Source organism: Palleronia caenipelagi, assembly GCF_007004065.1.
GTDB classification, from domain to species: Bacteria; Pseudomonadota; Alphaproteobacteria; order Rhodobacterales; family Rhodobacteraceae; genus Palleronia; species Palleronia caenipelagi.
Map to the genome: position 1 here is coordinate 1 of NZ_VFSV01000027.1, position 47,145 is coordinate 47,145.

The window sequence follows — 47,145 nt, forward strand, 5'->3', positions numbered from 1 at the left end:
GCGACGGCGGTTCGGCTACCGGCGGCTGCACATCCTGCTGAAGCGGGAGGGCTGGGACGTGAACTGGAAGAAGCTCTACCGGCTCTACCGCGAAGAAGGGTTAACCATCCGTAAACGGGGCGGACGCAAGCGCGCGATCGGAACCAGGGCGCCGATGGCGATCCCGCAAGGGCCGAACCCCAGCGCTGGTCGCTGGACTTCGTGTCGGATGCGCTCGCCGATGGCCGCCGGTTCCGCCTTCTCTGCGTGATCGCCGACTTCAGCCGGGGAGGCCTGGCGACCGTGGTCGACACTTCGCTATCGGGACACCGCGTCGCCCGCGAACTGGACCGGATCGCCGGGATACGGGGCTTCCCATGCATGGTGGTCAGCGACAACGGCACCAAGCTGACATCGAACGCCATGCTCAAATGGCAGGAGGATCGACGTAGGGATGGTCTTCCCCCACTGAAGTGGTCCTCCGCTATGTTTAGGAAAACGGAGGAAACAGATGGCAAACAAGCGACCAAAGCCGGAAGAGATTGTCACGAAGTTACGGCAGGTTGAGGTTCTGACGGGGCAAGGGATGCCGCGTCTGGATGCGATCCGCCAGATCGGCGTGACTGAACAGACGTTCTGCCGCTAGAAGAAAAAGTACGGTGGAATGGGCGCGGACCAATTGAAGGACCTAAAGCGTCTTCAGAAAGAGAATGAGCGGCTGCGCAAGGCCGTTTCGGATCTGACCCTGGACAAGCTGATCCTGGCGGAGGCCGCAAAGGGAAACTTCTGAGCCCCGCTCGTCGCCGTGCCTGCATTGATCGTGTTCGAGCGGAGCTGATTGTCTCGGAGCGCCGTGCCTGTCGTGTTCTCAGACAGCACCGATCGACACCGCGTAAGGTGCCTGCTGGTCGCCCGGACGAAGAACGCCTGGTCGCGGATATGATCGGGCTGACCCGGCAATATGGACGGTATGGCTATCGTCGGATTGCTGCGCTGCTCAGAGATGCTGGCTGGCATGTGAACGACAAGCGCGTCGAAAGGCTGTGGCGACGAGAGGGGCTGAAAGTCCCAATGAAACAACCAAAGAAGGGACGGCTCTGGCTGAACGACAGCTCGTGCGTCAGACTGCGACCAGAGCGTCGCGATCACGTTTGGTCGTACGACTTTGTGCATTGCCGCACGGACGATGGGAAGGCGTTCCGGACATTGAATATCATTGACGCGTACAGCCGGGAATGTCTGGCGATCCGTGTCGACAGGAAGCTGAACTCAGGCAACGTGATCGATGCGCTGAGCGACCTGTTCATCCTGCGCGGTGTGCCTTCGTTCATTCGGTCTGACAACGGCCCGGAGTTCGTTGCTGAGGCCGTACAGAACTGGATCAAAGCTGTTGGAGCCAAGACCGCCTATATCGAACCTGGATCGCCCTGGGAGAACGGATATGTGGAGAGCTTCAATGCCCGTTTCCGCGACGAGTTCCTGAATGGCGAAACCTTCTACAGCCTGCGAGAAGCCCAAGTTCTGATCGAAGAATGGAGGAAACACTACAACACGAAACGACCACACAGCGCATTGGGCCACCGCCCACCGGCCCCGGAAACCGTCGTCACGATGGACCGGAGGCCCGTCATGCACTCACAATCAAATTGGACCACTCAAGTGGGGCTGATCAGGGAATGGCATTACATCGCACCGGGCAAGCCGATGCAGAACAGCCCGGTAGAAAGCTTCAATGGCCGCCTGCGGGACGAATGCCTCAACGAGCACCTCTGCCCGACCCTGCGCCATGCCCGCCATTTGATTGCGGCATGATGCGACGACTACAATCACCACCGCCCGCACTCGAGCCTCGACGGGCTCACCCCCGAGAGTATCACCAACGGTCAATAGAGAACCAAAACACGAACAGAGCTAACCTGTAAACGCGGACTCCAAGCGGAGCAGGTCAGGACAGATCGGCACGACTGAGCAAGTTTACCATATTTTGGATCGGCGGTGTTACAGAACTCAGGCCTGAGGCGTGACCGCCCTTTACCCCGATCATGTCATGCCACGGGTATGATATCGGCGGTGCCATGGGCGTTGAAGAGATTCCTGAGTGCAACTCAGATTTGGATTTCGGCGGTCTGACAGTCGGGGTCTTAAGCGGCGAGGCGTTCGCTGAAAGAGTTCAGACACCGCATGCTCGTTTTGATCCAGCTGCGGGCATGGTAGCCCGTTCAGCGCTGCCAGAAGGCTCGGCCGTAGTGCCGGGCGGGGCGCGCGCAGAATTTCGTTCTGGGCGCGTACCGATAGGCAATCATTCTTCTACTGGCGACTGCTTTTCCGGATTGTAAGTGAGCGGATGACCGTAATCGGACCAAAGGAATGCCCTGACAGGGTGGCCTTGTGGCACCGGCACGTGTCACATGCACCGTCTGCGGTCACGGTGCCGTTCTTCTCATTCTCGGTGATTTTTCCAGGGAGTTCAGACAGGATGTGGCTTTCACCGTGGCGGCTGGGGGCGAATTCGACGGCGCCCATATCAAATATGGCCGAGGCCATCGCAAGGCGCACCTTGCGCCCTTCGCCATTGTCGCTCGGAGTTGCCTGACATGGCGCCATCCGTCCGATCCCGATGGTCCACGGCGGACAGTGCTTCATTGTCAACAAGTAGGCTCAGCGTTCGATCCGAAAGGCAATAGGGTATCCAAACGGCCAGTGCTTTCTGTTTGCCGCACGGGGCGGTATAGTTAGGGCTGGGGCATAGACGGAGCAAATTCAGCAGGCTCGCCACTCTCCCCGAAGTCCGGCGCAACGGCGACCAGAAGAGGAATTTGCACGACAGGCAGAATTGGATCGCTGCATCGGATAGGGCCAGCGGACGACCAGCGCGAGCGTCACGCGGCGCAAGCTAGGTCATAGTCTCGTCCACCCAGATGAGCAGCCCTCCACACTATCGCACCGCGGCATAGTAGCTCGACCCGTTCGTCGTGCGATAGTAGGCGGAAGGTGGTTTGCTCGTGCAGCGCATCTAACCGTCTAGATTCGAGCAGTGCATCCTCGACTTCTAGCAATGTACAACATTGCGGATCAAAAATATAACCGGTCGTCTCACCCTTCGGAAAAACGCCGATCGCTACCGGTAGATACAGCGCGCGAGAAGGCGATCAATCTGGGCTCTATCAGCCCCGACCGCGGTATCCGGGGACGTCCTGACCGGGGATCCAAACATCGTCAGGAACAGGCCCCGACTGCCAGAAAATATCTATGGGGATGCCGCCGCGGGGGTACCAGTAGCCACCGATCCGGATCCATTTTGGAGCCAGCAGCTCCTCGATCTTAGTGACCACGGTCATGGTGCAATCCTCGTGGAAAGAGCCGTGATTTCGGAAGCTGTGCAAAAAGAGCTTGAGCGACTTGGACTCGACCAGCCAGTCACCCGGCACGTAATCAATCACCAAATGGGCAAAATCCGGCTGCCCGGTCATCGGACAAAGCGAAGTGAATTCCGGGCAGGTGAACCGCACCATGTAGTCCCGACCCTTATGCGGCGCCGGGACGCGTTCAAGAACCGCAGTCTCCGGCGACATCGGCTGGGCAGTGTCCTGTCCGAGTTGGGTCAGGCCTCTTGTATCGGTCGACATGAAGAACCTCCGGAGTGTTTTGAGGGCAACGGTATTCAGCGCTCAGGCGAGGAACAAGGCGCACCTCTGGGTCAGCGCAACGCCCCCGACCTAAGAGCTGGGATCGGCGCCGCGCAGCACTCTCAAACTGCCGTTTTCAGCGCATCCGCCAGATCTGTCTTTTCCCAGGAAAAACCGCCATCGGCCTCAGGAGCGCGGCCAAAATGGCCATAGGCGGCGGTGCGCTGGTAGATCGGACGGTTCAGCCCCAGATGGGTCCGGATGCCGCGAGGAGTGAGGTCCATGACCTGCGACACCGCTTTTTCGATCTGGCTCTCATGGACTTCGCCAGTTCCGTGAGTGTCGGCATAGATCGACAGCGGTTTGGCAATGCCGATGGCGTAGGAGAGCTGAATGGTGCAGCGCTTCGCCATGCCAGCGGCAACCACGTTTTTCGCCAGATAGCGCGCGGCATAGGCGGCAGAGCGGTCGACCTTGGTCGGGTCCTTGCCGGAGAAGGCCCCGCCCCCATGGGGCGCCGCGCCGCCATAGGTATCCACGATGATCTTACGACCTGTCAAGCCGGCATCCCCGTCAGGGCCACCGATCACGAACACGCCGGTAGGATTCACCCACCATTCGGTATTTTCGGTGAGCCAACCTTCGGGGAGAACCTCACGGATGTAGGGCTCGACAATCGCGCGGATGTCGTCAGAGGTCTGGTCCTCACGCTCATGCTGGGTCGAGAGCACGATGGAGGTCACTTCGACGGGCTTACCGTCCTCGTAACGAAGAGAAATTTGGCTCTTGGCATCGGGGCGCAGGGTCGGCTCCTGCCCCGATTTACGCACGTCAGCCAGACGGCGCAGCACGGCGTGGGCATAGTGGATCGGCGCCGGCATCAGTTCCGGTGTGTCATCCACCGCGTAGCCGAACATGATGCCCTGATCGCCTGCACCTTCGTCCTTGTTCTCGGCGGCATCAACACCCTGCGCGATATGGGCCGATTGCGGGTGCAGCAGGTTGGTGACCTTGCAGGTGTTCCAGTGGAACTTGTCCTGCTCGTAGCCAATGTCCCTGATGCAGTCGCGGGCGATGCCATCGATGCGCTCCAGGTATTCGTCCAGTTTCGCCTTGTCGCTGAGGCCGACCTCGCCGCCGATCACCACACGGTTGGTGGTGGCGAAGGTTTCACACGCCACGCGGGCTTCCGGCTCTTCGGTGAGGAAAGCATCCAGAACCGCATCCGAGATCCGGTCGCAGACCTTATCGGGGTGGCCTTCGGACACGGACTCCGAGGTAAAGATATAGTTCTGACGCGGCATGAAAGTGCTCCGTTGGGTCCGGGGTGGCGCGCACGCCAGGAAGCCGTTGTGCGCATTGTCGGGCGGTTACCTCCGGGCGCGTCCGGATTCAAGGAAAATGCGCCATGCGCCCAACGCAGAGATCATGAGCAAGAGCAGCACAGCAACAGGCCAGTCGCCGGTTCTGGCATAGAGTGTCTCGGGTCCGGGGGGCGGCAGGGCCACATCCAGATGCCCGGCCACGCCCATGGGGATCTCTCCGATCACCCGCCCCCGCGCGTCGATCCCCGCGGAAATGCCCGTATTGGCAGCGCGGAGCATGGGCAGCCCATGCTCCACGGCGCGCATCCTCGCAATCGCCAGATGCTGCTGGGGTCCGGCAAAGGTGCCGAACCAAGCGTCATTGGTGATCTGCAGCAACCAGTCGGGACGCGCGGCGACTGCGCCCACTTCCTGCGGAAAGATCGCCTCGTAGCAAATCAGCGGCTGCGGCTGTCCGAGCGGGCCGAGATCGAGCACCCTCGGGCCAGGCCCGGCGGAATAGCCCCCGACGATCTCGGCGAGTCCCCGGAGCCCGCCGCGTCGCAGCACATCGCCAAAGGGGATGTACTCGCCAAAGGGAACAAGGTGGTGTTTGTCATAGACGTCCAGTAACGCACCCTCGGCGGACAGAACCGCCAGCGCGTTGTAATAGCGGCCATCCTCACGCCTCTGGGCACCCGCGATCACGGGCACTCCCCCAGCCCGCCCGCTGATCTCGGCGAGGATCGGATCGGCACCGGTCAGAAGAAACGGCAACGACGTCTCGGGCCAGACCACCAGATCGACATCGCCCTCGGCGGCGCTGAGATCGAGACTGCGGCGGAAGAAGACGGGGACAAGATCGGGATCCCATTTCTGGTCCTGCGGCGCGTTTGGCTGGACGAGGCGAACGGTGCCGACGGGCTCGGCCATGGGCAGATCAGGTCGCAGCGCCCCCAGCCCCACCACGCCGCCCCAGCCTACAAGCACGACCGCCAGCGCTGGAGCCGGGCGCAGGACCGCGGAAATCGCGGCGATCACGACCGTGACCAGAGTCAGGCCGTAGGGCCCTGTGAACGCCGCCAATTGGAGCCCCGGCCCGTCAGACCAGATCTGGCCCACTAGGACCCACGGAAAGCCTGTGAAGATATAGCCGCGGAGCAGCTCCGCCGCGGTGAGGCAGAGGGCAAACGCTAGCGCAAAGCTGCCTCTTCCCTGCGCCAGCCAGCGCGCAAAGCCGAAGGCCGTTGCCCAGAACAGCGCCAGCCCGCCCGACATGAAGATCAGCGCAAAGGGGGCCATCCAGCCGTGGCGTGCGGCATCGACGAAGAATGGTTCGACGATCCAGTGCAGCGTCAGAGCGAAATAGGCTGTACCAGTGACCCAGCCGATGAGGGCTGCCCGTCGGGGCGAGAGCGCGGCCCGACAGAGCCAGCACGACAGCGCCAGCCCTGCCAGTGCAACCGGCACCAGCGAGAATGGTGCCTGCCCCAACCCGGCCGCGAGACCGGCCAGAGCGGCCAGTGCCAAACTGCGACGATCAGCCACCGGAAGGGAGACGCACCCGAATCCGCTTGAGCCGCCGGGGATCGGCATCGACGACCTCGAACTCCATCCCAGACGGGTGGGGAATGACTTCACCGCGCGCTGGCACCCGGCCGGTCAGCGTGACCACGACACCGCCCAGCGTATCGGCGCCGTCCTCGACATCCTCATCCTCGATCTGACGCCCCAGCGCCTCCTCGAATTCCTCAAGCGGCGTGTGGGCCATGGCGATCCAGATGCCCGGCTTCTCTTCCGAGAAGAGGTCAGCCTCTTCCTCGTCATGCTCGTCCTCGATCTCGCCGATCACCTGTTCGATCAGGTCCTCGATGGTCACAAGCCCGTCCACCCCGCCATATTCGTCGATCACCAGTGCCATGTGAGTGCGTTCGCTCTGCATTCGCTGCAAGAGCACCCCGACGGACATCGAGCCCGGCGCGTAGATAAGGGGCCGCATCAGCGCCTCAGCGTCAAAGTCCTTCTCAGCCCCGAAACCGTGGCGGAGCGCGAAATCCTTAAGGTGGATCATGCCACGCGGATGGTCGAGGGTTCCGTCATAGACCGGGATGCGGGTCAGGCCGGATTCACGGAATTTCTCCGCAAGTTCATCACGGCTGACGGTGATCGGCATCGAAACGATATCGACGCGCGGGATTGCTACATCGGAGAGACGCTTGCGCCGGAGATTGATGAGCCCGGGACCGGTCTCGGCGTGATCCGTCACCTCGCCTGCAATCGTGTCGTCTTCGGCCTCATCCTCGGGGCCGGACCATGAGCCGAAGATCCGACCGAAGAAACTCTTGCCTTCGCTGTCGTCGGCGCCCGGCCTCTCAGAGCCGTCTTCGGGTGCGCCAGTCTCGGTATTGGACATCTCTCGCCGTTTCTGTTGCTAATCGCGCTCATATGGGGGAGCGACCCCTAGGGTGGCAAGTATCTGCGTCTCCAAAAGTTCCATCAGTTCCGCATCGCCATCCCGGATGTGGTCATAGCCCAGCAGATGGAGCATCCCGTGAATGATCAGATGCAGGCTGTGATTATGTAGGGAAATACCAGCTGCCTCCGCCTCGGCCACCATGGTTTCCCAAGCCAGCGCAATATCGCCGATCTCCGGATCCTCGGGGGGCAAAGGCGCCCCCCCCTCCGCCTCGGCGCCACGTTCCTCAGAGGGCCAGGACAGCACATTGGTCGGCTGCGGCTTGCCCCGGAAATCGGCGTTCAGCTCTGCGATCCGGGCGTCATCGCAGCCCAGTACCACCATTTCTACTTCGTCGAGACCCAGATGGGCGGCGGTAGCGCGGGCCGCGATCCCGGCCCAGTCTTCGAGACCGGCCTCTTCCCAGCGCGGGTCCTCGAAGACGACATCAACGGTGAAGTCAGACATCGCGCTCATAGGCTTCGATGATCTTGGCCACGAGCGGATGGCGGACAACATCCTTCGAGGTAAAATAATTGAACGAAATCCGGTCGATCCCCTGCAACAGAGTTTCCGCATGCGAAAGACCGGAGACCTGTCCGCGCGGCAGGTCCACCTGTGAGCGGTCGCCGGTGATGACCATGCGGCTGCCTTCGCCCAGACGGGTGAGAAACATCTTCATCTGCATGGAGGTGGCGTTTTGGGCCTCGTCGAGCACCACAAAGGCGTTGGACAGGGTCCGCCCCCGCATGAAGGCCAGCGGCGCGATCTCGATCTTCTTTTCCTCCATGAGGCGCGCGAGGATCTTGCCCGGCAGAAAATCGTTCAGAGCGTCATAGAGCGGCTGCATGTAGGGATCGACCTTGTCCTTCATGTCGCCCGGCAGGAAGCCCAGCCGTTCACCGGCCTCGACCGCCGGTCGGGACAGGATGATTCGGTCCACTTTCCCCTCGATGAAGTGATTTACCCCCACCGCCACGGCCAGATAGGTCTTGCCCGTCCCCGCCGGACCGATGCCAAAGTTCAGCTCATTCGCGAAAAGTGATTTTACATAAGCCTTTTGCGCCTCGGTGCGGGGCTCAACCAGTTTCTTGCGGGTACGAATCTCCACCGATCCGCCCTTGAACATCTCGATCTGGCCATCGCCCATTGGCTCCGACTCAGCGCCCATGCGCAACTCACCCGCGATCGCCGCCGGATCGACTTCGCGGCCCGACTCAAGCCTCAGATACAGCGCTTCGAGCACCTCACGTGCACGGGCGCGGGCCTCGGGCTCGCCAATGATCGTCAGATGATTCCCACGGCGCAGGATCTGCACGCCCAGATCCCGTTCAACCTGAACGAGATTGGCGTCCCCGACCCCACAAAGCTCTATCAACAAACGGTTATCAGGAAACTCAAGATGGGTTTCGGAGGTCGTCTCCGACTGGATATCGGGCTCTGCGTAGCTTGGGGTGGTCTGCGCCAATAGGGTCTCCGTCCGAACGGTGTGTCACTGTCCCTATGGTGGGCGCGACAGAGGCCAAGGGCAAGGGGGCCGTCCGTCGTATTTGCATGTTCGGGACGTCTTGAACCTGCCGGGCGGCGTGATAGCCATAGAGCCATGCAAGATATTGATACGTCTGAGACCAAACTGACCACGTTCCCCGACCTCACCGGGGCCTCCGTTTTCATTACCGGCGGCGGATCCGGGATCGGCGCCGACCTCACCCTCGGGTTCCTGAGGCAGGGCGCAAAGGTCGCCTTTATCGGGCGCAGCGACGCGGATGCGTTCGTCCGTCAGGCCGAGCGGGAAACCGGCAACAAACCGCTCTTCATTCAGAGCGACATCACCGATCTGGAGGCCCTGCGCGGCGCCGTCGCTCAGGCCGAGGCTGCCCATGGCCCCGTCACCGTACTGGTGAACAACGCGGCTAACGATCAGCGCCATGAAACGCTTGAGGTGGACGAAGAGTTCTGGGACTGGTCCACATCAATCAACCTGAAGGCTTATTTCTTTGCCTGTCAGACGGTGATCCCGGGCATGCAAAAAGCTGGCGGCGGGGCGATCGTGAACATGACCTCGATCAGCTACATGATGGGGAACACGGGTTATCCGATCTACACCACCAGCAATTCCGGAATCAACGGAATGACCCGTAGCATCGCCCGCGAATTCGGTCCGGACAAGATCCGCGTGAATGCCATCGCACCGGGTTGGGTGCTGACGCAGAAGCAACTCGATAAGTGGGCGACGCCCGACGCGCTGGCCGCCCATCTGGAGCGGCAATGCCTGAAAGAACACCTCAGCCCAGAGGATATCGTCGGCGCAACTCTCTTCCTCGCCTCATCGGCATCGCGGATGATCACCGGACAATCCCTCGCCGTCGATGGGGGCGTGGTTGTTTCTGGTTAAGCGAACAATAGCCCTAACGGCTAGGTTTTCATCAATTCGGCTGTCGAACACAGTTTAACCAGGTAAACGGTTGTGCTAACGGCCATACGCATTCTGCAAAGACATGCGCACACCCGTTCAGGTAACGTTAGGCATTGAGTTATGGCGAAAATTAAAACGGCCCCTGAATTCGACATCGTTCTAATCGGACAAAAAGGCCGGGTCGGCTACGAGGCGGGGCTGTTCGTCGCCAGCCTGCGCCAGTCCGATCCGGATTTCGCGGGCCGCGTCATCATCCTTGAGCCACAGGAAGGTGGCGCCTGGGCAGAAGATCCCCGGATGCCGGAAGACCTCCGCGAGCTTTTCACCGGGACGCTTGATGCAGAGATCAGACCCTTCGACGCGAAGCACTTTGGTGCGCACTACCCGGTTGGAAACAAGATCGAAGGTTTGCAAGCCCTCGACGCGGACCGTCCCTTTGTGTTTTTCGACAGCGACACTCTTGTCACCGGCAAGATCAGCAAAATTGCCTTTGATTTTGATCGCCCCGCCGCCTCCATGCGCCGCATCGGAACCTGGCCTCAGCTCGAAATCTACGGACCGGGTTACAACGAGATCTGGGGAAGCCTGTATCGCAAAGCCGGCCTCGACTTTGAGGGCAGCCTCGATGTGTCTCAGCCCGACGAATACTGGGAACGATACCTGTACTTCAATGCCGGGTGGTTTTTCGGCCGGTCAGGTCCGGAATTTGGCGAGCTGTTTCTCAAGCACGCGTTGATGATCCGGGACAATCCCACCGAGGAATCGTTGCTGCAGGAGCTCAACCCTTGGCTTGACCAGGCGGCTCTTCCTCTGACGATCCATGCGCTGGGCGGCGGGCGACCGGGACCCGAACTGGCGGGGCTCGACGGTGACATCACCACCCATTACCGCACCTTTCCGCTGCTCTATGCCCGTGAAAGCGACGCGGCCGTGGCCGCCGCCGAAGCGGCCATGAGCTCGAACAAAGTGAAAAAGGTTCTTAAACAGCATGAGCCGATTTTGCGGTTTGTTCTGCAGAACAAGGGGCAGAAGGCGCGCAAAATGTTTGATCAGGCCAATCTCCCTCGCAAAGAGCAGGCGATCCGCAACCGTTTAAAATCTGCCAATCTCTGGATGCGGTGACGGCACGCTTGCCCGAGCGGCTCCGGCCCTCTAGAGCAACCTCATGACCGACGAAAACATCATTGCCGCCGCCCGTCAGCTCCTGACGACTGAGGCCGACGCACTGGCCGCGCTCAGCCGCACGCTGCCCGACGACTTTGCCGCTGCCGTGACCGCGATCAAAGCGTCTGAAGGCCAGGTCGTCGTCGCCGGCGTCGGAAAATCCGGGCATATCGGTCGTAAGATCGCGGCAACACTCGCGTCGACCGGTACCCCGGCAATCTTCGTGCACCCGACCGAGGCCAGCCACGGAGATCTTGGGATGATCCGGGCACAGGATATTTGCCTGTTGATCTCGAATTCCGGCGAGACGTCTGAACTGGGCGATCTGCTCGCCTATTGCCGCCGGTTCGACATCCCGATGATCGGACTCTCAAGCCGTCCCGACTCGACGCTGATGCAGGCCGCCACCTATCGGCTGACCCTGCCCCAGATGCCGGAGGCCTGCCCCATGGGCCTCGCGCCGACGACCTCAACGACCATGACGCTCGCGCTGGGCGACGCACTGGCCGTTGCACTTATGGAAGTCCGGGGCTTTACCGCCGAGATCTTCTCGGTTTTTCATCCGGGCGGCAAACTCGGTGCCCAATTGGCGCGAGTGCGTCAGCTTATGCATGACGGCGAGGATTTGCCGGTTGTGAGCGCCCAAACCCCGATGAGCGACGCGCTGATCGAGATGACATCCAAAGGGTTCGGGGTGGCCGCCGTCGTCGCCCCCGACGGATCGCTGACAGGCGTCGTCACCGATGGCGACCTGCGCCGCAACATGGACGGCCTGCTGGATCGCAAGGCCGGGGATGTGGCCACCAAATCACCGGTCACAGTCGCGCCAGACATGCTCGCCGCCGAAGCGATGGCCATCCTGCAAAAGCATCGTATTTCCGCCCTGATTGTCACGGATGGAGGCACTCCACTCGGCGTTTTGCACCTCCATGACCTCCTGCGCGCCGGAGTCGCCTGAATGAAAACCGCCATCCTGATCCCCGCCCGTTTCGCCTCGACCCGCTACCCGGGCAAACCGTTGGCCAAACTGAACCTGCCCGATGGCAGTCGTAAATCCCTGATCCGCATGACATGGGAAGCGGCACAGGAGGTCGAGGGCGATCAGGAGATCTATGTCACGACCGATGACGACCGCATCCGCACCCATGCAGAGGGCTTTGGAGCCTCGGTCATCATGACGCCGGAGACCTGTCGCAACGGCACCGAGCGCTGCGCCGCCGCGCTGGAGGCCGCCGGGCTCGACTGCGACATTGTAGTAAACCTGCAGGGCGACGCCCCCCTGACGCCACCGTGGTTCGTCTCGGCCCTGATCGAGACAATGGCAGCCGGAGAGGCCCGGGTCGCCACCCCGGTCCTGCGCTGCGATGAAACCACTTACAATCACTTTGTCGAAGATCGACGCGAGGGTCGCGTGGGCGGCACGACTGCCGTTTTCGGCACCGATCACCGCGCGCTCTACTTCTCTAAGGAAGTGATCCCCTGGCTTGACCCGGCAAAACTCGGCGATGCCGAAATCCCGGTTTTTCATCATGTGGGCGTCTACGTCTACACCCGCGAGGCCCTCGCGACCTACGGCACCCTGCCCGAGGGCCAGCTGGAAAAGCTGGAAGGGCTTGAACAGCTCCGCTTCGTCGAGAATGGCCTGCCCGTGACCTGCGTCGAAGTGGAGGGGCGCGGACGGGTCTTCTGGGAACTGAACAACCCCGGCGACATCCCCCGCATTGAACAGGCCCTGCGCGAGATGGCGGACTGACCGCCCCAGACTGAGGAACAGCACATGCCCGAGACCCGCATCGTCACCGTCGGCGACATTTCTATCGGCGGCAATAACCCCTTCGCGCTGATCGCAGGGCCGTGCCAACTCGAGTCGCTGGACCATGCCCGGATGATGGCCGAGCGCATCGCCGAGGCTTGCGCGCCAACCAGCACGCAGTTCATTTTCAAAGCCAGCTACGACAAGGCCAACCGGTCCTCTCTGTCGAGCCAGCGCGGCCTTGGCATGGAAGAGGGCCTGTCAATTCTGTCGAAAATTGGCACCGAGTTCGGCTGCCCGACTCTCACTGACGTTCATCTGCCTGACCACTGCGCCCCGGCGGCCGAGGCCTGCGATGTCCTGCAAATTCCGGCCTTCCTCTGCCGCCAGACCGACCTCCTGCTCGCAGCAGGTGAAACCGGCGCTGCGATCAACGTGAAAAAGGGTCAATTCCTCGCGCCCTGGGACATGAGCAATGTTGCCGCGAAAATCGCCTCCACCGGCAATGAGCGGATCATGCTCTGCGATCGTGGGACTTCTTTCGGCTACAATACGCTGGTCTCGGATTTCCGCGGCCTCCCGATCATGGCGCAGACGGGCTATCCGGTCGTCTTCGACGCCACCCATTCCGTTCAACAGCCCGGTGGTCAGGGGACCACCACCGGTGGCCAGCGCGAATTCGCCCCCGTCCTCGCCCGTGCCGCCTGTGCCGTTGGCGTCTCTGCCCTGTTTATCGAGACCCATCAGGATCCCGACAACGCCCCCTCCGACGGACCTAATATGATCCCGATCGAGGAAATGAGCGACCTCATCGCCAAACTCCGCGCCATCGATGATCTGATGAAGGGCAACTGATCAAAGATCAGCGCTCGCGTCCGCCGTCGCAGGGTATTTGTGAACACAAGGAAGACAGAGCTTCGCCGTGATTTCTTTGTGTTTTTAGATACCCCGTTCCCCGACAACGTGTCCCGCGCGACGACGGCGCGGGAGCGATGTACTTGATGTACTTAAAGTATCTCAAACGCTGTAGATTTGTCCGATCCGGTCGATGGCGGCCTCGAGCGACATTTCCTCGCTCTCGCCGGTGCGCCGGTTGGTCAATTCGACGACGCCGGTCTTCAGGCCGCGCGGGCCCACGGTGATCCTCCAGGGGAGACCGATCAGATCCATGGTGGCAAACTTTGCGCCAGCGCGTTCTTCGCGGTCGTCGTAGAGCGGGTCGAGACCCTTTGCGATCAGCGCCTGCTCCAGTCGCTCGCAAGCCGCGTCACAATCGCTGTCGCCCTGCCGCAGGTTCACGATGCCGCAATGGAACGGGGTCACGCCTTCGGGCCAGATGATGCCGTTCTCGTCATGGCTGGCCTCGATGATCGCGCCCAGCAGACGCGACACGCCAATCCCGTGGGAGCCCATATGGACCGGCACCCGCTCGCCTTCGGCAGTGGAGACGACAGCACCCATGGCCTCGGAGTATTTCGTGCCGAAATAGAAGATCTGCCCCACCTCGATGCCACGCGCGGTGCGGCGGCGCTCTTCGGGGACCTCGGCGAAAACCGCCTCGTCATGGGTTTCATCGGTGCGGGCGTAGCGGGAGGTGAATTCCTCAAGCACGGCCTGACACTGCTCGACCGAATCGTAATCGATCTCCCGATCGCCAAAACGCAGATCGGTGATCTCGCTGTCGTAGAAGACCTCGGATTCCCCGGTTTCAGCCAGCACCAGAAATTCATGGGTGTAGTCGCCGCCAATTGGACCACCATCGGCGCGCATGGGGATGGCTTGCAGGCCCATACGCTCATAGCTGCGCAGGTAACTCACCAGATGGCGGTTATAGGCGTGGAGCGCGTCTTCCTTGGTCAGGTCGAAGTTGTAGCCATCCTTCATATAGAATTCGCGGCCCCGCATGACGCCAAAGCGCGGGCGGACCTCATCGCGGAATTTCCACTGGATGTGGTAGAGGGTCAGAGGGAGGTCCTTGTAGCTCGTCACGTGGCTGCGGAAAATGTCGGTGATCATCTCCTCATTCGTGGGACCGTAAAGCATGTCGCGGTCATGGCGGTCGCGGATGCGCAGCATTTCCGGGCCGTAGGCATCGTAGCGGCCGGACTCGCGCCAGAGCTCTGCCGATTGCAGGGTCGGCATGAGCATCGGAATATGACCGGCGCGCTGCTGCTCCTCGTGGACGATCTGCTCGATCTTTTTCAAAACCTTGAAGCCCAGCGGCAGCCAGGAATAAATCCCGGCACTGGCTTGTTTGATCATCCCGGCGCGCAGCATCAGGCGGTGGCTGGCGATCTGCGCCTCGGCGGGCGTTTCCTTCAGGACGGGCAGAAAATAGCGGCTGAGGCGCATGGGCGGGGCTCCGGGTCTGGTTTGCTCATTCGCTAGGCGATCCCGGTGCGTCCCGCAAGGCTACTCGCGCCAGTTCTCGGCCACCCAAGGGCTCGGACGGATAAAATGGCGCAGGTGGCTGAGAACACTGCCCTTGCGCTTGCCACGCCAGAGCGCCGCGATATGAGCGCGGGCCGAAGGCTGGCGATAGTCGCCATAGCGCCCCTCAATGGCGTTCTGCGGCGTCAGGTGACCAGCGAACAGGACCACGCGGGCGTCGCGGGGCAGCTTGGGTGCCAGCAGATAATTCAGCGGGAAAATACGGCGGCAGTCCCTGCGGAAATGCGCGACCCAGGCGCGCGGATAGAACTCAGGACCGCCGGGTGCCTCGCGGGTCACGAAGCGCTGCTCGTAGCGATATGTCTCGGCGATGGCCTGAGGATCGGCCTTGAACCGCTCCTGAAGCGGCAGGAGTCCGCCCACCGGGAACCGAAACACAGAGGTTTGTCCCAGCTTTTCCAGCAGGTTCGACGGGTTCCGAGCCAGCACGACCTTCTCCGGGGCGCCATATTCGAAAAGCGGATCAAGGGAGCCCGTGACGATCACGTCAAGATCGAGAAACAGCACCGGGCCGGACAAGTCCCCGAGCTTTGCCCCCCAGAGCCGCGATTTCGGCCAAATGCCGGTGCGGGTCCTCGGGATCTCATAGTCGATCTCCGGCAAGGGCTGGGTCTCGACCTCGGGGCGCATCCCCGAAGGATCATCGCAGAAACAAACAAAACGGAAGGGCGGCGTGACATTTCGCGCCACGCCCGCATACAGGCGATTGACGTAGCGCGGACCGTATTTCGTGCCCCAGTTGATGCAGATGATCTGTTTCAAGGGTGCCTCCCACGCCGTCCCACGGGTCTCTTGCCAGATCGAACGGGTCAATGACCAGTCCTCAGATACCGCACCCCCATGACAGAGCGGGCCTGACCATGTTATGTTTTGACAGGTGTATCGCAGGATCGTGACTGTGCAGAGTTCCACAACATCCCTATGGCAAGCACTGACTTCCGCATGTCTTTGCGCTGCCGCTGTATTTTCGTGCGGTGGGATGGGCGCATCGGCGCAGACCGCTGCTCAGCAAGAAACGACTTACGTCACACGACTTTTGCGTGAAGATCTGGCCAACTATCTCGACATGCTGGACGGGCGCGACCCGCTTGAGATCGAGGATCTGGGGGCGACCGCGTCCACGCGGATGACCTTTGAGCCCCTCGTCATGCAGGTTGCCCCTGTGCTGGGGGGGTGCAACTGCCGGGTCGTTTACGAACCCTATGACGTCCATACGCCTCACGCACGGACCATAGAGCAGGTACGCGCGGGCAGAGAGCTGACTCATGGGGTGGCCGGGTTTTCTGATGATAGCCGGTATGCCGAGGGAATTTGGCTCAGCGAACCGATTCTCGACCGTCAGGACTTCTATGTGGGGTTTTACACGCTCGAAGAGCGAACCGATGTGCTGGCCGTCACCGATTTCGCCGAGATCCGCAACCTGCGCTTTGGCGTGACGCGGACATGGGAGCTGGATCGTGACGTGATCGCGCAGTACGGGTTTCGGGAGCAGACCGCAGATAGCTGGCCCACTATTTTGCGCATGATTGCGGCGGGGCGGGCCGATGTGGTGCTGCAGCCGTTCGCGGCCTCTTCAGACGATCTGTCGTTTGAGGATGTCGCCAATGGCGCGCGTCTCAAGCCGATACCGGGGATGCGACTGCTATTTGGGCAGGGGCGCCATTTTATCGTTTCGCAAAACCATCCGGACGGCGCCGAGTTTCTGAAAGCGCTCAACCGCGGCATCGGGATTCTGCGCGATCAGGGCGTGCTCCGACGCGGCATGGCCCATGCGGGGGTCATTGCGCCCCAGACCGAGAGTTTCGAGATCTTCCCAGAGTTCTGAGCAGTCTGATTGGGACAGTCCTGGCGGTGCAGGTGCTCTTGCGCCTTGGCGCCCTACGTACCAAAACACCCCAGCAGCAAAAGGCGGATCCGTACCCATGTCAGTCCCAGTGAAACAGCAGGTTCTCTATTGGAGCATCGCAGCACTCGTCTTCATCTTGCTCCTGATGTGGCTTGGCAATGTGATCACACCGTTCATCCTCGGTGCTGCCATTGCTTACCTGCTGGATCCCATTGCGGACCGTCTGCAGGAAAAAGGCCTCAGTCGTGCGCTCGCGGTCGCGATTATCTCCGTGATCGTGACAGTGATCTTCGTCGGACTGATCCTGCTGGTGATTCCGACTCTGATCTCCCAGCTCGCTGCCCTGTCGAACCGGGTGGCGGAACTGATCGACAAGGCCCCTCTGCTCGTGGGCCATGCGCAAAGCTGGCTGGTGGCGAATGTGCCCTTCGTTGCGGAGCGGTTCCCCGAAGTGGCCGATCTGCAAAACGCGCTGGAGCGCTTCATGTCCTCCTTTACCGAGGCCTTGCGCAAGCGGTCAGGCGCGCTGATCGAAGGCGTGACGGCCTCCGTCTCCGGCATCATCGGCGTCATCACGGTGCTGGTGATCGCGCCGGTGGTCTCGGTCTATCTGCTCTTCGACTGGGACCGGATGGTGGCCGAGATCGACAGCCTCCTGCCCCGCCAGCACGCCCCGACGATCCGCAAGCTCGCCTCGGACATCGACACCACCCTATCCTCTTTCCTGCGGGGACAAGGCCTCGTCTGCCTGATCCTCGGCACCTATTACGCCATCGCGTTGACGCTGGTGGGGCTGCAATTCGGCTTTGTCATCGGGGTGATCGCGGGCGCACTGACCTTCATCCCCTACGTGGGCGCGCTGGTGGGCGCGCTGCTCTCCATCGGCATGGCCCTGTTCCAGTTCTGGGGAGAGTGGTGGATGATCCTGATCGTCTATGCGATCTTCCAGTCGGGACAGGCGGTCGAAGGCAATATCCTGACCCCGAAACTGGTGGGCAGCTCGGTCGGGCTGCACCCGGTCTGGCTGCTCTTTGCCCTGACCGCCTTCGGCTCGCTCTTTGGTTTTGTCGGTATGCTTGTTGCTGTGCCGGTCGCCGCCGTCCTCGGGGTCGTGGCCCGCTTCCTGATCGGCAAATACCGCAACAGCGCGCTCTATCTGGGCGAAGATCCGAACAACTCCGAGACGTCTGAATGATGGCAGAGCAACTGCCCCTCGATCTGCGCATCCGTCCGGCGCTGGGGCGCGAGGATTTTGTCGTGGCTCCCTCCAATGCCGACGCGCTTGCCATGGTCGAGGGCAAAGGCTGGCCCGGCGGACGGCTGGCCCTGACCGGGCCAGCCGCCTCTGGCAAGACGCATCTCGCCCATGTCTGGGCGAAAATGTGCGACGCGCTTGTGGTGCCTGCTTTGGACCTGCCCCGCTACGACATTCCCACCCTCGCCGCCGCGCGGCGCATCGCGGTGGAGGACGTGCCGGAGATCGCCGGACGGGCCAAGGCAGAGACGGCGCTGTTTCACCTCTACAACCGCTTGGGCAGTCTCGGAGGGCGCCTCCTCGTGACAGGGCGTACCCCGCCCGCGAGCTGGCCCATTGCTCTGCCAGACCTGAAAAGCCGCTTGACCGCCCTGACGACGGCAGAGCTCTCGCCCCCCGATGATGCGCTCCTCGGGGCGTTGCTGGAAAAGCAACTCTCGGACCGGGGCCTTGAGGCCTCTCTGCCAGTGCTCCGCTATCTGGTAACCCGGATGACCCGTTCGGCTGAGGCGGCGCGCGATCTTGCGGACGCCCTTGACCGCGTCTCGCTGGCGCGGCACCGTCCGGTCACTATTCCGCTGGCCAAGACGGCGCTCGCGACTTTGGCCGGACCCGCACACCCGACCGACGAAAGTTGACCCGATGATCGAAACCGACTTCCTTGCCGCCCCCTTTCCCGCCCCTGCCGAACCGGCGCCAGACGCGGATCTGAGCGGTCCGGAACGGTTCCAGAATCGTGAGCTGTCCTGGCTCGCATTCAACTGGCGTGTTCTGGAAGAAGCCGAGAATCCGAACGTGCCGCTCCTTGAACGGCTCCGCTTCGTCTCGATTTCGGCGGCAAACCTCGACGAGTTCTACACCGTCCGCGTCGCAGGTCTGCGCGAGCTGGCCCTTTCCGGCAATGCCACGCCCGCGCTCGACGGCCTGACCCCGACACAGCAGCTCCAGCTGATCGACGCCGACGCCCGGCGGCTGATGGATTGCCAGCAGAACATCCTGTCTGGCCTCAAAGCCGAAATGGCCGAAGCAGGCATTTACCTGCTGACACCGGATGATCTGACCGCCGCTGACAAAACCTATCTGTCAAAGCAGTTCCTGAAGGAGGTCTTCCCGGTTCTCTCGCCGCTCGCTATTGACCCGGCGCACCCGTTCCCCTTCATTCCCTCCTCCGGCTATTCGCTGGCGGTGGAATTGCAACGGATCAGTGACAAATCCACCCTGCGCGCCCTGATCCCGATCCCCCATCAGATCGAACGCTTTGTGCACCTGCCCGCCCCGGAGGGGCAGTTCCGCATCCTGCCACTCGAAGAAATGCTGCTGCTCCATGTGATCACGCTCTATCCCCATTATAAAGTTAAGGGGCACTGCACCTTCCGCATCCTGCGCGACAGCGATCTCGAAGTGGAGGACGAGGCGGAGGATCTCGTGCGCGAATTCGAGGTGGCTCTGAAACGTCGGCGGCGGGGCGAAGTCGTCCGGCTGAATATCTCGGCGAATGCGCCCGCTGGCTTGCGGAAACTGATTATGCAGGAGCTGCCGGTTACCGACGAGGAAACCGTCGAGACCGAGGGGCTGATCGGAGTTGCGGACCTGTCGGAGCTGGTGCTCAAAGACCGTCCCGACCTGCTCTGGCCCACCTATACGCCGCGCGTTCCCGAGCGCGTTCAGGATCACGAGGGCGACATGTTCGCGGCGATCCGGCAGAAGGACATGTTGCTCCACCACCCTTACGAGACATTCGATCTCGTCGTCCGCTTTGTGAAGCAAGCCGCCGCCGACCCCGATGTGGTGGCGATCAAGCAGACCCTCTACCGCACCCACAACGAGAGCCCGATCGTCGATGCGCTCTGCGAGGCCGCCGAGGCGGGCAAGCAGGTCACCGCTCTGGTCGAACTGAAGGCCCGCTTTGACGAGGCCGCCAATATCCGCCAGTCGCGCAAGCTCGAACGGGCGGGGGTGCATGTGGTATACGGCTTCATCCACTTCAAAACCCACGCCAAGCTTTCCGCCGTGATCCGTCGCGAGCGGGACGGGATGATGACCTATTCCCATTTCGGGACCGGAAATTACCACCACATCACCGCCCGGATCTACACTGACCTGTCCTTCTTCACATGCGACGCGGCGCTGGGGCGGGACATGACGCGGCTGTTCAATTATCTGTCAGGCTATGCCGATCCCGAGGGGCTGGAAAATCTCAGCGTCTCGCCCCGGACCCTGAAACAGACCCTCATTGATCTCATGGAGGTCGAGGCGCAGAATGCCGAGGCTGGCAAGCCAGCCGTGATCTGGGCCAAGATGAACTCGCTGATCGAGGCAGACGTGATCGACAAGCTCTACGAGGTGTCCCAGCGCGGCGTGAAGGTCAGTCTGGTCATCCGGGGCATTTGCGGTCTCCGGCCGGGGATCAAGGGGCTCAGCGAGAATATCCGGGTGAAATCCATCGTGGGGCGGTTTCTGGAACATTCCCGGATTGTCTGCTTCGGGAATGGCCATGAAATACCTTCAAAACAGGCCCGCGTGTTCATCTCCTCCGCCGACTGGATGGGGCGGAACCTGAACCGCCGGGTTGAGACATTGGTCGAGTGCAAAAACGCCACCGTCAAAGCCCAGATCATCCGTCAGATCATGGCTGCGAACATGGCAGATACGGCGCAGAGCTGGATCCTTCAGTCGGACGGCACCTATCTCCGGCCCATTGATCTGACCGATGACGGCGCGTTCTCCTGCCACCGATTCTTTATGGAAAACCCGTCACTCTCGGGGCGGGGCACAGCGGCGGCGGTCGCAGTCCCTGACCTGTCGCACAGCAACGAAAACGTCACGCGGGGTGACTGAGCGGGCAAGCCCTGGCGTGGCGGGTATTTCTGTCACGCCACCGGCTCCCCCACAGTCAGCGATTGACCGGCGACCTGTCCCCGGTGCACGCTCCGTACAACGGTGACCAAAGGCGGGACCATGCTGGCTTCAGATCCTGACCCCGAAGAATTCGGCCGCTTTGGCCCCCCGCTATTCGACAAACCCATGGCCCGCGCCCTGTCCCGCGTGGCGGTGATCGACATCGGGTCAAACTCGATTCGTCTGGTTGTGTTTGACGGCGCCGCCCGCTCACCCGCCTATTTCTTTAACGAGAAGGTCATGGCCGGTCTGGGGCGCGGCTATGTCGAGACAGGCCGGCTGAACCCGGAGGGAAAGGAGCGCGCGCTGGCCGCCATGCGTCGCTTTGCGCGGCTGATCGACGGCGTGGGCGCGCGCCCGGTGATCGCAGTCGCCACAGCCGCCATGCGCGAGGCCGAGGACGGGCCGGAGTTTTGCCAGCAGGTGCTGCGCGAGACCGGCATCCATATCCGCGTGATCGATGGCGCCGAGGAGGCGCGTCTGTCCAGTCAGGGGGTGCTTGTTGGCTGGCCCGACGCCCGGGGGCTGGTCTGCGATATTGGCGGCTCGTCTCTTGAGATGGCCGAGGTCGGTGACGGACAGATCGGACGGCGCGACACCTCGCCCTTGGGCCCCCTGCGGCTACAAGGTCTGCCCGGTGGAAAAAAAGGGCTGAAGGCCGAGATAAAGACCCATCTGAAGCGTCTCCATGAGATGTTTGACGACTCCTATCCAGACAGGATTTTCCTTGTCGGCGGCTCGTGGCGGGCGATTGCACGGGTCGATATGGCTCGGCGCAACTACCCTCTTCACGTGCTGCATGAATACCGTATCACCCCGAAACATGCCCGCGCGACGATCAAGTTCATAGAGGCTCACTCCACCGATGAACTGCGGGCCATGACCGGCGTGGGCGAGAGTCGGATGGCTCTGGTTCCTCTGGCTGCGCAGGTGTTGAAGATCATCATCCGCATCTTCAAACCCCGTGAACTGGCGATCTCGTCCTACGGGATCCGCGAAGGGCTGCTTTACGAACAGATGCCCACTCTCTTGCGGGAGCGCGATCCCCTGATCGAAGCCTGCCGCTGGGCGGAGGCGCAATATGCGCGTCAGCCGGGTTTTGGCCGCGCGCTCTACCATTTCATCAAGCCGCTTTTTGGCGATCACATGCCAGCCCGCCAACGGCTCCTCCGTGCGGCCTGTCTGCTCCACGACGTGAACTGGCGCGCCCATCCCGACTACCGCCACGAGGCCTGCTTTGACAGCATTACCCAGTCCGCGCTTGGCGGCCTCGATCATGCGGAACGGGTCATGCTCGGTCTCGCGCTGCTGCACCGCTACAAGGGCAACCGGTCTGGCACCCGTTTTGAGGCCGTATCCTCCATCCTGAGCGAGCGTGAGATCCATGATGCCGAAGTCATGGGGCGGGCGATGCGCTTTGGCGCCATGTTCTCGGGCGAAGCCCCTCTGGCCCATGGACGGATGCAGTGGTTCCCCAAACGAAAGCATCTGGAACTGCGGCTGGCCGACGACGCGCAGGACCTCTTTGGCGAGGTCGCGCAGGCCAGGTTCGAGGCGCTCGCGGGCACTCTTGGCGCGACCACCGAGATAAAGCCTCTGCGCCTGCGCTCCTGACAGGAATCAGAGATCCACAACGCCCTCGGAATGGAGGACACGCGGCGGATCGATTGGATCTGCGGACGGAGGTTCGTTGCGACGGCGCAGGATGATGTCGCCATTCGGCAGCACCTCGGGCGCGTGGTAGAGATGTAGATCCGATAGTGGAAACTCCGCGCCGTCCCACTCTTCCAGCATCCCCAACAGCCGCTGCAACTCGGGCTCGGCGCGCTCCAGAAGTCCCCGAAGCAAGAGCCGCGTGCCCTCGGAGATCATCCCGGCACCGTCCTCCAGATCCTGTTCGGCCTCCTGAGCCGGAGCAAGAAACGGGATGCAGATCACGGCGACACATAAACAGAAACGAACCATGGCGGACCCTCCCTCAGGATCCACCATAGACCTAATGTCGCGCCGCGCCTATCGTTCCGTGAGGGCTTCGCTGGAGCGGTAAAGCGGCTTCAGCAAATAGCGCAGCACGGACTTTGCACCGGTATACAGCTCCACCTGCCCCTGCATCCCAGGACGCAGCACAATCTCGCGCTGGCGCTCGGTGAGGTTGTCGAGGTCGATGCTGACCGTCACCTTGTAATAGGGCTGCGGCTGGGCGGAGCGGTCGTCGGGATCAACCACCGTATCGGCGGAAATTACGTCGATCTTGCCGTCAAGCATTCCGTAGATCGAGTAATCATAGGCCGAGAGCTTCACCGTCGCCTCCTGCCCGATGCGCAGGCCCGCGATATCCGACGGCTTCACCCGCGCCTCGAACAGGAGTTGCTCGTTCAGTGGGATCAGTTCCATGATTTGCTGGCCGGAGCCAACGACACCGCCGATGGTGGTGATGTCCACGCGATTGACGATGCCGCGCATGGGCGCGCGCAATTCGGTACGGGTCAGCTCGTCCTGACGGGCCGCCAAAGCCTGACGCAGGGTACCGATCTCACTGATCACGTCGCGCACCTGTTGAGCACGTTCGAGCTGAAGCGTGGTTACGATATCATCATGCACCCGCTTGGCGTCCATGTAGGCCTTGCGCGCGCGGGTGACTTCGATTTCGGCTACGAGGTTTTGCCGGTCGAGATCCTCCATCGTGTCCTTTTCGCGCTTCGTCTGTTCGACGATCGCCATGGCCCCGGCGCGGCGGCTCTCGAAATCGGTGAGGCGCGCGGTCAGGAGGGCTTGCTCCGTGTCCACGAGGCCCCGGTACTGACTGGCCATCTCGATGGGCACGTCGAATTCCATTGCCCCCGCCTGTTCGGCCCCGAGCCGCAGGCGGCGCAACTCAAGCGCCGCGATCTGCTCTTGCAGATCCTCCACCTCGGCGCGGACCGAAGTGTCGTTCAGCCGTGCCAGAACGGTGCCCGCCTCGACCTCCTGCCCCTCATGGACCAGCACTTCGGACAGGATCCCGCCCTCAAGGCTCTGGATCGACTGGGTGCGCGAGGAAGAAATCACCTCGCCCTCGCCGCGGACGATCTCATCGAGCATCGCAAAGGCCGCCCAACCGACGAAAATCGCGACCGCTGCCAGAGACAGCCAGATCACGAGGCTCGGCCCCCGCCCGGTATCATCCCGGGCCAGAGCGCTGTCATAGATGATCAGATGTGCACTGCTCATGCGCTTGCCTCCTGTTGGGTGCGCTCCGCCAGACGCTCTTGCCCCTCGGCAATACGCTCCATGATCTCGTCCCGAGACCCGGTGCGTACGATGCGCCCGCCGGTAATCAGGGCGATGCGGTCCACCAGCGACAGAAGCGTCGGACGGTGGGTGGCGAGGATCAGGGTGCGGTTGCCCAGCCACTGATCGAGACGTGCGGTGATCCGGGCCTCAAGCCCCTGATCAAAGGCCGCCGTCGGCTCATCGAGCAGCACCACGGACGGATCTTGCAACCACAGCCGCGCCCAACCGATGGACTGGCGCTGCCCGACCGAGAGGCCACGACCGCCGTCGAGGATCTCCAGGTCGAGGCCGCGCGGATGGCCGCGCACCATATCGCCGAGACCGGCGAAATCGAGCGCTTCGAGCAGGCGGTCATCGTCGCTCTCCAGAAGGCTCAGGTTCAGGTTGTCGCGCAGCGTGCCGGTAAAGAGCCGCACCTCCTGCCCCATATAGCCAATATGGCGGCGCAGGTCGCGGGGGGCGATCTGGTTCATCTCGACCCCGTCGATCCGCAGCTCACCGGCGGTCGGCTGCACCAGACCCGCCAAGAGCCGCAGAAGCGTGGACTTGCCCGAGCCGTTCGGCCCGAGGAGCGCCAGCCGTTCACCCGCGCGCATCTCCAGACGCGGCAGGCTGACCACGGCAGGTCCCTCTTCGCCATAGGCGAATTGCAGACCCGACAGGCTGTAGGCCCCGTTGAGCCGGTCCCGGCGCAGATGAGAGCGCCCGGCCTCTTCTTCCTGCGGTGCCAGCGCGATCATGTCGAGCGCGTCCAGAGCGGCGGAGACGTTGCTCCAACGGGCGAAGAGCCCTGCCAGCTGGGTCAAAGGCGCCAGCGTCCGCGAGGTCAGGATGCCCACGGCGATAATCGTGCCGACGGTGAACTCACCGGCAAAGGTCATGTAGGCGCCGAAGATCACGGCAGCCACATAGGTGGCCTGCTGCACGCTGACCGCCCAGAGTTGCAGGTTGGTCTGCACCTTCCGGTGCTCGGCCGAGGAGGTCGCGCTGGCCTCGCAGATCAACGCCCAGTCGCGCTGGATGCGCGCTTCGCCGCGCTGGCTCTTCACCGTCTCCAGATCATAGATCGTCTCATGCAGGAGCCGTGCAGACTGGGCCGAGCTGGCCTGGCTCTGCTCGGTCAGCTTGCGCAGCTTGCGGCGTGCCAGAAGGCTCGGCAGGACCATCAGGGCGCCGCCCGCGATCAGGATCAGCACCACCGGCCCACCAATCGACCAGACCAGCGCGAGGAACAGGAGCACAAAGGGCAAATCCGCCATGGCACCCATGGAACCGGCGGTGAAGAACTCGCGCACCGAGCCGAAATCACGGATCGCGGTAAAGAGCTGGCTGGGCATGACCTCGGCCAGACGCGCCCGCATCCCCATGAGCCGGTCGATGAGCATGGCCTGCACCTTCAGCTCGATCTTTCGACCGGAGCGGTCGGTGAGCCGGGCACGAGCGATCTTCAGCGCGCCTTCCATCAGGATGGCGAGAAACGCGCCAATGGCCAGCACCCAGAGGGTCGGCGTGCTCTGATGCGGGATTACGCGGTCGTAGACCTGCATGGAGAAAATCGCGACGGACACGGCCAGCAGGTTCGCCACCAGCGAGCCCACGGCAATCTCGCCCATGGGACGGCGCAGCGTACGGAACTGCCCCCAAAACCAGTGTTCTTCCTTCTCCGCGTTACCCCGGATGCCAAGGCGACGTCCCAGCGTGGCGCCGGTGGCCTCGAGCACATCCCCGCTATGATATTCGGCGAACTCCTCCAGAGCGACCTTCTGCCGTTCATCGCCCTCATCCGGCGCAAGCAGGGTCACGCTGGTGCTGTCCACATCCGTCACCAGAACGATCTGGCCGGTCGTCATCAGGCAAAGCGCAGGCAGGAGCGTGTCTTCCACCGCCACATTGCGGCGCAGGCGGAGCTTAAGGCCCTGCGCGGCGAGGTGGCTCGCAATTTCATCCAGCCCCCGATCCGAGTTTGTCCGACGCGCCAGAAGGAGCGCTTCGCTCACATCGTGGGCCGAGGTGCTGAGCCCGTGCTGCCGGGCAAAGGCCGCAACGAGCCGACCTCGATTGTAGAGCGGCCCAACACTGGCGGGGGACTGCGCGGGTGCGGTTGCGGCATCGACCGCCACCGGGGCAGCGGGGTCCTGTTCCGTCTCCGGCAACTCGGCTGCCGCAGGCTCGGGCGTTGGTTCGACGGCAGGAGGAGCAGACACCGTCTCCGGCACCGCGTCCAATTGCGGGGTCAGGGCCGCGTCACTCACTGTCACGTCTGTGTGTTGCGCCGCTTCAAGCGCCCGACGACGATCCTCGGCTTCCTTGCGCACACGCTGACGTTCGGCGCGCAAGAGATCGAAATCGACAATCACCTGATTGCCATCCTGGATCACGGGGTCGCCCCCTGCCCTGTCGGTCATATCCTGCTCCCGTCGATAAGAACGCCCTGCTCACGGGCCAGCTCGATCCGCGCCTCGCGAGCACGGGCCGCGAGGCTGACCGCCTCTTTGCGCTGATTGGTGAGCGACACGTAAAGCTTTGCTGCTTCGAGCAATTTCCGCTGCCCGGCGCGGAACTGCGCGTCAAAGATCCGGTGATTCTCGGCCAGTCGCGCGGCCACGTCCTTTGCATCGCGCACGCCGCCCTCGGCGCTTGCCGCATCATCACGGGCGCGCTGCATCTGGCGCTCGGTCTGCTCAGAGATCGCCTGCACCCGGCCTTCGGCCGCGGCGGCCTGCGCCTCGATCGACTCGATTTGCGCCTCGCGTCCAAAGATCATCACCGAGCCGCCAGTGCTGAGACCTCCGCTGACACCGGCAGCCCCGCCGCTGGCGCCCGCAGACAACTGAGGTGACAGGCTCGCACGGGCCAGATCCGCTTCGGCACGGGCACGCTCTGCCTCGGCCTTGGCGTTCAGGACCGGCAGAGCATCATTTCCAAACCCCGGAACGGCAAAGCCCGTCGGATTGGGCGGACTCGCCATTACCCCTGCGGTCAAAACGGAGAGTTGGCCGCTCGCCCCCTCAGCGGCGCGCCGCTCGGTCTGGGCATCGGCGTCTAGCGACGCAATGATCTGGTCAAGATTGGTCAGGTCAGAAGGGTTCTCGATCCCGCCCCCGACACGCCCCGCAAGAACCCGGCGGTATTCCTTCAGCCGGGTCAGGGCCGCGTTGCTGATGGCGAGCTTTTCCTCTGCTTCGGCGCGGGCGTTTTGCAAAGACAGCGCGTCTGCAATACGCTGATTTCGGGTCTGCGATAGGGCCACGGCAGCCACATCGATATCAGCCCGCGCAAAGTTGCGCTCGGCCTTCTTGCCGCCATTCCCGAACAGAACCAGATCCGTCAGAAGTGAGCCGTCTAGAACGCTGAGCCCGGTCAGAGAGATGCGCGGATCGAGCTTTGGCAGCCAGTTCTTATCGCGGGCTTTCGAGCGGAGGACCGCCGCGCGTAACTCGACGGCGGCGGGGCTCATATCGGCGGCGATAACGGCCTCGGCCAACTGCGCCTCGGAACTGCCCGAAGGCAAAACCGACCGGCGTGCCATCAACGCGTCGATGATCTCGGAATTAGCGGTCTCAGACTCGACCTTCTGCGCCTTCGCATCCGGCAGCAAACTGACGGCCTCCGGCGCTGCCGAGGCCTCTGGGGCGTCTCCGTCCTTGCCAATCATCCCGCAACCCGACACCGCCACCCCCATCCCAACGACGAGCATCAGAACAGGCCATGACGCCCCACCACGGGGGCAGGACGTCAAAGAGTTTTTAGCTGCGGCACGGCGCATCAGGTCACCAGATTTACGGTGAGATCATCGTCGATCGCCAGTTCGACATCCCCGCCCAGGTCATAGACCGCAGCGCTCTGGCCATTCAGATCGACCGTGTCGCCCGTCGCCGTCCCGCCGGTCAGGTTGGCCGTGTCATCCGCCAGACCATTCTCCTCGTTGCCGAGAACGGTGAGCCGCGTGTTGAAGCCCGCGACCTGATCCACCAGTTCCGGGGTCAGATTCAGCGTCGCCATCGACGCGAAGGACAGATCAATCGAACCTATGTCGAAGCCTGTAACATCAGCCGGATCGAGCGCCAGCTTGCCACCACCGGCTGCGTCCACTGCCATATAGGTCGTGGTGGAGTTTCCGGCCTCATCCGTCTGCGTCAGCAGCAGGTCAAGGCCTGGCCCTATCGAGCCGTTATCAAAGGAGACCACCGAGAAGCTGCCAATATCCGTTTCAGTACTAGCAATTTGCTCCACGTTGCCACTGCTGTCGATTGTCGCAACCTCCACCGTGTAATCCGGATTGTAGACAAAGGTGCTGGAAATGTTTGCATTTTCGTCGATGGTCAAAGCCTGCACCTGCACCGGGGTAGGAAGGGTGAAATCAGTTGTGAAGCAACTCTCTTCCGAAACAGTCCGCGTGTTTCCGGCCGAATCCGTCGCCGTGACAGAGATCGAGTAGGACACACCGTCCGCGATCTCTTCTCGCGGGACTTCGATCACCCATCCGCCATCGGCATCCACCGTAGCGACATAGGTAGTGGACGTCCCGCTGCTGTCCTGCAAGGTGACCTCCACCGGATCCGACCCGACTTCTGTCGTGCCACGCAGCGTGATTCCCGTCGAGGCTTCGGCTGCATTGAGCACCATATCGCCGTTTGCGTCCTCATCGGGCGGGCAGTCCACGGTCAGAGGCTCGACAACGCGATCAATCGGGACCACCGACGTCGGGCTGGTATGCGTGTTGCCAACATAGTCTGTGGCTTCGACAGAGATTTCCAGTTCGCTTGCATCAGCCGGGATCGCTTCGGGCGGAATCTGCACCGACCACGTGCCATCGGGGTTCACGTCAGCGACCAGGTCCATGCCACTGACGGTGACAATCACCTCGGTATCGCCCGGCTCCGTCGTCCCTTCGAGCAGGAAGCCTTCGCGCGCCTCAGCCGCGTTGACGATGTCGTCACCGGCAACCGGTACTGAAATACCAACTTCCGTCAGAACGTCGATCGGTACGAGGCGTGATGCCTCCGCCGTCCGGCCGTCATCCGTGGATGCGCTGACCACCACTTCGGGACCCGGGATCGCACCGTCGCTGTCCAGATACTCCGGCGGCAGCACACCACGGGGGAAGGTCACCTCGTAACGACCAGTATCATCGGCAACAGCCGTGAGTTCTGCTCCGAGGAACGCGACCACAACGTCGGCTCCCGCTTCGGTCACACCGGTAAAGCGAATCCCGCCATCCTCGGTAACCTCAGCATTGTTCAGGATGCCATCCTCGCGACCCGTCGGCTCGACCGTAACGGCCAACGTGCCAATCGGCGGTTCCGGCGGATTACCGGGATCTGAAATCGGCACCGTCATTGTTTCCGAAGACGACGTATTACCCACGTAGTCGGTTGCGATCACCGTCACATCTACGGAATCTGCGTCCTCCGGAATGGCAGAGGCCGGGATGTCAACGGACCAGGTTCCGTCCTCTGCGACGTCGGCCACCAGCTCGGTGCCATTGAAGTCGACCACGACACTGGTATCGCCAGGCTCGGTTTCGCCCGTGATCTGAAAGCCGTCCGTGAGTTCATCGCCATCGATCACATCGTTGCCTGCAATCGGCTCGGAAATGCTTACCTCGGTCAGCACGTCGATCGGCACCAACGCAGACGTCTCGGCCGTACGCCCATCCTCGGTTGAGGCACGGACGACCACTTCGGGGCCCGGTATTGCGCCATCGCTGTCCAGGTATTCCGGCGGCAGAACATCGCGTGGGAAGGTCACGTCGTAAAGACCGTTCTCATCGGCAACCGTCGTGATCTCCTGACCTTCGAACAGCACAACAACGTCAGCACCGGCCTCAGTCACGCCGGTAAAGCGGATGCCACCATCTTCGGTCACTTCGGCATTGTTCAGAATGCCGTCTTCGCGACCGGTCGGATCAACCGTAACAGTCAGCTCAGCGATGATATCGCCGGGACCGTCGCCATCGCCGTTGTCATCATCGTCGTCATCATCGTCGTCATCGTCGTCATCATCATCGTCGTCCAGCGCCGCAGCTGCACCGGCAAGCAACAGCAGGCCCCCGGCGAGCATGGCAGGATCAAGCTGGAACGGCACAGCGACCGGAGCCAGGACTTCTTCGTAGAAAATCAGGTTGTCGATGGTGCTAAACTTCGAGGTCGTGTCCATCACCTGATAGCCAACGTCGATTGGCCCATCCGTGAGCCCACCGTACAGCTCGACCATCTGGGCCTCGCCACCAGCGCTGAGGTACAGTTCACCTTCGCCCGATGCGGAAAAGAAGTTGTCGATGTAGATCACATCGCCATTGGTAAGTTCCACAACAAGGGTCGACCCGTCGCGGCTGTAGGACGCGACATTCGCCTGTCGCAGGTTCAGAGAAACCTTTCCGCCATCCGGTCTGAAAATACGATCTCCATTGAGAACGACTCCATCAGCCGCAGGTATGCCGGGCTGAACGACTCTGTAATTGATACTTTGCATAACGCTCTCCAGCTGCCTCACAGGCACTTCATGACCGAGCACCTTTCGTCAACGTTAGCTCAATCTGGAATTCAATAAAAGGTATAATTATCAATACGCTAAGACGCACAATTCAACCTTATTAGTGCCGCACGGAAGACACAATCCCGTCATATTTCGCGAAATCGAAAGGATTTTTCTGCCAACGAGGGGAGCGCGACCTGCCAGCGGCGTCACAATTCAACACATTCGAGACATAATGTGACGCGCAATTGCCACGTGCTCAAAAATAGAGTGACTCCGGGAGGTTACATCTTTTGCGCGTCTTCCTTGCGAGATCGTACGCGCTGAGATCTGCGGCGACCGGTAATGGTCTAAGGCCAGAGGCTCAGAACACACGGCTCATGCAGGACCCAACCGACCGTTTTGTCCGTGGGGCGTCGGCCATTACCTCTGCACCGAGATCTCGTCCCAGGCGGCGTTAATGGCCATCATCCTGCTTTCCGCGAGACGAACCGCTTCCTCGGGGACACCACGGGCGATCATCCGGTCGGGATGATGCTCGGACACCAGACGCTTCCACGCCGCGCGAATATCATTGAGCGGTGTATCAGGCGTCACCCCCAGAACCGCGTACGGATCCGGCTCGGCGTCGGGCACAAACCTGGCCCGGATCGCCTGAAAGGTCGCGCTCTGCAGGCCAAAGATCTCGCTGATTGCCGCGATAAAGGCGTCTTCGTCGGGGTGATACTCGCCATCCGCCATCGCGATGTGAAACAGCCCCTCGACGAGATCCGCGAGGGTATCGGACCCGCGACCAAACATCCGCGCAATCCGCTCGGCATAGGCCTCAAAGCCCGCCACGTCCTGACGGGCGAGATTGTAGACCTTCGCAGCGGACGCCTCCGCTTCGGGTGGGATATAGAATATCTCCCGAAACGCGGTGACCTCGTCCCGGGTCACCTGCCCGTCCGCCTTGGCCATCTTGGCGCCCAGTGCGATGGCAGCGATGGTAAAGCCCACGGTCTTTTCCGGGGCCCTCAGGACGCCGAAGACCTCCGACAGACCTTCGCCATCCCTCAGAGCGCTCAGCGCGGCGGTGATACGGGTCCAGATGGACATGGGGTCTCCCTGCCGTTGTGAAGCCGTCTGCCCCACCCAGTCGGTGTCAACTCAGCCGCAACTGGCCGTCGAGGATCTTCAGCCCCGCTTCGGTCGCAATCTCGGCGCGGAGATGCGGCGCCGCGGCCTTATGGAATTCCAGATTGTGGATTTGCGTCAGTCGCGGCCAGGTGGCACGGACATCATCAATCTCCGGGTGCTCGACCAACAATCGTTGCAACGTAAATCCCGTGTCCGGCATCAGGTCGCTCGCTTTGACGCCGTGCCAGTGCAGGAGCGCCGGTATCGCCCCATCATAAGGCATCTCACCGGTGGTCGTCAGCGCCATATCCCAGCTCAGTGATCCCCGCGTCAGATGTGCCACATGCCCCATGCCCAAAGGGGCTTCGGCCATGGCGCGGGTCATGTCCTGCGCGCGCACTGCCCAGTAGCGCAGCTGAGGCGGTCCCTGGAAGTTATCCAGATCGAACCAGCGTGGACGATCCGGTTTGGGGGCGTTTGGATCAATGGCAAGGATCTCCAGATAGGCGGAGGGGCCCAGAGACAAAACCCGGTTATGGGTCCCCATATAGGGATGATGCCCGCCCTGATGGGGGGTCACGCCCAGCGCCTCTTCGACGGCGTGAACGCCAGCCTCAAGGGTTTCTGCCACCACAACGAGATGATCGATTTCCATCCGACGCGCTCCTTCAGTCTGTATACAGACTGGGCCTTTGGCCGCAGCGTGTCGAGGGGGCCTGACACTTTTTTCTGTCAAAACGCGACAACCTGCGGTCAGATCCTGGCGGGGAGGACCTGACCATGAAAACCCGCATCGCGCTTCTGCAGGAATCCGGACTGCCGCGCCCCTATGACCGGTCCCGGCCGCTCAGGATCATCGAGGCGGAGCTTGACCCGCCCGGCCCCGGAGAACTGATGGTGCGCATCGTGGCGGCGGGGCTGTGCCATTCGGACCTTTCGGTGATCAATGGCGACCGCGCGCGGGACCTGCCCGTGGCCCTTGGGCATGAAGCCTCGGGCGTCGTTGAGTTGGTTGGCCCCGGTGTGACCCGCTTTGCTCCCGGCGATCCGGTGGTGCTGGTCTTTGCCCCCGGTTGCGGGCGGTGCCTGCCTTGCGCCGAGGGCCGCCCAGCCCTCTGTGAACCCGCGGCAGAGGCGGCGGGATCGGGCACGCTCATGTCCGGCGCGCGGCGGATCCGCGTCGCAGGCCAGCCGGTGAACCACCATATCGGCGTCTCGGCCTTTTCCGACCGGGTGGTGATCGGCGAGGGCTCCGCGGTGCGCGTCGACCCCGACGTGCCGCTGGAGGATGCCGCGCTGCTGGGCTGCGCTGTGCTGACCGGAGCGGGCTCGGTGCTGAACGCGGGCGCCCTGCGCACCGGCGAAGCCTGCGCCATCGTGGGCCTCGGGGGCGTGGGGCTGGCAGGGCTGATGGCGGCGCGGGCAGCCGGGGCGCATCCGCTGATCGCTGTGGACCCGGCGGAGGAAAAACGCGGCCGGGCGCTGGAGCTTGGCGCGACCCACGCGGTGAACCCGCTCGCACCGGGCGCTCTGGACCAGATCCGGGGTCTGACGGGCGGCGGTGTGCATCTGGCAGTGGAACTGGCGGGCTCGGCTCCTGCCCTGCGCTTTGCATGGGATGCGACGCGGCGCGGCGGACGGGTGGTCACAGGCGGCCTGCCCCACCCCGCGCAAGAGCTTAGCCTGTCTGCCGCCGAGCTGACCGTCAGCGAAAAGACCCTGAGGGGCGCCTATATGGGCTCCTGCGTGCCGACCCGGGACATTCCTCGCTTTGCCGCGCTGATGACCTCCGGCGCGCTCCCGGTCGGCGAACTCGTGACCCACCGCCTGCGTCTCGATCAGATCAATGAGGGATTTGAGCGACTGGCCTCAGGCGATGCGATCCGTCAGCTTGTCTTGTTTGACGATTCAGGCCCCTGACGCAACGCCCCGTGGGCAAAGGCGAGCTTGGCCCGGACCTGTGGCGTCAGCACGAAGGGATAAAGATCGGGCAGATCCATGGCGCGGTTCAGGTGGTTACCCGCGATGCTGACCTCTACCGCATGGGCGAGCATGGCGCCCGCATTCAGATCCGCGTAGGCGTCATACACCCCCTCGGGCAGGCCCGGCACCCGCATCCCCGCGGCGAGGGCGCTGTCCAGCAGATCCACCAGATGCAGCAAATGAGCGATGGTCTCCGCCCAGTCCTCATGGGGGTGTGCGGTGGCATAGGCAGAGATATGGGTCCCCCCCGGATCGCGAGGGCTGGCGTAGTGCGCCGACAACGCCGCCCCGTAATCCGCCCGCTCATCGCCGAAGATCGCGCGGAACGCTTCGGGGAAACCATCCCGCTCTGCTGCCAGCCGGTCAAAGAGGTAGTGAGCCATCTCGTGACGCATATGCCCCAGCATGGTGCGGTAAAGCTCGCCGAATTCGGCGCGACGCTGCACCAGAACGGGTTCGGAGGCCTCAGTAACGTTGATGGTGATCACGCCTGACGCATGCCCCATAACCACGTTGGCCGGGCCAGATCGGGTCTCTTCCGACAACAGATGAAATACGGGGCGCGGTCCGGCATCCGCGTCGGTGCACCACCCCCACCGGGCAAGACCCGCGAGCATCCAGCGCTTGGCCTGCTCGGTGGCGCTCCACAGGCGCAGGTTGTCTCCGGCGGTCAGGTCCGGCACCGTCCGCGTCATGGCGCAGGAGCGGCACAGCCCCCGCCTGTCATCGCGCCAGTCACAAGCGATCCGGGTGCGGTTCGCACAGGTGGACCCGGCGACCTCGACCATCTGGCGATCCGGGTCGAAAGCGACCGCCTGCCCGCAGCGACACTGGAGATTGCCGAAATAGAGACGCGCGCCACAGGTTGGGCAGCGGAAGATTTGCACTGGAGACACCTCGAAACAAGAGAGACAGGCGCCGGGATTCCGGCACCTGCCTTTGACGCAGGCCCCAAGAGGCCGATGTCAGGCCGCGCTGTCTTTGCGCGCGTTCCGGATCAGTTGCAACACCTCCGACGCGGCCTTCGGGATATTGGTGCCAGGACCGAAGATCGCCGCGACACCCGCCTCTTTCAGCGCATCGTAATCCCGCGCCGGGATCACGCCGCCGCAGATGACGAGGATATCGTCAGCCCCCTGCTCGCGCAGCGCCTGAACCAGTTTGGGCGCGTTGGTCATGTGACCGGCTGCCTGACTGGACAGGCCAATCACGTGGACATCGTTATCCACCGCATCCTGCGCGGCCTCTTCGGGCGTCTGGAAGAGCGGCCCCACATCCACGTCAAAGCCGATATCGGCGAAGGCGGTGGCGATGACCTTGGCGCCCCTGTCGTGGCCATCCTGCCCGACCTTCACGACCAGCATCCGGGGACGGCGGCCCTCTTCCTCAGCGAAGCTTTCGACATCCTTCTGGATCTGCGCATAGCCCTCGTCACCCTCGTAGGCGGCGCCGTAGACGCCCGAGAGCGTCCGCACCTCGGCACGGTGACGGCCAAAGACACTCTCCATCGCATCAGAGATCTCGCCGACCGTGGCGCGTGCCCGGGCGGCCTCGACGGCCAGCCCAAGCAAGTTGCCGTCCCCCTTCGCGCCCTCAACCAGCGCGTCGAGCGCAGCCTGACAGGCGGCGGCGTCACGACCGGCCCGGATCTCGTTCAGGCGTTTGATCTGGCTGTCGCGTACGCCCGCATTGTCGATCACCCGGATATCGAGGTCGTCCTCCTGCGCCAGACGGAACTTGTTGACGCCGACAATCACCTCTTCGCCCCGGTCGATCCGGGCCTGCTTGGCGGCGGCGGCTTCCTCGATGCGCAGCTTCGGCATACCGCTCTCGACGGCCTTCGTCATGCCGCCCAGCGCGTCCACCTCGGCCATCAGGGCCCGGGCGGACTCGATGAGATCAGAGGTGAGCTTTTCCACGTAATAGGAGCCCGCCAGCGGATCGACCACATCCGTCACGCCGGTCTCGTTCTGCAGGATCAGCTGGGTGTTCCGGGCGATGCGGGCAGAGAAATCTGTGGGCAGCGCAATGGCCTCGTCGAAAGAGTTCGTGTGCAGTGACTGGGTGCCGCCCAGCACCGCGCTCATCGCCTCATAAGCGGTGCGCACGATGTTGTTATAGGGGTCCTGCTCCGCGAGGCTTACGCCCGAGGTCTGGCAGTGGGTGCGCAGCATCTTCGAGCGCTCATTCTGCGCGCCCATCTCGGTCATGATCTCGTGCCACAGGAAACGCGCGGCCCGGAGCTTGGCGGCCTCCATGAAGAAATCCATGCCAATGGCAAAGAAGAAGGACAGCCGCCCGGCGAACTTATCCACATCCATGCCACGGGCGATGGCGGTGCGGACGTATTCCTTGCCGTCAGCGAGGGTAAATGCCAGCTCCTGAACAAGGTTCGCGCCCGCTTCCTGCATGTGGTAGCCGGAAATCGAAATCGAGTTAAAACGCGGCATCTCCCGCGCCGTGTAGTCGATGATATCGGCCACGATCCGCATCGACGGTTCCGGCGGATAGATATAGGTGTTGCGGACCATGAACTCCTTCAGAATATCGTTCTGAATGGTGCCCGAGAGTTGCGCGCGATCCACGCCCTGCTCTTCACCCGCGACGATGAAGCTCGCCAGAACCGGGATTACCGCGCCGTTCATGGTCATCGAGACGGAAATGTCGCCCAGTGGAATGCCGTCAAAGAGAATTTTCATATCCTCGACGGAATCGATGGCAACGCCCGCCTTGCCCACATCGCCCTCGACCCGCTCATGGTCGCTGTCATAGCCCCGGTGCGTCGCCAGATCGAAGGCCACAGACACGCCCTGCTGCCCCGCCTCCAGCGCGCGGCGGTAAAAGGCGTTCGACTCCTCCGCCGTGGAAAAGCCCGCATATTGGCGGATCGTCCAGGGGCGACCCGCATACATCGTGGATTTCACGCCCCGGGTGAAGGGCGCCTCTCCGGGGGTGGACCCCATATGCTCCAGACCCTCCGCGTCAGCGGCGGTGTAGAGCGGCTTGCGGCTGATCCCTTCGGGCGTGTCGCGGGTCAGCTCCGACAAGGGGCGTCCGCGAAGTTCCTTTTCAGCCCGTGTGTTCCAGTCGCTCATACCAGCTCTCCTTAATCTGCCGCGGCATCCTGCCCGAAGGGCGTCTTGCCTCTTCGCATCCGCAGTGTGAGCGCCTAGATAGAGGGCATGACTGCGAAACACGTTCTCCATATGCTTGTCGTTGTAGCGAGCATTTTCGGGCCTGTCCCCTTGTTAGCGCAAGAGAGTGCAGCATCAAATGCTGCGGCACAGCAAAATCAGGCTGAGGGCAGTGCCGTTGCACGCTGGCAGGCCGATAAAACAACGATTTTCAGCGCCGACGAGGTGGTGCTGGAAGATTTCAAATGGATTGCACGGCCGCTGATCGTGTTCGGCCAGTCCCCGGTTCAACCGGCCTTCATCGAGCAGATGGAGTATATCGCCGACCGCATCGACGATCTGGCGCGCCGGGATGTGATCGTGATCAGCGACAGTGATCCAGCGTCAAAAACGGCCATCCGGGAGAAATTCCGTCCCCGCGATTTTCAACTGACGCTGGTCGGAAAGGATGGCGCGATCAAGCTGCGCAAGCCCTTCCCCTGGCATGTCCGTGAGATCGGGCGCAGCATCGACAAGATGCCCATACGCCAGCGCGAGATCCGCGAGGGGCGCTAGCCCCCGTGGCTGCGGTCATAGGGGGACGGGGCTGGCTCCTGCCACCCGTCCAGCACCTCATCCGCAGGCTTCAAGACCACCATCTCCAGCGGGTAGCAGGGCGCGGTATCGCTCGAATGCTCTGACCCGCAATCACCCCCCGGACAGGCAGAAAGCACGGCGAGCAGGTCAATTTCGGCCAGAAGATCCAGATGATCGCCGGGGCGAACCGGGCTTGCCTTCATAAAATACTGGCCCGTGTCGCGTGTGAAACCGGTACACATAAAGACGTTCAGCACATCATGAACATGGGTCTCGGCCTCATGCAGCGGCATCCCGGTCGCGTTCGAGAGCGCACGGGTCAGGTTCGAGTGACAGCAATGATGGTAATCGCGCCCCGAGAGGAGCCGCCCGGTGTAGGGATCGCAGCGTGTGCCGATCACGTCGTGGACCCGCCCGCCCCATTCGTCCACGCCATACCAATTCAGGCTGTCGTCCACGATCATTGCCATGGGTCTAAGATAAGGGAAGCAACTCCAGAGCCGGTCGCCTGTCGTGACATGACTGCCATGAAGCGCCCGGGTCTTCCCGGAATAGAATCGCTCGCTCAGGTTCTCTTGAGCAAAGAGGTTCAGGTCGCCCACCTGCGGGCCATCCACCGAAAGAATTCTCAAGACATGGCCGCGCGGCACCCGGATCGAGGACCCGTCACGGGGCGGCACGCGGGTTCTGGCGATCTCAGTCAGATCGTCCCGCACACGTTGCGTGCGGGACGGATCGGGTTGCGGCAGCGTTTCAGTCGGGTAACAGATGACCGGCTCCACAGCCCGGCGCGCCGCCGCATCGGGCGGCGCGGACCTGTCGTGTTCAGGTCGGCGCATCGCAGATCTGCTGCCCGTTCGCATCGAGCAACGCGATGCCGGTCAGCACCTGTTCCTCGGGCACGGCTTCGAGCGCCAACCCGTAGCAGCCATTGGCGTCGCGGATCAGAAAATGGGGGTCCACCCCCTGCGGCAGAGCGGCCAGCGCTTCGGGGGAGATGTTTTTCAACAGGGTCGGGTCTTCTTCTTCGAGCTGAGGCAACACACAGCCGCTCAGGCTGACCGTTGCGACCAGCATCATCCCCAGTTTGCGCATGGATTTTCTCCGTCATTCATTGGTCGGCGGACGCTAGCAAAGCCCGACAGGCAGTCAAGCTGAGCGGGGAGAATTAACCATCTCAACCGCTATGGGTGGCAGAATGGCCGCGCTTTGACGCGGCATCACGTCTGACCAAGGGTCATGCTAGCGCTTTCAACCTGCGACCGGGTGACATATATAGTCCCCGAAACAAACACATGAGGATGTCATGAGCGACAACAGGCACGAGTCCGACGTCGCCTTTATCAAGGCGCTTGCGGAAATGCTGAAAGACAACGATCTCAATGAGATCAGGGTCAAGCGTGACTATGCCGAGGACGACTCGCTCGATGTCCGTGTATCGAAAGGCGGGGTCATGATGGCCCCGGTGCAGGCCGCTCCTGTTGCCACTGCCCCCGCGGCCTTGCCAGTTGCTGCGGAAGCACCGCGTGCCGCCGCCCCCGAAGCTCCGGTTGCCGACCCGGCCAGCGATCCGGGCGCCGTGCCCTCCCCCATGGTAGGCACCGCCTATCTGTCCCCCGAACCCGGCGCCGCAGCGTTTGTGAAGGTCGGCGACAGCGTCAGCGAGGGCGATACGCTGCTGATCGTCGAAGCCATGAAAACCATGAACCACATCGCCGCGCCGCGCTCTGGCACCGTGTCGAAGATCCTTGTCGAGGACGGCGCGCCGGTGGAATATGGCGCGCCCCTCATGATCCTCACCTGAGGCCCGCGATGTTTGACAAAATTCTGATCGCCAATCGCGGCGAAATCGCGCTCCGGGTCATCCGCGCCGCCCGCGAGATGGGCATCCGCACGGTGGCGGTGCATTCGACCGCCGACGCGGACGCCATGCACGTGCGCATGGCTGACGAAAGCGTTTGCATCGGTCCGCCCTCCGCGGCCCAGAGCTATCTGAACTTCCCGGCCATCATTGCCGCCTGTGAGGTCACGGGCGCACAAGCCATCCATCCGGGCTATGGCTTCCTCTCCGAGAACGCGAATTTCGTGCAGATCGTCGAGGATCACCAGCTGACGTTCATCGGCCCGACGGCGGAGCACATCCGTATAATGGGCGACAAGATCACGGCGAAAGACACCATGAAGGCGCTCGGCGTGCCCTGTGTGCCGGGATCCGAGGGCGGCGTGCCGGATCTGGAAACAGCCCGCAAGGTCGGCGCCGAGATCGGCTTTCCGCTGATCGTCAAAGCCACTGCCGGCGGTGGTGGGCGCGGCATGAAGCTCGCTAGGACCGCCGCAGATCTCGACAGCGCCTTTCAGACCGCCCGCGCCGAAGCCAAGGCCGCCTTTGGCAATGACGAGGTGTATCTGGAGAAATACCTCGGAAAGCCGCGCCATATCGAGGTCCAGGTCTTTGGCGATGGCAAAGGCAACGCGGTGCATCTGGGCGAACGGGATTGTTCGCTCCAGCGACGTCACCAGAAGGTGTTCGAAGAGGCCCCCGGCCCCGCGATCACCCCTGAGCAGCGCGCGGAAATCGGTCGGGTCTGTGCCGATGCTGTGGCCCGGATCAACTATGCCGGCGCAGGCACCATCGAGTTCCTTTATGAGAATGGCGAGTTTTTCTTCATCGAGATGAACACCCGCCTGCAGGTGGAACATCCGGTAACCGAGGCGATCTTTGGCGTCGATCTAGTGCGGGAACAGATCCGTGTGGCCGCGGGCCTGCCCCTCTCGTTCAATCAGGACGATCTGAAGATCAACGGTCACGCCATCGAAGTACGAATCAACGCCGAGAAACTGCCGAATTTCAGCCCGTCACCGGGCAAGATCACCCAATATCACGCTCCGGGCGGGCTGGGAGTTCGGATGGATTCGGCGCTTTATGACGGCTACTCCATCCCGCCCTATTACGACAGTCTGATCGGCAAGCTGATTGTCCACGGCCCCGACCGCCCCGCCGCTCTGGCGCGGCTAAAGCGGGCTTTGGGCGAGCTGATCGTTGATGGCGTGGACACCACAGTGCCCCTGTTCCATGCCCTGCTGGAGGAAGACGCCGTCCTGACCGGCGACTACACGATCCACTGGCTGGAGCACTGGCTGGAGCAGAACCTGGCGTGAGTTCCCGGGCGCTCACGCCCGAACTGGTGCTCGGCGCCTATGCGCAGGGCATCTTTCCCATGTCTGACAGTCGGGACGATCCGGAGATTTTCTGGGTCGACCCCCAATATCGCGGCGTCCTTCCCATGGACGGGCTTCGCATCTCTCGCTCCCTCCGGCGTCACATCCGCCAAGGGTCGCATCAGGTCAGTTTCAACCGGGCCTTTGAGGCCGTTGTTGCGGGTTGTGCAGACCGTCCGGAGACATGGATCAGCGACCCTATCGCCGCTCTGTACAGTGATCTCCACCGTGCCGGCTATGCGCACTCTATCGAGGTTTGGGCTGACAGCCGCCTCGTGGGAGGGGTCTACGGCGTGGTCCTCGGCGGAGCATTCTTCGGCGAATCGATGTTCTCAAAGGAGACCAACGCGTCCAAGTTGGCATTGGTCTACCTCATGGATCGGCTAAGGCAGGGCGGGTTTGTCCTGTTCGACACCCAGTTCATCACACCACATTTGCAGAGCATGGGCGGCGTCGAAATCCCACGAAGTTCCTATCGCCACCAACTGAGTGAAGCCTTGAAGCGACAAGCGGTGTTCTCAACTGTGTCGCCAGACAGCCCGGATCAGGTTCTGCAGCGCATGACCCAAACATCATAGCGTGGATGCTCCAGCGCGTTTAGCGCAGGCGATTCGGCGACCATCCAACCCTGAAAACGTAGCTCCGCGATATCGACTTCAGAGATTTTCAAATAGGCAAAGGCGTTACCCGACGGGTTATTCACCGGGTAGCGGCAGTCTCCCACGGTGACGCTGAGACGCCCGACTTCAACGGTCGCGCCTACCGGGACTTCGTAATCGCCCACCTGCCCGGTCAGCTTATCCAGACCCCGCAGCACTGCAGCCCGACCAGACGCGACACGCGCGCGGGTCTCGGTGGTCACAACGCCTTCATCCAGAAATTCGTCAAGGTTTTGATCGAGAACCAGGGCATCATCCGAACGCTCAACGCCGAACAGGTCTTCAGCACCCGGAATCACCTCAGTCTCCTGCGCATCCAGAGGAAGCGCCAAGAACGCCGCCACCCCCAGAGCACCGAGGCCCAAGCGCTTCATTCGGGGCTCCACGCCTCGTAATCCTTGCGCTCCACCGGATCGGCACGGCGGATAGATCCTGCGGGCGCATAGGCCTGCGCGGTGCCGGTGAGGTTGGGCAAATGGGGCTTTTCCCAAGGCTTATGCTCCAGAGGACGCTTCGTCGGAGGTTCGTCCCAAGTGTGATGCAGCCAACCATGCCAGTCGGGGCTCACCCGGCTCGCTTCAGCCTCACCGGAGAAGATCACCCAGCGGCGGCCCTCTTCCGATGTGTAATAGGTGTTGCCGGCCTCGTCCTCACCGACCTTCGTACCCTTGCGCCGCGTGTAAAGCAGCGTGTTCAGCGTGGCGCCGTTCCACCACGTCACTGCCTGAAGAATACGATGTCCAAGACCCATGATGCTCTCCGCTTCTGCACGCCCGATATGCCGCAAGCGGCGGCGGAGGTCCAGCACCAGAGGCGCCCTGACGCGAATTTCGCAGTTCAGCGCGGCAGGCGTGCGGTGACCTCGATCTCGATGAGCATCTCGGGTTCCTGCAACCCCGCGACGATCATTGTAGCGGCGGGGCGGATTTCGTCGAAAACCGCGGAGGTCACCGGCCAGCAGCGCGGCCAAAGGGCGGCGTCGGGGAGGATATAGCGGACGCGGACCACATCCTTTACCCCTGCCCCCGCCTCCGCAAGCGCCCGGGCGATGGTGTTCAGAGCGTTACGACACTGATCCTCAACGGCCTCCGGCATCTCCATCGTTGCGTAATCATAGCCCGTAGTCCCGGACACAAAGACCCAACCATCAGACACAACAGCCCGGCTGTAGCCAATTTGCGCCTCGAAAGGCGATCCGGTGGAAATCCGCGTCATTCCGCCTCCACGAAAAAGGGCCCCGAAGGGCCCCTGATTTCGCTCATGTCAACCAGCCGAGGCACTCTCGGGTTGATCGGCGTAAATGATCAAAGGTGCCGCGCTGGACGTCGCCGCCTCGTCGTTCACTACCACCTCGTTCACACCATCCTGACCGGGAAGTTCGAACATGGTATTGAGGAGAATATCCTCAAGGATCGAGCGCAGGCCACGCGCGCCGGTCTTGCGCTCGATGGCGCGCTTGGCGATGGCGGTGAGAGCCTCTTCGGTAAAGGTCAGCTTGACATCCTCAAGCTCGAAGAGCCGCTGGTATTGCTTAACCAGCGCGTTTTTCGGCTGGGTCAGGATCGTCACCAAGGCATCTTCGTCGAGATCCTCAAGCGTGGCGATGACCGGCAGACGGCCAACAAATTCCGGGATCAGCCCGAATTTCAGCAGATCTTCGGGTTCGAGGTCATGCAGCGCTTCGCCGATGCCCTTGTCTTCGGCATCCTTTACGTCGGCACCAAACCCGATAGCCGACCCCTTGCCCCGCTGGCCGATGATCTTTTCCAGCCCGGCGAAGGCACCGCCGCAGATGAACAGGATATTCGTCGTGTCCACTTGCAGGAATTCCTGCTGCGGATGCTTGCGGCCGCCCTGCGGCGGAACGGAGGCCACGGTACCCTCCATGATCTTCAGGAGCGCCTGCTGCACCCCTTCGCCCGACACATCACGGGTGATCGAGGGGTTGTCGGATTTGCGGGTGATCTTATCGACCTCGTCGATATAGACGATACCGCGCTGAGCCCGCTCGACATTGTACTCGGATGCCTGCAGGAGCTTGAGGATGATGTTCTCCACATCCTCGCCCACATAGCCTGCTTCGGTGAGCGTGGTCGCGTCCGCCATGGTGAACGGCACATCAAGTATCCGGGCAAGCGTCTGTGCCAGAAGCGTTTTACCGCACCCGGTGGGGCCGATCAGCAGGATATTCGACTTGGCCAGTTCGATATCCGTCTTACCAGCCTGATTGAGGCGCTTGTAATGGTTGTGGACGGCGACGGACAGAACCCGCTTCGCCATCCGTTGACCGATGACGTAATCGTCAAGGACGTCGCAGATTTCGCGTGGCGTCGGAACCCCGCCTTCGGAGGATTTCAGCCCCGCCGATTTCGCCTCTTCGCGAATGATATCCATGCACAGCTCGACGCATTCATCGCAGATGAACACGGTCGGACCGGCAATGAGCTTACGCACCTCATGCTGACTCTTGCCGCAGAAAGAGCAGTAGAGCGTGTTCTTGCTGTCCCCGGTAGTGTTGGCCATGGCAATTCCCTCGGGGCGACGATGCCCCTCATCTATCTGTGATATCCGCCGGTCCCGAAAGTCTAGGACGGGACCGGCAGGGCCGCAATCGCAAAAACCACGGCTTTCGCGCAGGACGGGCCGTTAGTCTGCGGCCTCGCGGTCTTTCCGGTCGGCCACGATCTCATCGATCAGGCCCCAGTTCTTTGCATCTTCGGCGGACATGAAGTTGTCCCGCTCCAGCGCATTCTGCACTGTCTCAAGGTCCTGACCCGTGTGCTTCACGTAGATCTGATTCAGGCGATCCTTCAGCTTCTGGGTCTCCTGAGCGTGGATCATAATGTCCGTCGCCTGACCCTGATAGCCGCCGGACGGCTGGTGCACCATGACCCGGCTATTGGGCAGCGAGAAGCGCATGCCCGGCTCCCCGGCGGCCAGCAGCAGCGAGCCCATGGAGGCCGCCTGCCCGATGACCAAAGTCGAAACCTTCGGCCGCACGTACTGCATCGTGTCGTAAATCGACAGCCCGCTGGTCACCACGCCACCCGGCGAGTTGATGTACATGGAGATCTCTTTTTTCGGGTTCTCGGCCTCAAGATGCAGCAACTGCGCCACGATCAGGCTGGACATCCCGTCATGGACGGGGCCCGAGAGAAAAATAATACGCTCCTTCAGGAGGCGGGAGAAAATGTCATAGGCTCGCTCGCCACGGCTGGTCTGCTCGACAACCATGGGGACGAGGGTGTTCATGTAATGCTCGTAAGGGTCGTGCATTGACCGGGCCTTTCCTGTGCCTGAGGCGGGGTTCCACAGTCCTAGACCGGGCAGATGGGGGCCGCAAGACCACCCCGACCAGAGACTTTAGACTTTGCGTGAACCGGCTATATGGGGAGTCATGAAGATTTTGCCAACCCGACAGGCCGGGCTCGACCGGCTCATGGAATTCGTGCCCCGGGCAGGCGTCGCTTACACTCAGCGGCGCAACGATGACCTGCCCGGCCATCCTCATGTCTCAAGCCTGTCTCCGTGGATCCGGCGCCGAATGGTGACCGAGCCCGAGGTGATCCGGGCCACCCGCCTTCCCCATGGCAAAGCTGCAAATAAATTCATCGACGAGGTTTTCTGGCGCCTGTATTTCAAGGGCTGGCTGGAACGCCGCCCCGGTATCTGGACCGCGTACCGCGCCGATCTGGCGCAGTTTACTAATCGACTCGCGACCGAAGCGGGTCTGTGCCAGTCCTGGGAGGCCGCGTGTTCCGGACAAACAGGCATCGACTGTTTCGACCATTGGGCACGTGAGTTGGTCGAGACGGGCTATCTGCACAACCACGCCCGGATGTGGTTCGCGTCCATCTGGATTTTCACACTGCGCCTGCCGTGGCAGCTCGGGGCAGACTTTTTCCTCCGCCACCTTCTGGATGGCGACCCGGCCTCTAATACTCTCTCGTGGCGCTGGGTTGCGGGGCTGCACACGCAGGGCAAGCACTACCTCGCCCGCGCCGACAACATCGCGCGCCATTCGGGCGGACGATTTGACCCCCACGGACAGCTGAACGAGGACGCGGAGCCACTGAACGGTCCCCCTCACCCTGCGCTCCTCCCCGTCCCCACCGGCGACGGCATACCGCAGGATGGACGGATCGGTTTGATGCTGCATCTCGACGATCTCTGCCCCTACGAATTGCCCGCCCACGCGGACAGCATCGCCACGCTCGACTTTTACGCTGAGCGTTCACCATGGGAAACTGCACCACAGGTCCGCGCCTTCGACGCGGGCGCTCTGGCTGATGCGAGAAACCGTTTCGGCACCGACACCACCCTGACGGCCGCTGAGGACGTCAGGCGGTGGGCTGAAGACTTGGATCACATCATCACGCCCTACGCCCCTGTGGGTCCAGTCGCCGAAACACTTGATACTCTTTCAGCTCAGGTCCAGACCCCGATCCGCCGAATACTTCGCCCTCTTGATCAAGCCGCCTGGCATAGATCGACCAAAGGGTTCTTCGTTTTCAAAAGGCAGATCCCGGGCCTGTTGGTGATGATCGATGAGATGGCTCCGACAACCTGAAATGCGTGGATGGAGTAAACCTTCCGCGCAGCAGTGATTTGATGCATCGCAGAGGAAGAACTCCTATCAGAGACAACCGAGTCAAAATCACAGGCCCCGTTGACAGCAAAAGCGGTGGTGGCTGGGATCGACTGGAATGGTCGGTACCGGATTCTGTGACCTCGTGCCGCAGGCAGAAGACCCTGACGGTGCAAGCACCCCTATCGCCGCGAAGATTGCCCCCTAAACCTGATCATGAAAGTGATGTTTTTTCCGCCTCCGTCCATTGGGCTCGAACCGATGGCGCCTCAATTGGCAATACCGAGCGACACTAACAATGCCGCAAGGTCGATCTCGCTATAGTCTCCGCCACATTGTGAGCGCTCGGTAAACCCGGCCTAACGCGTTCCGTGGGAGCCAGCTAAGTGTCCACCATTGATAGTGGACACTTAGGGGCATTCTATAGCAAGCGAAAGAAACGGTTTTGGGCTGACGAAGAGAAGCGCGAGATTGCGCGCAGGCGACGACGCCGGGGATGTCGGTTGCGCAAGTGGCGCGGCGGTATGCGGTCAATGCGAACCTAATTTTCAAATGATTGAAGGACCCGCGTTTTGCATCAGAGGCGGAAGGCACGTTTGAAGGTGCCGTGTTTCTGCCTGTCGAGATTGAAGGGGATGCCGCTTACGACGGCATTTCCAACGATGCGCCAATGATCAGCCCCACTTGAGTGGTCCAATTTGATTGTGAGTGCATGACGGGCCTCCGGTCCATCGTGACGACGGTTTCCGGAGCCGGTGGGCGGTAGTATCCGTCTTGGTCAAGCGGAGCGTTCATCCCATTTTCGGCCGTCACGCAACAGGGCGTTGGCGAGCAGGATGAGTTTGCGCATGACTGCCGTGATGGCGAGTTTTGGTGGTTTTCCCTTGTCCAGCAAGGCTTGGTACTTGCGCTTGAGATCGGCGTTGAACCTGACTGCGACCAATGCGGGCATGAAGATTGCAGATCGCAG

General features: G+C 62.2%; 40 protein-coding genes and 5 pseudogenes. 19 read left to right on the top strand and 26 right to left on the bottom strand.

Annotated features, from left to right (window positions below; all coding sequences use genetic code 11):
• From FEV53_RS13715 to FEV53_RS13725, 3 pseudogenes are all read left to right on the top strand, one after another.
• Nucleotides 1-429, top strand: a pseudogene (locus FEV53_RS13715) (DDE-type integrase/transposase/recombinase); the annotation flags it as partial.
• 61 nt (nucleotides 430-490) lie between these two features.
• Nucleotides 491-1,587 (top strand): annotated as a pseudogene (locus tag FEV53_RS13720) (IS3 family transposase); the annotation flags it as partial.
• Between the two features lie 66 nt (nucleotides 1,588-1,653).
• Nucleotides 1,654-1,901, top strand: a pseudogene (locus FEV53_RS13725) (integrase core domain-containing protein); the annotation flags it as partial.
• Between the two features lie 183 nt (nucleotides 1,902-2,084).
• Here FEV53_RS13725 and FEV53_RS13730 read toward each other — a convergent pair.
• The 7 genes and pseudogenes from FEV53_RS13730 to FEV53_RS13760 all read right to left on the bottom strand — a co-directional run bounded on the left by FEV53_RS13730 (nucleotide 2,085) and on the right by FEV53_RS13760 (nucleotide 8,832).
• Nucleotides 2,085-2,992, bottom strand: a pseudogene (locus tag FEV53_RS13730) (transposase).
• Between the two features lie 151 nt (nucleotides 2,993-3,143).
• Nucleotides 3,144-3,605 (bottom strand): preQ(1) synthase, encoded by a 462-nt coding sequence (gene queF, locus FEV53_RS13735; RefSeq protein WP_142835394.1) that lies wholly within the window; start codon nucleotides 3,603-3,605, stop codon nucleotides 3,144-3,146.
• A gap of 122 nt (nucleotides 3,606-3,727) precedes the next feature.
• On the bottom strand, nucleotides 3,728-4,909 hold the full coding sequence (metK, locus tag FEV53_RS13740; protein WP_142835395.1) for a methionine adenosyltransferase: 1,182 nt from the start codon (nucleotides 4,907-4,909) through the stop codon (nucleotides 3,728-3,730).
• Nucleotides 4,910-4,975: 66 nt separating this feature from the next.
• Nucleotides 4,976-6,505, bottom strand: coding sequence for an apolipoprotein N-acyltransferase (gene lnt, locus FEV53_RS13745; RefSeq protein ID WP_142835396.1), 1,530 nt, complete (start codon nucleotides 6,503-6,505; stop codon nucleotides 4,976-4,978).
• Nucleotides 6,450-7,322, bottom strand: coding sequence for a transporter associated domain-containing protein (locus FEV53_RS13750; RefSeq protein ID WP_142835397.1), 873 nt, complete (start codon nucleotides 7,320-7,322; stop codon nucleotides 6,450-6,452). Before FEV53_RS13750 ends, lnt begins: the two co-directional genes overlap by 56 nt.
• 18 nt (nucleotides 7,323-7,340) lie before the next feature.
• The gene (ybeY, locus tag FEV53_RS13755; RefSeq protein ID WP_142835398.1) at nucleotides 7,341-7,832 is read right to left on the bottom strand and encodes an rRNA maturation RNase YbeY; all 492 of its coding nucleotides are present in this window, start codon (nucleotides 7,830-7,832) and stop codon (nucleotides 7,341-7,343) included.
• Nucleotides 7,825-8,832, bottom strand: coding sequence for a PhoH family protein (locus FEV53_RS13760; protein ID WP_185962211.1), 1,008 nt, complete (start codon nucleotides 8,830-8,832; stop codon nucleotides 7,825-7,827). The genes ybeY and FEV53_RS13760 overlap by 8 nt, the downstream gene beginning before the upstream one ends.
• Before the next feature lie 135 nt (nucleotides 8,833-8,967).
• On the opposite strand from FEV53_RS13760, the gene FEV53_RS13765 reads away from it, so the two are divergent.
• The 5 genes from FEV53_RS13765 to kdsA all read left to right on the top strand — a co-directional run bounded on the left by FEV53_RS13765 (nucleotide 8,968) and on the right by kdsA (nucleotide 13,552).
• Nucleotides 8,968-9,759 carry an SDR family NAD(P)-dependent oxidoreductase gene (locus FEV53_RS13765; RefSeq protein ID WP_142835399.1) on the top strand — a complete coding sequence of 264 codons (792 nt, stop codon included), beginning with the start codon at nucleotides 8,968-8,970 and terminating at the stop codon, nucleotides 9,757-9,759.
• Nucleotides 9,760-9,900: 141 nt separating this feature from the next.
• The gene (locus tag FEV53_RS13770; RefSeq protein ID WP_142835400.1) at nucleotides 9,901-10,902 is read left to right on the top strand and encodes a hypothetical protein; all 1,002 of its coding nucleotides are present in this window, start codon (nucleotides 9,901-9,903) and stop codon (nucleotides 10,900-10,902) included.
• A gap of 43 nt (nucleotides 10,903-10,945) precedes the next feature.
• The gene (locus tag FEV53_RS13775; RefSeq protein ID WP_142835401.1) at nucleotides 10,946-11,902 is read left to right on the top strand and encodes a KpsF/GutQ family sugar-phosphate isomerase; all 957 of its coding nucleotides are present in this window, start codon (nucleotides 10,946-10,948) and stop codon (nucleotides 11,900-11,902) included.
• Complete coding sequence (locus FEV53_RS13780) at nucleotides 11,903-12,697, top strand: 3-deoxy-manno-octulosonate cytidylyltransferase (protein ID WP_142835402.1); 795 nt, start codon at nucleotides 11,903-11,905, stop codon at nucleotides 12,695-12,697. It begins immediately after the preceding gene.
• A 24-nt stretch (nucleotides 12,698-12,721) separates the two neighbouring features.
• Nucleotides 12,722-13,552 carry a 3-deoxy-8-phosphooctulonate synthase gene (gene kdsA / locus FEV53_RS13785; RefSeq protein ID WP_142835403.1) on the top strand — a complete coding sequence of 277 codons (831 nt, stop codon included), beginning with the start codon at nucleotides 12,722-12,724 and terminating at the stop codon, nucleotides 13,550-13,552.
• Between the two features lie 162 nt (nucleotides 13,553-13,714).
• Here the strand turns inward: kdsA and proS are convergent, their stop codons facing one another.
• Nucleotides 13,715-15,049, bottom strand: a complete 1,335-nt coding sequence (gene proS / locus FEV53_RS13790) for a proline--tRNA ligase (protein WP_142835404.1) — start codon at nucleotides 15,047-15,049, stop codon at nucleotides 13,715-13,717.
• A gap of 60 nt (nucleotides 15,050-15,109) precedes the next feature.
• Nucleotides 15,110-15,910 (bottom strand): glycosyl transferase, encoded by an 801-nt coding sequence (locus tag FEV53_RS13795; protein ID WP_142835405.1) that lies wholly within the window; start codon nucleotides 15,908-15,910, stop codon nucleotides 15,110-15,112.
• Between the two features lie 217 nt (nucleotides 15,911-16,127).
• Here FEV53_RS13795 and FEV53_RS13800 point away from each other — a divergent pair, with 217 nt between their 5' ends.
• The 5 genes from FEV53_RS13800 (at nucleotide 16,128) to FEV53_RS13820 (ending at nucleotide 22,761) form a co-directional block, all read left to right on the top strand.
• Nucleotides 16,128-16,973: a type 2 periplasmic-binding domain-containing protein gene (locus FEV53_RS13800; RefSeq protein ID WP_142835406.1), complete on the top strand. Its 846-nt coding sequence runs from the start codon at nucleotides 16,128-16,130 to the stop codon at nucleotides 16,971-16,973.
• Between the two features lie 97 nt (nucleotides 16,974-17,070).
• On the top strand, nucleotides 17,071-18,189 hold the full coding sequence (locus FEV53_RS13805) for an AI-2E family transporter (RefSeq protein ID WP_142835407.1): 1,119 nt from the start codon (nucleotides 17,071-17,073) through the stop codon (nucleotides 18,187-18,189).
• The gene (locus tag FEV53_RS13810; RefSeq protein ID WP_342778300.1) at nucleotides 18,186-18,887 is read left to right on the top strand and encodes an HdaA/DnaA family protein; all 702 of its coding nucleotides are present in this window, start codon (nucleotides 18,186-18,188) and stop codon (nucleotides 18,885-18,887) included. The genes FEV53_RS13805 and FEV53_RS13810 overlap by 4 nt, the downstream gene beginning before the upstream one ends.
• Before the next feature lie 4 nt (nucleotides 18,888-18,891).
• Nucleotides 18,892-21,087, top strand: a complete 2,196-nt coding sequence (locus FEV53_RS13815; RefSeq protein ID WP_142835408.1) for an RNA degradosome polyphosphate kinase — start codon at nucleotides 18,892-18,894, stop codon at nucleotides 21,085-21,087.
• A gap of 120 nt (nucleotides 21,088-21,207) precedes the next feature.
• Nucleotides 21,208-22,761 (top strand): Ppx/GppA family phosphatase, encoded by a 1,554-nt coding sequence (locus FEV53_RS13820; protein WP_142835409.1) that lies wholly within the window; start codon nucleotides 21,208-21,210, stop codon nucleotides 22,759-22,761.
• A gap of 6 nt (nucleotides 22,762-22,767) precedes the next feature.
• Here FEV53_RS13820 and FEV53_RS13825 read toward each other — a convergent pair whose 3' ends face one another.
• From FEV53_RS13825 to FEV53_RS13855, 7 genes are all read right to left on the bottom strand, one after another.
• A complete protein-coding gene (locus FEV53_RS13825) occupies nucleotides 22,768-23,112 on the bottom strand; it encodes a hypothetical protein (protein ID WP_142835410.1) in 345 nt (114 codons plus the stop codon).
• 48 nt (nucleotides 23,113-23,160) lie between these two features.
• Entirely contained in the window at nucleotides 23,161-24,357 is a 1,197-nt protein-coding gene (locus tag FEV53_RS13830) for a beta-barrel domain-containing protein (protein WP_142835411.1), read from the bottom strand.
• Entirely contained in the window at nucleotides 24,354-26,825 is a 2,472-nt protein-coding gene (locus tag FEV53_RS13835; protein ID WP_142835412.1) for an ATP-binding cassette domain-containing protein, read from the bottom strand. The genes FEV53_RS13830 and FEV53_RS13835 overlap by 4 nt, the downstream gene beginning before the upstream one ends.
• The gene (locus FEV53_RS13840; protein ID WP_142835413.1) at nucleotides 26,822-28,117 is read right to left on the bottom strand and encodes a TolC family protein; all 1,296 of its coding nucleotides are present in this window, start codon (nucleotides 28,115-28,117) and stop codon (nucleotides 26,822-26,824) included. Before FEV53_RS13840 ends, FEV53_RS13835 begins: the two co-directional genes overlap by 4 nt.
• 68 nt (nucleotides 28,118-28,185) lie before the next feature.
• Complete coding sequence (locus tag FEV53_RS13845; RefSeq protein ID WP_142835414.1) at nucleotides 28,186-30,894, bottom strand: Ig-like domain-containing protein; 2,709 nt, start codon at nucleotides 30,892-30,894, stop codon at nucleotides 28,186-28,188.
• Nucleotides 30,895-31,320: 426 nt separating this feature from the next.
• Nucleotides 31,321-31,995 (bottom strand): J domain-containing protein, encoded by a 675-nt coding sequence (locus tag FEV53_RS13850; protein ID WP_142835415.1) that lies wholly within the window; start codon nucleotides 31,993-31,995, stop codon nucleotides 31,321-31,323.
• A 46-nt stretch (nucleotides 31,996-32,041) separates the two neighbouring features.
• Nucleotides 32,042-32,671, bottom strand: a complete 630-nt coding sequence (locus tag FEV53_RS13855; RefSeq protein WP_142835416.1) for a VOC family protein — start codon at nucleotides 32,669-32,671, stop codon at nucleotides 32,042-32,044.
• A 125-nt stretch (nucleotides 32,672-32,796) separates the two neighbouring features.
• Here FEV53_RS13855 and FEV53_RS13860 point away from each other — a divergent pair, with 125 nt between their 5' ends.
• Entirely contained in the window at nucleotides 32,797-33,936 is a 1,140-nt protein-coding gene (locus FEV53_RS13860; protein ID WP_142835417.1) for a zinc-binding dehydrogenase, read from the top strand.
• Here FEV53_RS13860 and FEV53_RS13865 read toward each other — a convergent pair.
• Together FEV53_RS13865 and scpA are read right to left on the bottom strand one after the other, a co-directional pair.
• A complete protein-coding gene (locus FEV53_RS13865) occupies nucleotides 33,903-34,886 on the bottom strand; it encodes a zinc-binding metallopeptidase family protein (RefSeq protein WP_142835418.1) in 984 nt (327 codons plus the stop codon). The two genes, FEV53_RS13860 and FEV53_RS13865, sit on opposite strands and share 34 nt — an antisense overlap.
• Before the next feature lie 78 nt (nucleotides 34,887-34,964).
• Nucleotides 34,965-37,094, bottom strand: a complete 2,130-nt coding sequence (scpA, locus tag FEV53_RS13870) for a methylmalonyl-CoA mutase (RefSeq protein WP_142835419.1) — start codon at nucleotides 37,092-37,094, stop codon at nucleotides 34,965-34,967.
• Between the two features lie 87 nt (nucleotides 37,095-37,181).
• Here scpA and FEV53_RS13875 point away from each other — a divergent pair, with 87 nt between their 5' ends.
• Nucleotides 37,182-37,688 carry a DUF4174 domain-containing protein gene (locus tag FEV53_RS13875; protein WP_246100825.1) on the top strand — a complete coding sequence of 169 codons (507 nt, stop codon included), beginning with the start codon at nucleotides 37,182-37,184 and terminating at the stop codon, nucleotides 37,686-37,688.
• Here the strand turns inward: FEV53_RS13875 and FEV53_RS13880 are convergent.
• Nucleotides 37,685-38,548, bottom strand: a complete 864-nt coding sequence (locus tag FEV53_RS13880) for an urea carboxylase-associated family protein (protein ID WP_142835420.1) — start codon at nucleotides 38,546-38,548, stop codon at nucleotides 37,685-37,687. The genes FEV53_RS13875 and FEV53_RS13880 overlap by 4 nt on opposite strands.
• Nucleotides 38,535-38,804 (bottom strand): hypothetical protein, encoded by a 270-nt coding sequence (locus FEV53_RS13885; protein ID WP_142835421.1) that lies wholly within the window; start codon nucleotides 38,802-38,804, stop codon nucleotides 38,535-38,537. Before FEV53_RS13885 ends, FEV53_RS13880 begins: the two co-directional genes overlap by 14 nt.
• Nucleotides 38,805-39,015: 211 nt before the next feature.
• On the opposite strand from FEV53_RS13885, the gene accB reads away from it, so the two are divergent.
• From accB to aat, 3 genes are read left to right on the top strand one after another with little or no spacing between them, the layout of a single operon-like run.
• On the top strand, nucleotides 39,016-39,513 hold the full coding sequence (accB, locus tag FEV53_RS13890; protein ID WP_142835422.1) for an acetyl-CoA carboxylase biotin carboxyl carrier protein: 498 nt from the start codon (nucleotides 39,016-39,018) through the stop codon (nucleotides 39,511-39,513).
• A gap of 8 nt (nucleotides 39,514-39,521) precedes the next feature.
• Nucleotides 39,522-40,868: an acetyl-CoA carboxylase biotin carboxylase subunit gene (accC, locus tag FEV53_RS13895; protein ID WP_142835423.1), complete on the top strand. Its 1,347-nt coding sequence runs from the start codon at nucleotides 39,522-39,524 to the stop codon at nucleotides 40,866-40,868.
• Nucleotides 40,865-41,506 (top strand): leucyl/phenylalanyl-tRNA--protein transferase, encoded by a 642-nt coding sequence (gene aat / locus FEV53_RS13900; RefSeq protein WP_142835424.1) that lies wholly within the window; start codon nucleotides 40,865-40,867, stop codon nucleotides 41,504-41,506. The genes accC and aat overlap by 4 nt, the downstream gene beginning before the upstream one ends.
• Here the strand turns inward: aat and FEV53_RS13905 are convergent.
• From FEV53_RS13905 to FEV53_RS13925, 5 genes are all read right to left on the bottom strand, one after another.
• A complete protein-coding gene (locus tag FEV53_RS13905) occupies nucleotides 41,473-41,961 on the bottom strand; it encodes a DUF2155 domain-containing protein (protein ID WP_142835425.1) in 489 nt (162 codons plus the stop codon). The two genes, aat and FEV53_RS13905, sit on opposite strands and share 34 nt — an antisense overlap.
• Nucleotides 41,958-42,338 (bottom strand): NADH:ubiquinone oxidoreductase subunit NDUFA12, encoded by a 381-nt coding sequence (locus tag FEV53_RS13910; protein WP_142835426.1) that lies wholly within the window; start codon nucleotides 42,336-42,338, stop codon nucleotides 41,958-41,960. The genes FEV53_RS13905 and FEV53_RS13910 overlap by 4 nt, the downstream gene beginning before the upstream one ends.
• Before the next feature lie 86 nt (nucleotides 42,339-42,424).
• Nucleotides 42,425-42,802 carry a RidA family protein gene (locus FEV53_RS13915; protein ID WP_142835427.1) on the bottom strand — a complete coding sequence of 126 codons (378 nt, stop codon included), beginning with the start codon at nucleotides 42,800-42,802 and terminating at the stop codon, nucleotides 42,425-42,427.
• 48 nt (nucleotides 42,803-42,850) lie between these two features.
• Nucleotides 42,851-44,110, bottom strand: a complete 1,260-nt coding sequence (gene clpX, locus FEV53_RS13920; protein WP_142835428.1) for an ATP-dependent Clp protease ATP-binding subunit ClpX — start codon at nucleotides 44,108-44,110, stop codon at nucleotides 42,851-42,853.
• Between the two features lie 123 nt (nucleotides 44,111-44,233).
• Nucleotides 44,234-44,863 carry an ATP-dependent Clp protease proteolytic subunit gene (locus FEV53_RS13925; RefSeq protein WP_142835429.1) on the bottom strand — a complete coding sequence of 210 codons (630 nt, stop codon included), beginning with the start codon at nucleotides 44,861-44,863 and terminating at the stop codon, nucleotides 44,234-44,236.
• A 121-nt stretch (nucleotides 44,864-44,984) separates the two neighbouring features.
• Between FEV53_RS13925 and FEV53_RS13930 the strand changes: the two genes are divergently transcribed.
• Nucleotides 44,985-46,157 (top strand): FAD-binding domain-containing protein, encoded by a 1,173-nt coding sequence (locus tag FEV53_RS13930; protein ID WP_142835430.1) that lies wholly within the window; start codon nucleotides 44,985-44,987, stop codon nucleotides 46,155-46,157.
• A 796-nt stretch (nucleotides 46,158-46,953) separates the two neighbouring features.
• Here FEV53_RS13930 and FEV53_RS13940 read toward each other — a convergent pair.
• Nucleotides 46,954-47,145 (bottom strand): annotated as a pseudogene (locus FEV53_RS13940) (IS110 family transposase); the annotation flags it as partial.

Bases quoted from the DNA above. Each gene is read 5' to 3' on its own strand.
- queF (WP_142835394.1), bottom strand. From the start codon at position 3,605: ATGTCGACCGATACAAGAGGCCTGACCCAACTCGGACAGGACACTGCC.
- metK (WP_142835395.1), bottom strand. From the start codon at position 4,909: ATGCCGCGTCAGAACTATATCTTTACCTCGGAGTCCGTGTCCGAAGGC.
- lnt (WP_142835396.1), bottom strand. From the start codon at position 6,505: ATGCCGATCCCCGGCGGCTCAAGCGGATTCGGGTGCGTCTCCCTTCCG.
- FEV53_RS13750 (WP_142835397.1), bottom strand. From the start codon at position 7,322: ATGTCCAATACCGAGACTGGCGCACCCGAAGACGGCTCTGAGAGGCCG.
- ybeY (WP_142835398.1), bottom strand. From the start codon at position 7,832: ATGTCTGACTTCACCGTTGATGTCGTCTTCGAGGACCCGCGCTGGGAA.
- FEV53_RS13765 (WP_142835399.1), top strand. From the start codon at position 8,968: ATGCAAGATATTGATACGTCTGAGACCAAACTGACCACGTTCCCCGAC.
- FEV53_RS13770 (WP_142835400.1), top strand. From the start codon at position 9,901: ATGGCGAAAATTAAAACGGCCCCTGAATTCGACATCGTTCTAATCGGA.
- FEV53_RS13775 (WP_142835401.1), top strand. From the start codon at position 10,946: ATGACCGACGAAAACATCATTGCCGCCGCCCGTCAGCTCCTGACGACT.
- FEV53_RS13780 (WP_142835402.1), top strand. From the start codon at position 11,903: ATGAAAACCGCCATCCTGATCCCCGCCCGTTTCGCCTCGACCCGCTAC.
- kdsA (WP_142835403.1), top strand. From the start codon at position 12,722: ATGCCCGAGACCCGCATCGTCACCGTCGGCGACATTTCTATCGGCGGC.
- proS (WP_142835404.1), bottom strand. From the start codon at position 15,049: ATGCGCCTCAGCCGCTATTTTCTGCCCGTCCTGAAGGAAACGCCCGCC.
- FEV53_RS13800 (WP_142835406.1), top strand. From the start codon at position 16,128: ATGGGCGCATCGGCGCAGACCGCTGCTCAGCAAGAAACGACTTACGTC.
- FEV53_RS13805 (WP_142835407.1), top strand. From the start codon at position 17,071: ATGTCAGTCCCAGTGAAACAGCAGGTTCTCTATTGGAGCATCGCAGCA.
- FEV53_RS13810 (WP_342778300.1), top strand. From the start codon at position 18,186: ATGATGGCAGAGCAACTGCCCCTCGATCTGCGCATCCGTCCGGCGCTG.
- FEV53_RS13815 (WP_142835408.1), top strand. From the start codon at position 18,892: ATGATCGAAACCGACTTCCTTGCCGCCCCCTTTCCCGCCCCTGCCGAA.
- FEV53_RS13820 (WP_142835409.1), top strand. From the start codon at position 21,208: ATGCTGGCTTCAGATCCTGACCCCGAAGAATTCGGCCGCTTTGGCCCC.
- FEV53_RS13825 (WP_142835410.1), bottom strand. From the start codon at position 23,112: ATGGTTCGTTTCTGTTTATGTGTCGCCGTGATCTGCATCCCGTTTCTT.
- FEV53_RS13830 (WP_142835411.1), bottom strand. From the start codon at position 24,357: ATGAGCAGTGCACATCTGATCATCTATGACAGCGCTCTGGCCCGGGAT.
- FEV53_RS13835 (WP_142835412.1), bottom strand. From the start codon at position 26,825: ATGACCGACAGGGCAGGGGGCGACCCCGTGATCCAGGATGGCAATCAG.
- FEV53_RS13840 (WP_142835413.1), bottom strand. From the start codon at position 28,117: ATGCTCGTCGTTGGGATGGGGGTGGCGGTGTCGGGTTGCGGGATGATT.
- FEV53_RS13845 (WP_142835414.1), bottom strand. From the start codon at position 30,894: ATGCAAAGTATCAATTACAGAGTCGTTCAGCCCGGCATACCTGCGGCT.
- FEV53_RS13850 (WP_142835415.1), bottom strand. From the start codon at position 31,995: ATGTCCATCTGGACCCGTATCACCGCCGCGCTGAGCGCTCTGAGGGAT.
- FEV53_RS13855 (WP_142835416.1), bottom strand. From the start codon at position 32,671: ATGGAAATCGATCATCTCGTTGTGGTGGCAGAAACCCTTGAGGCTGGC.
- FEV53_RS13860 (WP_142835417.1), top strand. From the start codon at position 32,797: ATGAAAACCCGCATCGCGCTTCTGCAGGAATCCGGACTGCCGCGCCCC.
- scpA (WP_142835419.1), bottom strand. From the start codon at position 37,094: ATGAGCGACTGGAACACACGGGCTGAAAAGGAACTTCGCGGACGCCCC.
- FEV53_RS13875 (WP_246100825.1), top strand. From the start codon at position 37,182: ATGACTGCGAAACACGTTCTCCATATGCTTGTCGTTGTAGCGAGCATT.
- FEV53_RS13880 (WP_142835420.1), bottom strand. From the start codon at position 38,548: ATGCGCCGACCTGAACACGACAGGTCCGCGCCGCCCGATGCGGCGGCG.
- FEV53_RS13885 (WP_142835421.1), bottom strand. From the start codon at position 38,804: ATGCGCAAACTGGGGATGATGCTGGTCGCAACGGTCAGCCTGAGCGGC.
- accB (WP_142835422.1), top strand. From the start codon at position 39,016: ATGAGCGACAACAGGCACGAGTCCGACGTCGCCTTTATCAAGGCGCTT.
- accC (WP_142835423.1), top strand. From the start codon at position 39,522: ATGTTTGACAAAATTCTGATCGCCAATCGCGGCGAAATCGCGCTCCGG.
- FEV53_RS13905 (WP_142835425.1), bottom strand. From the start codon at position 41,961: ATGAAGCGCTTGGGCCTCGGTGCTCTGGGGGTGGCGGCGTTCTTGGCG.
- FEV53_RS13910 (WP_142835426.1), bottom strand. From the start codon at position 42,338: ATGGGTCTTGGACATCGTATTCTTCAGGCAGTGACGTGGTGGAACGGC.
- FEV53_RS13915 (WP_142835427.1), bottom strand. From the start codon at position 42,802: ATGACGCGGATTTCCACCGGATCGCCTTTCGAGGCGCAAATTGGCTAC.
- clpX (WP_142835428.1), bottom strand. From the start codon at position 44,110: ATGGCCAACACTACCGGGGACAGCAAGAACACGCTCTACTGCTCTTTC.
- FEV53_RS13925 (WP_142835429.1), bottom strand. From the start codon at position 44,863: ATGCACGACCCTTACGAGCATTACATGAACACCCTCGTCCCCATGGTT.
- FEV53_RS13930 (WP_142835430.1), top strand. From the start codon at position 44,985: ATGAAGATTTTGCCAACCCGACAGGCCGGGCTCGACCGGCTCATGGAA.